Annotated in this window: 51 protein-coding genes (2 of these 51 running past the window's edge); 11 read left to right on the top strand and 40 right to left on the bottom strand. The window is 62.0% G+C overall.

Annotated elements, in window-relative coordinates:
• Positions 1–296: the final stretch of an ImmA/IrrE family metallo-endopeptidase gene (locus ACIPK7_RS22735; RefSeq protein ID WP_401090330.1), read on the top strand. Its footprint begins 634 nt before the window's first position; 296 of the gene's 930 nt are visible here — the last part of the coding sequence; its start codon lies beyond the left edge, outside the window; its stop codon occupies positions 294–296.
• A 575-nt stretch (positions 297–871) separates the two neighbouring features.
• On the opposite strand, the gene ACIPK7_RS22730 is transcribed toward ACIPK7_RS22735, so the two are convergent.
• From ACIPK7_RS22730 to ACIPK7_RS22715, 4 genes are all read right to left on the bottom strand, one after another.
• Entirely contained in the window at positions 872–1,174 is a 303-nt protein-coding gene (locus ACIPK7_RS22730) for a hypothetical protein (protein WP_401090328.1), read from the bottom strand.
• Between the two features lie 113 nt (positions 1,175–1,287).
• A complete protein-coding gene (locus tag ACIPK7_RS22725; protein WP_401090326.1) occupies positions 1,288–1,959 on the bottom strand; it encodes a YceH family protein in 672 nt (223 codons plus the stop codon).
• 61 nt (positions 1,960–2,020) lie between these two features.
• Positions 2,021–2,776 carry a cache domain-containing protein gene (locus ACIPK7_RS22720; protein WP_192435552.1) on the bottom strand — a complete coding sequence of 252 codons (756 nt, stop codon included), beginning with the start codon at positions 2,774–2,776 and terminating at the stop codon, positions 2,021–2,023.
• A 130-nt stretch (positions 2,777–2,906) separates the two neighbouring features.
• On the bottom strand, positions 2,907–3,653 hold the full coding sequence (locus tag ACIPK7_RS22715) for a FadR/GntR family transcriptional regulator (RefSeq protein WP_401090324.1): 747 nt from the start codon (positions 3,651–3,653) through the stop codon (positions 2,907–2,909).
• Between the two features lie 293 nt (positions 3,654–3,946).
• Here ACIPK7_RS22715 and ACIPK7_RS22710 point away from each other — a divergent pair, with 293 nt between their 5' ends.
• Positions 3,947–5,440: an aldehyde dehydrogenase gene (locus ACIPK7_RS22710; protein WP_401090322.1), complete on the top strand. Its 1,494-nt coding sequence runs from the start codon at positions 3,947–3,949 to the stop codon at positions 5,438–5,440.
• Between the two features lie 130 nt (positions 5,441–5,570).
• The gene (locus tag ACIPK7_RS22705; RefSeq protein ID WP_401090320.1) at positions 5,571–7,055 is read left to right on the top strand and encodes an APC family permease; all 1,485 of its coding nucleotides are present in this window, start codon (positions 5,571–5,573) and stop codon (positions 7,053–7,055) included.
• 110 nt (positions 7,056–7,165) lie between these two features.
• On the opposite strand, the gene ACIPK7_RS22700 is transcribed toward ACIPK7_RS22705, so the two are convergent.
• From ACIPK7_RS22700 to ACIPK7_RS22615, 18 genes are all read right to left on the bottom strand, one after another.
• Complete coding sequence (locus ACIPK7_RS22700) at positions 7,166–7,843, bottom strand: HAD family hydrolase (RefSeq protein WP_192435549.1); 678 nt, start codon at positions 7,841–7,843, stop codon at positions 7,166–7,168.
• The gene (locus ACIPK7_RS22695; RefSeq protein ID WP_192435548.1) at positions 7,840–8,580 is read right to left on the bottom strand and encodes a 3-deoxy-manno-octulosonate cytidylyltransferase; all 741 of its coding nucleotides are present in this window, start codon (positions 8,578–8,580) and stop codon (positions 7,840–7,842) included. Before ACIPK7_RS22695 ends, ACIPK7_RS22700 begins: the two co-directional genes overlap by 4 nt.
• Before the next feature lie 8 nt (positions 8,581–8,588).
• Complete coding sequence (locus ACIPK7_RS22690) at positions 8,589–10,202, bottom strand: aldolase catalytic domain-containing protein (protein WP_401090318.1); 1,614 nt, start codon at positions 10,200–10,202, stop codon at positions 8,589–8,591.
• A 14-nt stretch (positions 10,203–10,216) separates the two neighbouring features.
• Positions 10,217–11,404: a hypothetical protein gene (locus ACIPK7_RS22685; protein ID WP_401090316.1), complete on the bottom strand. Its 1,188-nt coding sequence runs from the start codon at positions 11,402–11,404 to the stop codon at positions 10,217–10,219.
• Positions 11,397–13,142, bottom strand: a complete 1,746-nt coding sequence (locus ACIPK7_RS22680; RefSeq protein ID WP_401090314.1) for a glycosyltransferase — start codon at positions 13,140–13,142, stop codon at positions 11,397–11,399. Before ACIPK7_RS22680 ends, ACIPK7_RS22685 begins: the two co-directional genes overlap by 8 nt.
• A 57-nt stretch (positions 13,143–13,199) precedes the next feature.
• A complete protein-coding gene (locus tag ACIPK7_RS22675) occupies positions 13,200–15,080 on the bottom strand; it encodes a sulfotransferase (protein ID WP_401090312.1) in 1,881 nt (626 codons plus the stop codon).
• Positions 15,081–15,088: 8 nt separating this feature from the next.
• Entirely contained in the window at positions 15,089–16,453 is a 1,365-nt protein-coding gene (locus ACIPK7_RS22670; RefSeq protein ID WP_401090310.1) for an ABC transporter ATP-binding protein, read from the bottom strand.
• Positions 16,453–17,250, bottom strand: coding sequence for an ABC transporter permease (locus tag ACIPK7_RS22665; RefSeq protein WP_192435542.1), 798 nt, complete (start codon positions 17,248–17,250; stop codon positions 16,453–16,455). The genes ACIPK7_RS22670 and ACIPK7_RS22665 overlap by 1 nt, the downstream gene beginning before the upstream one ends.
• Positions 17,251–17,259: 9 nt before the next feature.
• Complete coding sequence (locus ACIPK7_RS22660; protein WP_401090308.1) at positions 17,260–18,243, bottom strand: GDP-L-fucose synthase family protein; 984 nt, start codon at positions 18,241–18,243, stop codon at positions 17,260–17,262.
• A gap of 18 nt (positions 18,244–18,261) precedes the next feature.
• Positions 18,262–19,383: a GDP-mannose 4,6-dehydratase gene (gene gmd / locus ACIPK7_RS22655; protein WP_401090306.1), complete on the bottom strand. Its 1,122-nt coding sequence runs from the start codon at positions 19,381–19,383 to the stop codon at positions 18,262–18,264.
• Positions 19,384–19,527: 144 nt separating this feature from the next.
• Positions 19,528–20,955, bottom strand: coding sequence for a mannose-1-phosphate guanylyltransferase/mannose-6-phosphate isomerase (locus tag ACIPK7_RS22650; protein ID WP_401090304.1), 1,428 nt, complete (start codon positions 20,953–20,955; stop codon positions 19,528–19,530).
• An 803-nt stretch (positions 20,956–21,758) separates the two neighbouring features.
• The gene (locus ACIPK7_RS22645; protein WP_192435538.1) at positions 21,759–22,430 is read right to left on the bottom strand and encodes a flavin reductase family protein; all 672 of its coding nucleotides are present in this window, start codon (positions 22,428–22,430) and stop codon (positions 21,759–21,761) included.
• A gap of 11 nt (positions 22,431–22,441) precedes the next feature.
• Positions 22,442–23,941, bottom strand: coding sequence for an amidohydrolase family protein (locus tag ACIPK7_RS22640; RefSeq protein ID WP_401090302.1), 1,500 nt, complete (start codon positions 23,939–23,941; stop codon positions 22,442–22,444).
• On the bottom strand, positions 23,938–25,137 hold the full coding sequence (locus ACIPK7_RS22635; protein WP_401090300.1) for an amidohydrolase family protein: 1,200 nt from the start codon (positions 25,135–25,137) through the stop codon (positions 23,938–23,940). Before ACIPK7_RS22635 ends, ACIPK7_RS22640 begins: the two co-directional genes overlap by 4 nt.
• Before the next feature lie 125 nt (positions 25,138–25,262).
• Entirely contained in the window at positions 25,263–26,315 is a 1,053-nt protein-coding gene (locus ACIPK7_RS22630) for an extracellular solute-binding protein (protein ID WP_192435536.1), read from the bottom strand.
• A 38-nt stretch (positions 26,316–26,353) separates the two neighbouring features.
• The gene (locus tag ACIPK7_RS22625) at positions 26,354–27,145 is read right to left on the bottom strand and encodes an ABC transporter permease (protein ID WP_401090298.1); all 792 of its coding nucleotides are present in this window, start codon (positions 27,143–27,145) and stop codon (positions 26,354–26,356) included.
• Positions 27,142–28,053, bottom strand: coding sequence for an ABC transporter permease (locus tag ACIPK7_RS22620; protein ID WP_401090296.1), 912 nt, complete (start codon positions 28,051–28,053; stop codon positions 27,142–27,144). The genes ACIPK7_RS22625 and ACIPK7_RS22620 overlap by 4 nt, the downstream gene beginning before the upstream one ends.
• Position 28,054: 1 nt before the next feature.
• On the bottom strand, positions 28,055–29,125 hold the full coding sequence (locus ACIPK7_RS22615; protein WP_401090294.1) for an ABC transporter ATP-binding protein: 1,071 nt from the start codon (positions 29,123–29,125) through the stop codon (positions 28,055–28,057).
• A gap of 140 nt (positions 29,126–29,265) precedes the next feature.
• On the opposite strand from ACIPK7_RS22615, the gene ACIPK7_RS22610 reads away from it, so the two are divergent.
• Positions 29,266–29,952, top strand: a complete 687-nt coding sequence (locus tag ACIPK7_RS22610; RefSeq protein WP_192435535.1) for a GntR family transcriptional regulator — start codon at positions 29,266–29,268, stop codon at positions 29,950–29,952.
• A gap of 227 nt (positions 29,953–30,179) precedes the next feature.
• Here the strand turns inward: ACIPK7_RS22610 and yjiA are convergent, their stop codons facing one another.
• From yjiA to ACIPK7_RS22590, 4 genes are all read right to left on the bottom strand, one after another.
• A complete protein-coding gene (yjiA, locus tag ACIPK7_RS22605; protein ID WP_401090292.1) occupies positions 30,180–31,178 on the bottom strand; it encodes a GTPase in 999 nt (332 codons plus the stop codon).
• A 207-nt stretch (positions 31,179–31,385) separates the two neighbouring features.
• Positions 31,386–31,589 carry a YbdD/YjiX family protein gene (locus tag ACIPK7_RS22600; RefSeq protein WP_015478970.1) on the bottom strand — a complete coding sequence of 68 codons (204 nt, stop codon included), beginning with the start codon at positions 31,587–31,589 and terminating at the stop codon, positions 31,386–31,388.
• Positions 31,590–31,601: 12 nt separating this feature from the next.
• Complete coding sequence (locus ACIPK7_RS22595; protein ID WP_192402513.1) at positions 31,602–33,668, bottom strand: carbon starvation CstA family protein; 2,067 nt, start codon at positions 33,666–33,668, stop codon at positions 31,602–31,604.
• Positions 33,669–33,853: 185 nt separating this feature from the next.
• Entirely contained in the window at positions 33,854–34,363 is a 510-nt protein-coding gene (locus ACIPK7_RS22590) for a DUF3015 domain-containing protein (protein WP_138214189.1), read from the bottom strand.
• 179 nt (positions 34,364–34,542) lie between these two features.
• Here ACIPK7_RS22590 and ACIPK7_RS22585 point away from each other — a divergent pair, with 179 nt between their 5' ends.
• The gene (locus ACIPK7_RS22585) at positions 34,543–34,911 is read left to right on the top strand and encodes a PilZ domain-containing protein (RefSeq protein ID WP_054906515.1); all 369 of its coding nucleotides are present in this window, start codon (positions 34,543–34,545) and stop codon (positions 34,909–34,911) included.
• Between the two features lie 19 nt (positions 34,912–34,930).
• Here ACIPK7_RS22585 and radA read toward each other — a convergent pair whose 3' ends face one another.
• The 3 genes from radA to ACIPK7_RS22570 all read right to left on the bottom strand — a co-directional run bounded on the left by radA (position 34,931) and on the right by ACIPK7_RS22570 (position 37,071).
• Positions 34,931–36,310 (bottom strand): DNA repair protein RadA, encoded by a 1,380-nt coding sequence (gene radA / locus ACIPK7_RS22580; RefSeq protein ID WP_081520071.1) that lies wholly within the window; start codon positions 36,308–36,310, stop codon positions 34,931–34,933.
• A gap of 199 nt (positions 36,311–36,509) precedes the next feature.
• Positions 36,510–36,752 (bottom strand): hypothetical protein, encoded by a 243-nt coding sequence (locus tag ACIPK7_RS22575; RefSeq protein WP_192435533.1) that lies wholly within the window; start codon positions 36,750–36,752, stop codon positions 36,510–36,512.
• 76 nt (positions 36,753–36,828) lie between these two features.
• Complete coding sequence (locus ACIPK7_RS22570) at positions 36,829–37,071, bottom strand: YdcH family protein (RefSeq protein ID WP_081520069.1); 243 nt, start codon at positions 37,069–37,071, stop codon at positions 36,829–36,831.
• Positions 37,072–37,242: 171 nt separating this feature from the next.
• Here ACIPK7_RS22570 and mscL point away from each other — a divergent pair, with 171 nt between their 5' ends.
• The gene (gene mscL / locus ACIPK7_RS22565) at positions 37,243–37,659 is read left to right on the top strand and encodes a large-conductance mechanosensitive channel protein MscL (protein ID WP_045216609.1); all 417 of its coding nucleotides are present in this window, start codon (positions 37,243–37,245) and stop codon (positions 37,657–37,659) included.
• 24 nt (positions 37,660–37,683) lie between these two features.
• On the opposite strand, the gene ACIPK7_RS22560 is transcribed toward mscL, so the two are convergent.
• From ACIPK7_RS22560 to ACIPK7_RS22550, 3 genes are all read right to left on the bottom strand, one after another.
• Positions 37,684–39,234, bottom strand: coding sequence for a TerC family protein (locus tag ACIPK7_RS22560; RefSeq protein ID WP_401090289.1), 1,551 nt, complete (start codon positions 39,232–39,234; stop codon positions 37,684–37,686).
• 229 nt (positions 39,235–39,463) lie between these two features.
• Positions 39,464–40,240, bottom strand: a complete 777-nt coding sequence (locus tag ACIPK7_RS22555) for a ferredoxin--NADP reductase (protein WP_401090287.1) — start codon at positions 40,238–40,240, stop codon at positions 39,464–39,466.
• Between the two features lie 120 nt (positions 40,241–40,360).
• Entirely contained in the window at positions 40,361–41,353 is a 993-nt protein-coding gene (locus ACIPK7_RS22550) for a TRAP transporter substrate-binding protein (RefSeq protein WP_192435530.1), read from the bottom strand.
• A gap of 336 nt (positions 41,354–41,689) precedes the next feature.
• Between ACIPK7_RS22550 and ACIPK7_RS22545 the strand changes: the two genes are divergently transcribed.
• Complete coding sequence (locus tag ACIPK7_RS22545; protein WP_192435529.1) at positions 41,690–42,814, top strand: class I SAM-dependent methyltransferase; 1,125 nt, start codon at positions 41,690–41,692, stop codon at positions 42,812–42,814.
• 65 nt (positions 42,815–42,879) lie between these two features.
• The gene (locus tag ACIPK7_RS22540) at positions 42,880–43,740 is read left to right on the top strand and encodes an alpha/beta fold hydrolase (RefSeq protein WP_401090285.1); all 861 of its coding nucleotides are present in this window, start codon (positions 42,880–42,882) and stop codon (positions 43,738–43,740) included.
• 68 nt (positions 43,741–43,808) lie between these two features.
• On the opposite strand, the gene ACIPK7_RS22535 is transcribed toward ACIPK7_RS22540, so the two are convergent.
• The 5 genes from ACIPK7_RS22535 to ACIPK7_RS22515 are packed head-to-tail and all read right to left on the bottom strand — an operon-like array spanning position 43,809 to position 49,924.
• On the bottom strand, positions 43,809–44,375 hold the full coding sequence (locus ACIPK7_RS22535; protein ID WP_192436250.1) for an NTP transferase domain-containing protein: 567 nt from the start codon (positions 44,373–44,375) through the stop codon (positions 43,809–43,811).
• Positions 44,372–45,343 carry an XdhC family protein gene (locus ACIPK7_RS22530; RefSeq protein ID WP_192436251.1) on the bottom strand — a complete coding sequence of 324 codons (972 nt, stop codon included), beginning with the start codon at positions 45,341–45,343 and terminating at the stop codon, positions 44,372–44,374. The genes ACIPK7_RS22535 and ACIPK7_RS22530 overlap by 4 nt, the downstream gene beginning before the upstream one ends.
• 3 nt (positions 45,344–45,346) lie before the next feature.
• On the bottom strand, positions 45,347–46,558 hold the full coding sequence (locus tag ACIPK7_RS22525) for a cytochrome c (RefSeq protein ID WP_192436252.1): 1,212 nt from the start codon (positions 46,556–46,558) through the stop codon (positions 45,347–45,349).
• Between the two features lie 2 nt (positions 46,559–46,560).
• Positions 46,561–47,100, bottom strand: coding sequence for a (2Fe-2S)-binding protein (locus tag ACIPK7_RS22520; RefSeq protein ID WP_024764769.1), 540 nt, complete (start codon positions 47,098–47,100; stop codon positions 46,561–46,563).
• Positions 47,093–49,924, bottom strand: a complete 2,832-nt coding sequence (locus tag ACIPK7_RS22515) for a xanthine dehydrogenase family protein molybdopterin-binding subunit (protein ID WP_401090282.1) — start codon at positions 49,922–49,924, stop codon at positions 47,093–47,095. Before ACIPK7_RS22515 ends, ACIPK7_RS22520 begins: the two co-directional genes overlap by 8 nt.
• Before the next feature lie 322 nt (positions 49,925–50,246).
• On the opposite strand from ACIPK7_RS22515, the gene ACIPK7_RS22510 reads away from it, so the two are divergent.
• Positions 50,247–51,458: an MFS transporter gene (locus ACIPK7_RS22510; protein WP_401090281.1), complete on the top strand. Its 1,212-nt coding sequence runs from the start codon at positions 50,247–50,249 to the stop codon at positions 51,456–51,458.
• Positions 51,459–51,589: 131 nt separating this feature from the next.
• On the opposite strand, the gene ACIPK7_RS22505 is transcribed toward ACIPK7_RS22510, so the two are convergent.
• Genes ACIPK7_RS22505 through ACIPK7_RS22495 form a run of 3 tightly spaced genes read right to left on the bottom strand, consistent with a single transcriptional unit; the run spans position 51,590 to position 54,207 of the window.
• On the bottom strand, positions 51,590–51,739 hold the full coding sequence (locus ACIPK7_RS22505; protein WP_151188408.1) for a DUF2474 domain-containing protein: 150 nt from the start codon (positions 51,737–51,739) through the stop codon (positions 51,590–51,592).
• A gap of 17 nt (positions 51,740–51,756) precedes the next feature.
• Entirely contained in the window at positions 51,757–52,764 is a 1,008-nt protein-coding gene (cydB, locus tag ACIPK7_RS22500; RefSeq protein WP_192436255.1) for a cytochrome d ubiquinol oxidase subunit II, read from the bottom strand.
• 3 nt (positions 52,765–52,767) lie between these two features.
• The gene (locus tag ACIPK7_RS22495) at positions 52,768–54,207 is read right to left on the bottom strand and encodes a cytochrome ubiquinol oxidase subunit I (protein ID WP_401090278.1); all 1,440 of its coding nucleotides are present in this window, start codon (positions 54,205–54,207) and stop codon (positions 52,768–52,770) included.
• A 477-nt stretch (positions 54,208–54,684) separates the two neighbouring features.
• On the opposite strand from ACIPK7_RS22495, the gene ACIPK7_RS22490 reads away from it, so the two are divergent.
• Complete coding sequence (locus ACIPK7_RS22490) at positions 54,685–55,464, top strand: MetQ/NlpA family ABC transporter substrate-binding protein (RefSeq protein WP_192436257.1); 780 nt, start codon at positions 54,685–54,687, stop codon at positions 55,462–55,464.
• A gap of 117 nt (positions 55,465–55,581) precedes the next feature.
• A protein-coding gene (locus tag ACIPK7_RS22485) for a trans-sulfuration enzyme family protein (protein ID WP_401090276.1) crosses the window boundary here: on the top strand, positions 55,582–56,356 show its 5' portion. It continues 416 nt past the right edge of the window; only the first 775 of its 1,191 coding nucleotides appear in the window; the start codon lies at positions 55,582–55,584; the stop codon falls past the right edge of the window.

Genomic DNA, 56,356 nt, shown 5'->3' with positions numbered 1-56,356 from the left:
GGATTTATTTCAGCTGGCGATTTACGGGCGTAGATATTACCGAGATAGACGATAGAAGTTGGCGCGAGATTCTAGCGACTATCCTCTCGGACATGCGCGCCGAAGAAAAGCTACAAAGTGTTAACGCGACTTTGGCTGCCACATTCCAAAAATCTAAAGCACTCAGCGAACCAGAAATTTGCGGAGCGATCCTTAGAGCGTTTGCAGCTAAAGATAATTTGTCTGACATTACGTACCACCCTCTTTTTGAGCAGTACGTAGTCAAGCGCGTTAAAGAGTTGTCTGCGAGAAAATAGCCTTTAGCCATTGCGCCATCCAGCCTTCCTTTTAGAAGCGGGTCCCTCCAGAAAACAAAACTTTCTTTACGGTCGGCAGGCCCGCCCGGTTCGCGGATTTTCTGGTCCGGCGAAATCGGTGCCCTTTGCCCACCTTTTCTGGCCAAAAAATAGACAAATCAAGCGCCTAACATGCTGTTTTTCTTAACTTCTTCCACCTCGATAAAAGGTGGCAAGGTGGACACAGCCAGCACACCAGCCTCTAGCCAGACAAGCCGCAACCCGCACTGCTACTGGCCCCGGCAAGCGCATTGGAGGGGGGTGGTCAAATCCCTGGAGGCTCAAAGGCTCGACACCGAACGCCCAGCCGTTTTTACACAGTCGCAAAATAAAAAAATTCACCTATTGGTTCTGACCGGGAGGCCAGCCCTACTCGCGCTGTATCCCATCCTGTATCCCAACCCTTTTCGTCAAAACGAAAATCAATATAAATCAGCACCTTATGAATACAGTTCAAACGTCCCCGGCCCACCAAATCCAAAGAAAAAAGGCGCTGAGCCTCAAGCCCAGCGCCTTTTTTCTTGCCCGAGATTTGCCTAGAGCGTCAGGAATCCCAGCCGTGGCATCAGCGGTTCGGCCTGTTCCTCCATCACCACTTCCACGCATGGCTTGCGCAAGCGCAACCGCTCCGCGTTGTATAGCAGAGGACCGTCCTCATCTTCGGCGCCGAAGGGGTCGTCGATCAGCACGCCCTTGATCACCCCTTGGCGGAACAGTTCGCGGATCGCAAACAGGTTCGCTTCGCGTGGGCCGGTAAGGTCGCCGATAGATTTGAAATCGGTTTCCATGAGCTGACTGAGCACGGCTTTCAGCTGGGCCTGGGAGGGTTTGCGACTCATCGGGTACTCCGGGGTGAAGCGGGGGCAAGCATGACTATCGAAGGCCAATATTAACGCTGCATTAGCAGGCAAGTAGGCCGACCTTGGTCGGCCTGTCCGGAGAAACTGCCGGATCAGTCTCGGGAGATGCCCATTTCCAGCAGCGCGAGCCGCTCTTCGAGAGCCGCTATACGGCCTTCCAGCTCGACCAGACGCCCCTCGTCATGCCCGCCGCCGTCACTGCGTTCGCTGGAAGCGCGGCTACCGCTGGCAGCGATAGCAGCCTCGCGGTCTTCCTCGGTGCCCAGCAGATGCATGTAGCGATCTTCGCGCTGGCCGGCATGGCGCTCCAGCTGCACGGCCATGCCACGGCCGGCGAGGCGCTCAAGCTGGTGGCGGACTTCTTCTGTGTCATCGAAGTCGTGCATGCGCTGGCTGCGAGTGAGAAGTTCGTTGAGGGTCTGCGGGCCACGCAGGAACAGCAGGCCCAGCAGGATGACCTGTGGCTTGACCAGTTCCAGCGCTTTGTCCAGCCGCTGCTCCCAGCGGTCGGCGCGGCTGCCCATGACCAGGCGGGTCATCTCGCGACCTTCCAGATGGCGCAGGGATTGGCCGACCTGGCCGGGGGTGAGGTTCATCACCGGGTCGCGACTGGTCTTCTGGTTGCACGCGGTGACCAGGGCGTTAAGGGTCAGCGGGTAGGCTTCGGGGGTGGTGAGCTGCTTTTCGATCAGGCACCCGAGAACGCGGGCATCCACTGCACTCAGGGGTTCGAAGTCGGGGAGGGTGTCGAGCGACTGGCTCATGGCGGTATCCGTCGATGAGGGAACCGCACTAGCCTAGCCGTTTACGCAGCGTTTGGCAGCCTCAGGCAGCGCCGGCGAGGCGGCGGTTCAGTGGTCGCTCAATGACCGCCCAGTGCGAGAAGGACGCAGCCAGCTCCCGCTCGCGCCCCTGCGCATCACGCCCCAGCGTGCGCCGGGCGAGATCGCCGCTGAACCAGTTGGCTGTATTGGCTGCGACAACACGTCCTTCGCCGTTCACCACCAAGGCCTCATGGCCCATCTGCATCAGGCTGCCCAGCAGCACACCCTCGAACTCGTGCAACGCGATGTCGGCGGCAGCCACGCCGATGAAGCGCCCGTCCACCTGGATCGGCACGGAGAAGGCGAGGATGTACAGGTCGGTGCCATAGAGGTCGACGAAGGGCCCGACGACCGAGGGTTGGCCACTGGCACGCGGGCGGGAGAACCATGGCATGTTGAGGTAGTTGTAGAAGCTCTCACTGCGCCGGTTGAAGTTCAGGCTCATGGGCACGACCTTGTCGCCGCGGCCGTGGTACCACCACTCCAGATACATTTCCTGGTCCGCCAGCTCGCCTGGCTCGATTACCACGCCGGTGCCGTGCAGGCGCGTGCCGTCATCGGTGAGGTCGTGCTGGATGCGCGGGCGCAGCGCGCCTAGGTCCTTCGAGGACGGGCGTTTACCCTCCTCCGCCAGCGTGCGCCAGATCGCCACGACATCGCCGGCCAGCTCGTCAAGGCGCTGGAAAACGTTACGGATGGAAGCGTCGATGCGCTGGGCGCAGCGCTGGAGTTCATCCGTGGGTTGTTGGCTGGACATGACCGGGGCCTCGCTGTTCTTGTCGTTGTGCTTGCTCAGGGGCGAGCCAGAGGGGCTCGCAAGGTCGTATCGGTAAATCACTCTGTGCGTCCGCTTGACCGCGCAGGGACAGCAGCAAGCGCTGTGCCAGTCAGCCGTCGTCGGCCAGCAGACTCAGGCGCAGGTTGATCAGCCGCTTGATACCACGAGTGACATGGGCTTCGGCCAGCGCACCGGCCAGGTTCGAGTCGCTGGCGATGATCGCTTCGAGAATGGCGCGGTGTTCCTGCACAATGATCGCCGCACCAGGGAAGCCTTCCACCGGCAGCCACAGCCATTCGCCGATTTCCGCCTGCAGGCGCGTCTCTGCGTGAGTCAGGCGCACGGACTGGGCGGCAACGGCGATCTCGATATGGAAACGTGCATCGGCGCGACGCTGCTCCTGCCGGGTAGTGGCGGTCGCCAACGCATCGAGGTACTGGGCGATGCGCGCTTGCTCATCGGATGTCGAACGTTGGGCCGCCAGGCGTGCAGTGGCACCGGCGATAGCGACGTGTTCGTCGCCCAGATCACGAAGCTCCAGTGCACTCATCTGGCGCAACTGCCCCAACAGCGCGTCCTCGGAGGTGTGCTGCGGCGAGCAGACGAAACTTCCTCCGTTGCGCCCGCGCCGGGTCTCGATCACGCCGCGTTCGCGCAGTTCCGCCAGGGCATCGCGCAGGGTCACGGTGGCGACGCCGAACTGCATCGCCAGCTCGTTTTCGCTGGGCAGTTGTTCGCCTTCGGCGTAAAGGCCGAGATCAACCATTTCCACCAGCCGGCGCGCGACCTCCTCGGTGCGCCCTTCCTGGCGCAGGCGCATGAAACTGGCGGGGCGGACTTTCCTGAATTCATTCATAGGCAGCAATGCGCGGAGCGCGGACGCTTCCTGCGCGGAATATTCCTCTTCGGTAGGAGTGACGAAGTCTATCGGCAAGTCCGGTTAAGGCTTCTCGAAAAACTATGTCTCCATATTTTTAAATCGCTTTCCGCACTTACGGCAAGGTCTTTTGCGGTGAAAACCCCGTTGGAACACACATTTTTCGCCCCGTATTGGCAAGCGCAAAAACATAAGATATGGTTTCAAATGTATTTGCCAGCGACGGTCCGCAGGCCGTCTCCGCCAACCAGCAAGAACGAGGAGCGATACGCATGAGCCAGCCAACCCGCGCCGAATGGGAAGCCCGCGCCAAGGCCCTGAAGATCGAAGGCCGCGCCTTCATCCAGGGCGAGTACCTTGCCGCCGCCTCCGGCGAAACCTTCGACTGCATCAGTCCGGTGGACGGTCGCCTGCTGGCCAAAGTCGCCAGCTGCGACGCCGCCGACGCCGAGCGCGCCGTGCAGAGCGCCCGCGCGACCTTCGATTCCGGCGTCTGGTCGCGTGAGGCGCCGGCCACCCGCAAGGCTGTGATGATCCGCTTCGCCGCCCTGCTGGAAGAGCACGCCGAGGAGTTGGCACTGCTGGAAACCCTGGACATGGGCAAGCCCATCGGCGATTCGCTGAACGTCGACCTCCCGGGCGCCGCCGACTCCCTGCGCTGGAGTGGCGAGGCCATCGACAAGGTCTACGACGAAGTGGCCGCCACCTCCCACGATCAGCTTGGCCTGGTCACTCGCGAGCCAGTGGGCGTGGTCGCCGCCATCGTGCCGTGGAACTTCCCGCTGATGATGGCCGCCTGGAAACTCGGCCCGGCGCTGGCCACCGGCAACTCGGTGATCCTCAAGCCGTCCGAGCGCTCGCCACTGACCGCCATTCGCATCGCCCAGCTGGCCATCGAAGCGGGCATTCCCGCCGGTGTGCTGAACGTGCTGCCGGGCTACGGCCACACCGTCGGCAAAGCCCTGGCGCTGCACATGGACGTGGACACCGCGGTGTTCACCGGTTCCACCAAGATCGCCAAGCAACTGATGGTCTATGCCGGCGAATCGAACATGAAGCGCGTCTGGCTGGAAGCTGGGGGCAAGAGCCCTAACATCGTCTTCGAGGACGCGCCAGACCTGCAGGTCGCGGCCGAATCTGCCGCCGCGGCCATTGCTTTCAACCAGGGCGAAGTGTGCACCGCCGGCTCGCGCCTGCTGGTGCAGAAATCGATCAAGGCGAAGTTCCTGCCACTGGTGGTCGAGGCCCTCAAGGGCTGGAAAGCCGGTCACCCGCTGGACCCGGAAACCAACGTCGGCGCACTGGTCGACGGCCGCCAGCTGGAGCAGGTGCTGGGCTACATCCAGGCCGGCCAGGACGAAGGCGCGAAGATCCTCACCGGCGGCAAGCGCGTGCTGGAGGAAACCGGCGGCACCTACGTCGAGCCGACCCTGTTCGACGGCGTGAGCAACGCGATGAAGATCGCCCGCGAGGAAATCTTCGGCCCGGTGCTCTCGGTCATCGAGTTCGAGGACGCCGAGGAAGCGATCCGCATCGCCAACGACACTCCCTACGGGCTGGCGGCGGCGGTCTGGACCCGCGACATCTCCAAGGCCCACCTCACCGCCCGCGCCCTGCGTGCCGGCAGCGTGTGGGTGAACATGTACGACGGCGGCGACATGACCGCGCCCTTCGGCGGCTTCAAGCAGTCGGGCAACGGCCGTGACAAGTCGCTGCACGCCTTCGACAAGTACACCGAGCTGAAGGCGACCTGGATCAAGCTATAACACGATCCGGAATACGAGAGGTTTGGAGCAAGACGGCGCGCGGCTGCCCCGCGCGCCGAACAATAACAACAACGCTTTCCGTTGCACCCGATTGGCTGCCGACGCGAAAACCTCATACAGGACACCCACGATGAACAGCTCGATCCAGCCAGGCGCCGCCCTGGACCGCGACGCGGAGCAACTCCGCGCGCTGGGCTACACCTCCAATTTCGAACGCAGCATGACCCTCTGGCAGAACTTCGCCTTGGGCTTCACCTACCTCTCGCCGGTGGTCGGCGTGTACACCTTGTTCGGCCTGTGCCTGGCCGCCGGCGGGCCGCCGATGTTCTGGTCCTACCTGCTGGTGGGCATCGGGCAACTGCTGGTGTGCCTGATCTTCTGCGAAGTGGTTTCCCAGTTCCCCATCTCCGGCGGCGTCTACCCCTGGGCAAGACGACTGGTGGGCAAGCGCTGGGCCTGGATGGTCGGCTGGATCTATTCAGTGTCGCTGTGCGTGACCATCGCCGCCGTGGCCTTGGGCGCCGGCCCGTACATCGCCACGCTGCTCGGCTTCGAATCCACGCCGGTGACCAACACCTTCGTCGCCCTGGCGCTGACTGTGATCGCTACCCTGCTCAACCTGTCCGGCACCAAGCTGCTGGCCCGCGTGGCGATGTTCGGCTTCATCTGCGAGCTGCTCGGCGCCCTGGTGATCGGCACCTACCTGCTAATCTTCGAACGCCACCAGCCGTTCTCCGTGCTGTTCAACACCTTCGACATCCGCATCGACGGCAGCTACTGGCCGGCGTTCCTCACCGCCTCGCTGGCCGGCATGTTCCTCTACTACGGCTTCGAGGCCTGCGGTGACGTCGCCGAGGAAACCCCGAACCCCAGCCGCCGCATTCCCAAGGCCATGCGCATGACCATCTGGATCGGCGGTGGCGCGGCCATCTTCGCCGCCCTGGCGCTGATCCTCGCGGTACCGGATATGCAGGCCGTTATCTCCGGCGCGGACAAAGACCCTATGACCACCATCCTCGACAACGCCTTCGGCGTGACCGGCGCGCGCCTGGTGATGGCGGTGATCATCGTCTCGTTCGTCTCCTGCGTGCTCAGCCTGCAGGCCGCCGCCAGCCGCCTGCTGTACTCCTATGCCCGCGACGAGATGGTGATGGGCAGCGGCCTGCTCAAGCGCCTGTCGCCCAATACCCACGTGCCAGTGGCTGCGCTGATCGCCTGCGGCGTGATCCCGTCGGTGATCGTCTGCGCCGGCTTCTACCTGCAGAACGCCATCGCCATGGTGGTGAGCTTCGCCGCCATCGGTATTTACCTGTCGTTCCAGATGATCGTCAGCGGCGCCCTGTTCGCCCGTGTGCGCGGCTGGAAGCCAAGCGGCGCGTTCACCCTGGGCAACTGGGGCTGGATCGTGAACATCCTGGCGTTGACCTACGGCGTGCTGGCGATCATCAACATGTCCTGGCCACGCACGCCGGATGCGCCCTGGTACCTGAACTACGGGATCATCCTGGTGGGTGGAGTCGTGATCGTCCTGGGCCTGGCCTACATGACCCTGTTCCGCCCGTACGACAAGGGCACCGCTCCCCACGGGGATGCGTGGAAGCTGCATCAGCAATAAGCGTTCGACGTGAAACGAAAACGCCCGGCAAGGATGCCGGGCTTTTTTTGCTGTTCAAGTGGTGTGACGCTCGGATCAGGCAGGATGCCGCAATCCGAACAGGCAGGCGATTAGGTCGACTCAATCCTCTCGGGAAGAGTTGGCAGAAGACTCTTCAGCGAATCAACTATTTTCAAACCGTGTTGCTCGCAGTATTCGATATAGCCTTCGAACTCAGTCCAGCCTTGCACAAAGACAAATCCCATATCGAAATGACTGGCTGCTACATGGTCATATCGGCTGTCGCCGATGAAGAGCGCCGGCAACTGGATGTTTGCGCTATCGACTTCTCTTTGCAGGATATCGATCTTGTTGTCAGGGCTACCGAAGATGCCCCCGTCGAACAAATCGGCCAGGCCTCGCTCGCGGAAGAGTTCACGCAGCTCCTGCTGATCGCCACCGGAGGCTACGAGCCAGCGGCTACCCTGGGTGAGTCTACGTAACTCTGCCAGGCCATCGGCACACTGGCACTCACGCAACCCCTTGTGAACCTCACTCGAATAAGCGACGAGCAACTGCTGGAGAGCTGCCTCGTCGATGTGCCGTCCAACGATGTGGGAAAGAAAATATTCGAATTTGCGGTAGCGGGAGATGCCACCGTTTGCTGTGTGGTAGTCAACCAGCGCAATCGCTGCGGCTTCTCCGTACGGCAATGCAGTAGTGAAAAACGCCTGCGTCTTGACCTTGTTGGAGTCCAGAATCACACCGTCGCAATCGAAGATTAGTGTCTTGTAGTCGGAAAGCTTCACTGCCCTTCCCGCCTCTGCAAAGCGGCCTCAACAGGAGCAACGTCTTCGGGCACATCTACCGCCAAACTGCCGCCAGACGACTCGACCATGAGAATGCTCTTGTTCATTTCAAGGAAGCGCAGGATTTCAATATCCTCACAGGCTTCCAATGCACTCTTGCGCCCAAAGGACTGGAACGCCTCGAGTTCCTCCCGAGTGAAGGCGTAGATGCAAACCTGCTTCTTGTACCTTGCCGGCGCGTTCTTCTCATCCTTGTAACCGGGAAGCGCCTTGCGTGACATGTAAATCAGACGGTTCTGCTCGTTGCTGATGACCTTCGGAACATTCACGCTATCGGGGTCTTCGCCGTCGTGAATCCAGCAATAGGCATTGATGATCGAATCCAGGTTTTCGCGCTTCAGATCCCGTACCTTGCGGATGTCCAACGGATCAATGACCGGCTCATCACCCTGGACATTGATGTAGATGTCAGCATCGATCTGCCTGGCAGCCTCCGCCAGACGATCAGTTCCGGTCAGCGCGGAAGAACTTGTCATCACCGCAGAGAATCCAGCAGCCTCGACAATCTGAGCGATCCGTTCATCATCAGTCGCCACGTAGACCGAGTCTCGTCCGACAGCCTCTGCGGACAGCTCTGCCACCCAAAGGATCATGGGTTTCCCCAGCAACGGCACCAATGGCTTGCCAGGGAAGCGGGAGGATTTGTAGCGAGCCGGAATGATGACGACAGACTTCATGGCAACCTTCAGAGTGCGTATACGGATTTACTGGGAATGCTGTAACGCGTAGGCGTGATGGAGCACAGCTTCACGTGGTCGTCCTGCTCCAGATAAGCGTTGAGAAGCTCCTGCATCTCGCGGCTGCGTGGATCATCCGCGCCATAGCCATCGAAACCGGCGAGCAGCACCTTTGCTGCCTTGCCGCTATTGGCCACTGCCAGCGCATAGACGATCACCAGAGCCGCAGGAAGTACACTGTGGTCAGCGGCGAACTCGAACGCCCCTTTCTGCACTCCCAGGCCGTAGTCGAGCAGTTCCTTCCCGCGCAGCGACTCCTGGATATCGGGAGGTAACATGCTTGCCGGTGTGATCAGGGGCTGGGGTAAGCGTGCATGCTCGTCGCAGTCGGCCAGCAGTCGGACGGGGTGGCAGGCAACGCGAGCATCGATCAACTCGGCAGCAATGACCGACTGGGTATTGAGCGCCAGCACATAGGGAGCGGACTCGCGAATGAAGCGCTCGAGCGCGCCACGGTGCTCGGCGACACCGGGGCCGGCCCCCAGGATGAGCACGGTTTTTCCTTCCAGTACTTGCGCAGGGCGCCATTGGCCGCGAGGTATGCCCTGATAGAAATGTCGGGCGGCGTCCAGAGTGTCAGCGCTGTATTTCTTCCCGCCTTCAACCCGAAGATGCTCAAGGACAGCAAGGATGTCTTCCTCGTTGTAACGGGAGTCGGCGAGCATCTCCTGCACGTAGGTAGGATGAATGCCGTATTTGCCGGCAATATAGTAGTAGGTGTTTGCCCCCCAGCCACAGCGTTGCTTCATCGACAGGAAGAAACGACGGATCAATCCCATCAGTGGCGTGATGTTTGGCTTGAGGTTGAAGCGTTCGGAGAGTTCAAGCACCAGGTACTCAGTCTTCGCATTGCCAGGTCCGCGCCCCATCCCCGTAACAGTGGCATCCAACCAGGTAACGCCATCGTCCAGAGCTTGCAGACTGTTCTGCAGCGCCATCCCCATGTTGTCGTGGGTATGGATCCCCAAGGGCCCCGACCAGTAATTACGCAACCAGCCGATGATCTGCGAGCACTGAGCGGGGCTCATGCTGCCCAGGCTATCGGCGAAATACAGGACATCTAGCGGCCACTTGCTGGCCTCCTTGGCTAGCGCCTCAATGTCCGACTGAGAACGGTCGGAGACCTGCATCAGATTGAAGCCAACCTTGTAACCTCGTTCCACCAACCAGGAACTGGCCGGCAATGCGGCAGAGAACTCGTGAACGTGGCAGGCGATGCGCACAAGCTTGATACGCGATTCTGAGGCCTCTACGGGGAAAAGGCGCTCGAGAATGCGTTCCAGATTGGCATTCTTGGCGACCAGCTCAGATGCGTTGATCATCACCCCAGGAGTCAGACTCTCGGGAATTTCGAGGGTGTTTACGAACTCGTCGGTGGTAAATGCGCACGGGCCACGGAAACCCTCGTTGCGTAGCGAGCGAAGCCCCAGTTCGACATAATGAACGCCGAGCGCGGCCATGGCCTGCAGGTATTCGTTGATCAGGCTGGTTTCGAAATTCCACGAGTTGTAATAACCGCCATCTCGAAGAGTGCAATCCAGCAATGCAAATTCATTCTTCATGAAAACACTCCATGTCAGTCAAGCAGGATGTGGCCGCCTTTCTTGAGGGCGAAGAAAAAATCCCTATAGCGTTTCAAGGACTCATCACCGAAAAACGCGATGTAATCCTTGGCTAACGCTCCGAAATCGACGTGCTCGGCCTTTTCAAGCAACCCTCTCAACTGCTCGACAGAACTAAATACAAGTTCGCTGGGCATCTTCACGCACGGTATATCCGAGTCAAACTTGAATACCGGAAGTCCGACGAGGAGCATCTCGTGCATCATGGACGACGTATGCCCTACAACGAAGACCGATGCACTTAGATCAAGATCGGAAAGATACTCATATCCAAGGCCCTCGTATATTTTCCTATTATTACCCGGATGATAACGTACATTCATTGCCAGCCCGGAACTTTTTGAATACTCAGAAAGCACCTTGAGCATCTCGACGTTCTGAGTCTGAAATATATTCTGATCTAGGACCAAGGTGAAATATTTAATGTCACCCCCGGCAGAAATCTGAACATTCGATCTTGCCACGGAAGCCAACGCTACGCTGGGCTTCCCGCAGATCACGACCTTGCGATTCTCCCCTGACCTGTAAATCAGCTGAGCGGTATCACGCCCCCATGCCAGAAAATACTCAGACGGCTGATGAAGATAATTGATAACATTAATCGTCGGATAACTTCCGTAATCAGCGTACAGGCCATGCTGAAGAGTTACTGTATTTTTTCCGCGCCGACGAAAATACTGCGCCAGCAAGCACTCGACTGGCTGCATATCAGAGAATAGAATCAAATTATCGAACTTCAGCGTCGAGATTGCCTTGACCACTCGATAGTAATAACACAGCCTGAGATACAGATACGCTCTCTCGAACAGAGAGTCAGCCCTTATCATGAAAAACAATGGAAGAAGAGTAAAAAGCAGGACAAAAGCTCTTCTAGCCGAATTCTGAGACGGGCGAACGAAGTCTTCAACTACAATTCTATCTTCTTCAGGAACCGCCGAAGCAATTCCATTAAAAAGCATTTTGTAGTCCGCACGCTCCAAGCTCCGGAAAAACAAAAACTGACCAGTTCTTTTCTCCGGAAAACTGAAACCCGTCAGGAAAAGTTCTCTTGATGCATTTTGCAGATTCCGCTTCCGCCCTAACTTCGAGCGAGTCTTAAGCAGATATTTATCTGCCTGCAAGACTTGCTCGATGTCAATCATTTTCGGCCCCCATCAGTTTGGCAATCGTATTTCTATCATCAACAAAATCAATCGTATGATAATCCCAGTAGCCCACCGTCTTGAGATACTTGGAATAATCCTCTTCAGGGTATGCTACCCCCTTCCATTTGTTGATCAAACGAAGGCGGTCATGCTCCTTTTTGGAGTCATTATTACTCGCCCGTATCTCCGGAGTTGCTTCAAAATAATGCTCGACATAAGAAGTGGGCGAAGCTATGCACTCATATCCATTAGCCTTTATCTTCAAGACGAGATCGGTATCGGCGAAGTAAAAATGATAATTCTCGTCAATATAGCCAACCTCATCCAGCGCGCTCTTCAGATAGAGTCCATGGTTGACGTACAGATTCCCCACATTCACAGCTACTGCATATTTCTTACGCAGCGGGTAATCCCTGAAATAAAACGCGACCGCGCCTAGTCGCTGCCCGGCAGCCAGTTGCTTCTCGAACAGATAGAGACCGTCATTTATGGCACCAGGAACTATCAACGAGTCGTCACTGAGCATGCACACAAACTTTCCTGAAGCTGCCTTGAAGGCAAGGTTCATAAAGTAAGCCCAGGGCTTTCTTTCAATAGGCTTGCCATTCCACTCGCCCCGATTGTGCTGGACAATCGTGATGATGTCCTTCTGCTGCAGTAACCACTCGACGGTTCCATCAGTCGACCCACCGTCGACTACAATTATTTCGCTGGCTTTACCTTGAAGCTCCTCTCTGACAGCTTCGATGCAGATCTTGAGCATCTGCAGCCTGTTGAAGCTTCCGATAACCATGGAAACATATGGTTTATGCTTGGGAGGTGTGTCGAACTCACCGTGCTGCGCGGCAACCGACGCAGATCCCTCGATCAGAGCAGCGTACTTCTCTTGCAGCTTTGGATTGCTCAGTGAAATAAAGGACTTAGATAAGCTTCGCTTCTGTATATCGGGCTTCTGCCATGCTCTCTTGTGCAGGAACAGGTCAAACTTGTCCCTTAGACTCATCACTTCAGAAGCGACTGAATCAAACTCCTTATTATAAGCAGCCAGATCAGAGCTCTTATTCCCTGGGTGCGTCCTGAATCCGGATACGATGGAATCCACAATCCAGAGTTTGTTTCTTTTCGAAAACTCGTGCCAAATATAAAAGTCACCGGCAAACTTGAACTGCTTAAGACGAGAAAAATCGATCTGCTGAAGCAGAGAAGTCCTCCAGAACACGCTTTCCTGCTGAATGAAGTTCAACTCCCGGCCGTAGACACCCTTCCGAATAAAATCACGCCGATACTCGAAAGGCGTTGTCCTTTTTATATTCGAACCAATGGAGTTATAAACGCTCGGCAGCCCAGTCAGCCAATTCATCTTGTCAAAATGCAAGAACACAGAATGAATCGACCTGAACGCGTTTAGCTGGTAAAAATCATCGGAATTGATGTAGCTACAAACATCACCTACAGCGCGCGAAAAACCTTTGGCAAGGGCGTCATACATCCCCTCATCCGACTCGGAAACCAACTCCAGGCTCACACCGAGATTTGCCCCGGAATAGTAACCACTCTCAATTTTTCTTTTATAATCACCAACGATCTGTAAAGTAGCGTCTGTAGACCCACCGTCAACAATTATATATTGAATCTTAAATGGACCACTCTGCGAAACAACACTCTCGATTGCTTCAGCAATATAGCGCTCAGCGTTGTAGCACGGCGTCACGACGCTAAAAACAAATTCACTCACCGAAACCCCTCCCCATATCTCTCAGCGGAGACAAATAAATCTTATCGCAACTGGCGATCATTCCCTTGTCGCGCGCATGAACTCTCTAACCGATGCAAAGCTTTCCAGCAAATTCCTGTAAGCATTGATCTTGTAACGAGGAGAACGCAGCACTCTCCTGGCCGTCAGCCTTTCAGCTGCTTCAACCAACAGACTTAGGCGCCCCTCTAACTGCCTGGACTGTAGAGAGCTTTCTTCAAGTTTCATCTGACTCTCACTCGCCAGTATTGCGTAACTTGCCAGCTCAGCTTCCTGCCGGCCAAGAGCATCATTGAGTATCACTATCTGCTGAGACGCTCGCTCTATTTGCTCTGAAAGTTCACCGACGCGAATGTCACGAGCCCTCAGCTGCTCGTCTCGTTCGTTGAGCAGAGCATTCCGATGGCTGAGCGTCTTGCTTTGCTCTTCCATCTGCGTATCACGGATGCTGACTTGCTGATCACGCTCCTTGAGCTGCCCGACAAGTACACTGATCTGCTCATTTCGCTCCTGAAGCTGAATCTCGCCAAGGCAACTTCGCTCTTCATGGGCCTGCAGCTGTGCATCACGCTTTGCAAGCTCCGCAGTTCGTCTGTTGAGCAATGCATCGCGATTGGCAATTTGCTCATCCCGATCCCGGAGTTGTGCATCTCGTGCATTGATCTGCTCGTCGCGATCACCTAACAGCGCATCGCGTACCGCAATTTGCCTGTCACGATCACTCAACTGCGTATCGCGCTCAGCAATCTGCCCGTCACGGTTCCTGATCTGCGCATCCCGCAAACCGATCTGCTCGTCACGTGCCTGGATCTGCAAGTCTCTGGAACCCAACAGACCCTCAAGGTTCTTGACGCGTGTAGAAAGCTCCTGAATAAGGCCGGAGTCCTGCTGGTGCTCCGCTCTTGCTTCGCTCAGCTGTTGCTGAGCCTCCTGACAACGCAACTCGAGAGCCTTGATGTCCTGCTGCAATTTCGCATTGCGCTGATGGGCCCGCTGTGCGATCTCTGAGTCGGCCAACAACAGGTTCGCAAGTGAGAGAGTGATCTTTGGTGCGCAATCCGACTCACTCGGCTCAGAACTTGCGAAAACTCGCAATGCATCGTCGAAGCTATAGCCCAGACGCTCGAATGCGGGGCGCCCGAGTATCTGCAGGTAGTCGAACAGCAGCTTTCGACTTTCCGGAACAGCCAACTGTTTGTGCCAGCCATTCGCATGCTGCGCATCTGGCCGGCTCTTTTTGTAAATGGTAACCGGATCACCATACTTCCAGCGCTCACCAGGATTATTGCCGTAATCAATACATTCTGGCTGATTGGGGAGTTTGAGAAACTTAAAAATTTCCTCCACCTTGCAGTCAGCATCGAGAAGTAGATCCTCATACTTCACCAAGTGAGTATTAGAATACCTGGAGAAGTCACGCTGGAGGAATTCCACGCCATCGTAGAGGTCACTACGATAGTCTTTCAACCCCCGGTAATTGCCTTTAACCCATGTTTCCAGCATGGACGCCAGGACTGCCAGTGGATTGCGATAGAGGATAATGAACTTTGCGTTCGGAAAAGTTTTTTGTAACTCATCAAACACTTCATAATAGCGTGGCGTCTTGTCTAGAAAGCACCGCTTTCCACTTCCGCTCAGATAGGTACCATAAAGGGAAAGGTAACAGTCTCTAATCTGAGAATAATAGTAAGACTCATCTTTCTCCGGCATGTTCGAGATAAAGTCCTGCACGCCGGCTGCCGCCACCTGAGCATTGTACCGGGCCTGAATTCCTTCAGTTCTCAATGCAAAGAGGGAGTGAAGCATCAACCACGGCTCCGAACGGGTATAGATTTCGCTATGCCCGCCAAGAATCCTCTGCAGCAAGGTGGAACCGCTTCGCGGCAGCGAGATCATGAAGATCAGTTGATCATCCTGCATGGGCTTTTTCACAAGGTCTCTACCTCAAGAACTTGCCCGAGGTCGACCGTGCCGCGCACGATGCGCTTCTCGTCCGCAATTACCTTGATGACCGCAGCGTCGACCACCCGAGCTATGTAGATGGGCTCGCCACCGATGACCTCTGCCACACCGGCGTTGCTGAAGTAATGCCCCGTCAGCAGATTGCAGGTGAAGCGCCAGGAGGCCTTGAGCGACGAATTCCGAGGTGCCTGCTCTATTAATCTGAGCGGGTCGTAGTGGAGCGAGGCAGCGGTGATTGCAACTCCTTGCACGTCCTTGAACTGCATGCCGAGTGATAACTGCCTGGCGTCGTCCTTGAAAGCCACTGTGTAGGTGTAGAAATACTCATCGCCGCTGACCAGTACGTTCACTCGCTTGCCAGACAAGGTCGTGAAGTGAGGATCGATGATCTCCGCACGATCAGAAGGGTACGTCAGGCTGGATTTGGAAATTAGCTCAGGGATGTAGTAAGGCTGCAGACGTGGCTTTTCCGCCTCCGGCCGTACGGACTCGATCAAGCCCGTGCTCTTTTCCACGGTGTGGGAATGTGAAAGAGGCGCCGTTCCTTTCGGTCGGAAAGCTGCAATTTCATCAAGAATTGCCGGGTGATCCTTCTCCTGCGCATAGGCGAGCTTTTCGTAATAGCGCGTCACGTCCTTGGGCTCTGCATCCAGGATGATGTTGCCGCCGTGCAGCAGCACCGCTCGCGTACACAACTTGTTCACCGAGTTGGTGTCATGGGATACGAAAAGCACGGTCTTTCCGGCCTTGAAGAACTCCTCCATCTTGGCGAAGCACTTCCGCTTGAAGACCGCGTCGCCTACTGCGAGTACTTCGTCAAGAATCAGGATATCCGGCTCGACATGAACGGCGACGGCAAACCCCAGTCGCGACTTCATGCCGCTGGAATAGGTCTTCACCGGCTGGTCGATGAATTGGCCCAGGTCGGCGAACTCGATGACTGCCGGAGCCAATTGCTCGATTTCCTCGGATGAGAGGCCGAGGATCGTCGAGTAGAAGTGAATGTTCTCCCGCCCGGTGAACTCCGGATTGAACCCGGCCCCCAGTTCGAGCAGAGCGGTGATGTTGCCGTTTACCTCGATGGTCCCCTCGCTGGGTTGCAGCACCCGGGAGACCAGCTTGAGCAAGGTGGATTTTCCACACCCATTTCGCCCAACGATCCCGAGGATCTCCCCTCGCTGGATGTCCAGGCTCAAGTCACGGATGGCGTAGTAATCCTCGTGGTATTTCTTGCCCAACGGATGAAGGGCTTCCTTCAACCTGTCCTTGTTGGCGCTGTACAGTTTGTAGAACTTGGAAACGCCCTTGATCGAGATAGCCAGCGGCTGCATCAGATCACCTCCGCGAAGTGGGGCTTCAAGCGGCGGTAAACCACTGTCCCGATGGCCAGCAACAGCAGCGTCATACCCCAGAAGATCAAGGTTTCTCGCGGGTGCTGCCAGAAGTAGTGGGTACCCGTCAGGCTATCGCGATAGCCGGTCACGAGGTAACAGAGCGGATTGAGCTCGGTCAGCCAGCGGTAGCGCTCCGGAATTATATTGACGTTCCAGAACAGGGGAGTCAGCCACATACCGAACTGGGTGATGATGTCGACCGCATTCCTCACATCGGGAATGAACAGGGTCGCAGATGAAGTAATCCAGCCCAGCCCGACAAGCAGTGCCGCCATGCACAGGAAGTAATAGAGCAACTGCAGAGTGTGCAACCCGAGCGGGAACCCACTGTGTGCTGACGCCACCAGCAGTAGCACCAAGAGCAATACGTGGGGCAGTAGCGAGCTGAGCAACTTCACGAATGGCAGTACGCTCAGCCGGAAATCCACCTTCTTGACCAGGAAGGAATAGGAGCGAATCACTCCGGTGATAGAAGCCACGTTCCCTGAGAAATACAGCCAGCAGATCATCCCACTCAGGAGATAGAGACTGAACGGCAGATCATCCTGAACAGCCCCCTGACGAAAGCCGATGGTGAACACGCCGTACAACAGGGCGATATGCATCAGCGGCTGGAGGTAATTCCAGACGAATCCCAGGTAGGAGCCCTGGTTGATCTGTTGATAATCGCGCTTCGCCAGCTCGAAGATGACACTTTTGAGCCGGACCACATCGCGCAGGAAACCGTAGAGCATCAGCCTGCCTCAGAGCCTTGTGGTGTCTTGATCAAGGTGCAGGACGTACCAATCGTATGCCGATTGCAGCCCCTCCTTGAGACCGATGCGCGACTGCCAGCCCAGCGCGCGCAGACGCTCCACATCCATCAACTTGCGAGGAGTGCCGTCAGGCTTGCTGCTGTCGAAGGCGATGCGGCCTTCAAACCCCACCACGTCGGCAAGCAACTCGGCCAGCTCTCGAATGGTCACGTCTTCGCCAGTGCCCACGTTGATGTGGGAAAGCATGGGCTGGGTGTTCGCCGAGTAAGTCTCCGCATCGATGTTCATCACATGCAGGCAGGCCGCAGCCATGTCATCGACGTGCAGAAACTCGCGCATCGGCGTCCCGGTGCCCCAGATCACGACCTCTTCGGCGCCCGTCTGCCGAGCCTCATGGAAGCGACGGATCAAGGCGGGGATGACGTGGCTGTTTTCCGGGTGATAGTTGTCATGTGGGCCATACAAATTGGTCGGCATCACCGAGCGGAAGTTGGTGCCGTGTTCCCGGTTGTAGGACTCGCAGAGCTTGATACCCGCGATCTTCGCGATCGCGTAGGGCTCGTTGGTGGCCTCCAGCACGCCGGTCAGCAGCGCACTTTCCCGCATTGGCTGGCTGGCCAGCTTCGGGTAGATACAGGAACTGCCAAGGAACAGCAGATTCCGCACTCCCGCTGCGAACGCCTGGTGAATGACGTTGCACTCGATCATCAGGTTTTCGTAGATGAAGCTGGCGGGATACTCGTTGTTGGCATGTATCCCGCCCACTTTCGCAGCCGCAAGCACAACGTAATCGACCGGGTTATCCGTGAAGAACCTCTGGACCGCCGCCTGCGAAGTGAGATCCAGCTGATCATGGGTGCGTGTAACGATGTGTTCGTAGCCCGCCGCTCGAAGCTGGCGGACGATGGCCGAACCCACCATTCCGCGATGTCCCGCAACGTAGATGCGCGTATCAAGGGGGAGATTCTGCATGACTTCAACTCCTATCCCTTACTCGTGGTAGGCCATGATCTTGTAGCCGCTCTGCTCGACCAGGGCGTCACGCTGAGCTAGCTTGAGATCCTCGGTGATCATTTCCGCCACCAGCTCTTCAAAGCTGATTTTCGGCACCCAACCCAGGTCGGACTTGGCCTTGGCAGGATCGCCCAGCAGGGTCTCCACCTCGGTCGGCCGGTAGTAACGCGCGTCGACCCGAACGATCACGTCGCCTGCTTTCATGCCAATTACAGCGGCATTCGCCACGCTGGTGACCACGCCGATCTCTTCCTCGGCCTCACCCTGCCATTCAATGGTGACATCCAGTTCCTTCAGCGAGAGCTCGATGAACTGGCGAACCGAGTACTGGCGACCAGTAGCGATCACATAATCGTTGGGCTTTTCCTGCTGCAACATGAGCCACTGCATCTCGACATAATCACGGGCATGTCCCCAGTCGCGCAGGGCGTTCATATTGCCCATGTACAGGCAGTCCTGAAGACCTACGGCGATACGGGTCAGGCCGCGGGTGATCTTGCGGGTCACGAAGGTCTCTCCGCGCAGCGGAGACTCATGGTTGAACAAGATGCCGTTGCAGCCGTAGATGCCGTATGCCTCGCGATAATTGACCGTCATCCAGAAGGCAAACTGCTTCGACACCGCGTAGGGCGAACGCGGATAGAAGGGAGTGGTTTCCTTCTGAGGGATTTCCTGCACTTGCCCGTAGAGCTCGGAGGTGGAGGCTTGATAAAAGCGGGTTTTCTTCTCCAGCCGCAGGATGCGGATGGCTTCCAGGATTCGCAGAGCACCCAGCGCATCGACGTCAGCTGTGTATTCAGGGGATTCGAAGGAGACAGCCACATGGCTCTGCGCACCCAGGTTGTAGATTTCGTCGGGCTGGCAGTCCTGGATGATTCGCAGCAGATTGCTGGTATCGGTCAGGTCGCCGTAATGCAGAACCAGGCTCCGATCCTTGCTGTGAGGGTCCTGATAGATATCGTCGATACGGTCGGTATTGAACGACGACGCCCGGCGCTTGATGCCATGAACGATGTAACCCTTCTCCAGCAGAAAACGGGCAAGGTAGGCGCCGTCCTGTCCAGTGATGCCGGTGATGAGTGCAACTTTGCGTGTCATGTGTCCTTTCCTGCAAAAACGAATGGCAAAAACTTGCTCAAAACAAAAGCATTCCGGCTTTCGACTCATCGGGGGGCAATCGGTCAATCACCCTTGGGAGAGTTCGAAGCGTGCGACTTGCTGACTTCGTGCTGACCTCCAGAGCTATGCCCTCCCGTAACGATCATCGATGCGGACAATGTCGTCCTCGCCGAGGTAGTCACCGCTCTGAACCTCGATCAGGACCAGTTCTATGACGCCAGGGTTGGCGAGACGGTGCTTGTTACCGGCCCGGATGAAAGTGGACTCGTTGCATCGCAACATGAGTTCATTTTCCCCATTGGTTACCAGCGCCGTCCCGCTGACGACGATCCAGTGCTCGCTGCGATGGTGATGCATCTGCAATGACAAAGACGCACCAGGCTTGACGGCGATGCGTTTGATCTTGAAACGCTCGCCTTCCTCAAGCGTGGTGTAGGTCCCCCACGGTCGGTGCACGGTGCGATGGGTGAAGTACACCTCGTCACCGGCCTTCTTGAGTTGCCGCGCGATGTGACGAACGTCCTGGGCATGCTCGCGATGGCTGATCAGCAGCGCATCCGGGGTATCCACTACGATCAGGTCCTCCACACCCACGAGCGCCGTCAGGCGATCAGGGCTGTGGACGAAATTGTTGAAGGCGGAATGGGAAAGTGAATGGCCGGCCAGCCGGTTACCGTTCGGATCCGCTTCGAACAGGCTGCTCATCGCTGACCAGGAACCGATGTCGCTCCAACCAATGGAACAAGGTATGGTCGCAACGCGGCTGGAGCGCTCCATCAGGGCACAATCGATGGATATGTCGGGTACCGCCTCAAAGCGACTGGCATCAAGACGAATGCAGTGCCCGCCATCCTGAGCGAAGGATGAAGCGAAGGCCCCCTCGACAGCACTCAGCACGTCCGCCGCGTGGGTACGCATCTCGCTGAGGAAGGCCCCCACCTGGAAACAGAACATCCCGGAGTTCCAGTAGAAACTCCCGGCTTCGCAGTAGCTCTGTGCAGTGGCGGCATCCGGTTTCTCGATGAAACGCTTGACCATCACCCCGTGCTCAGGCGCCTCACTGGCCTCCGTTTCGATGTACCCGAAAGCGGTTTCGGCATGGGTGGGCTCGATACCGAAGGTCACCAGGAGCCCATCTAGCGCCAATTGACTGGCGTGACGGACTACCTCGGCAAATACCGTCTCTTCCTGAATGAGATGGTCCGCGGGAAGAATCAGCATGATCGACTGCGGCCCGAAGCGGTTCTGCAAATGAATCGCGGCGCTGGCAATGGCTGCCGCGGTATTGCGCCCAACCGGTTCGAGGATGTAGTCCAGCCGACAATGCTCGGGGCGGACCTCGCGGTAGATGTCTTCGGTGGTGAAGAACAACTCCTGATTGGTAACCGTCAGAACCCCCGTGACGCCGGGGAGCCCAGCAGCCCGCAGAAGCGTCTTCTGCAGCAGGCTCTGACCGTCGGGCAGAGGCAGGAACGGCTTGGGGTGTTTCTCGCGAGAGGCGGGCCAGAGTCGGCTATCGGCCCCCCCGCAGATAATGACTGGATACAGCATTTCCCATCCTTGTGGAGATATCCGGATCGGCAACACCCATCCAGAAACTACGCGTCCATTTCGTCTCGAGAGTGCCGCCCGTCAAAAGACTCGATGCAACCGAGAAAAGCCGCCGGACCGAACCGGCAGATCCTTCAGACGAAGAGCCGCCTGGCGCAGAGGGAAGAATCCGCAAAGACGCCCGGGAGCCTGCAGGCGCAGCTGGCGCCACGGCAGGACAAACGACGGGCAACGGATACGGAGCAAGAGATGAATCGGCCAGGCGAATGGCCGGGCCGAGAGCCCAACGGAGCCTTCGTCCCTAGCTGAAAAACCCACAGTGCAACCCCACACTCTTCCAAGGCCGAATGCATCACTCCAGGCGCTGCAGTGCGGGCGTCCGGAGTGACAAGACCTCAAGGCAAACAAGCTTCACCATCCAGGCGGAATGAGTGAAACCCCCGAAAACCAGAGAAACTCAGGCCTTTATTAGGAATTTATTAAGGCACTGAAAAACGCCAGATTTGCAGGAAATATCTGACTGACATCACAATGATACCCTCCAGAATGCGCACCTTGGTAGGGAAAATAGCTGCACTTTTGTCGTTTCTTGTTTCCTGCAAGCACACTATCCGGACGAAAAAAACCAGGAAGCGCCTTTCCAAAAGAATCTGAAAAAATGCAAATATCATCACAATTCGCGGAAAATCACGAATGTACGCCGCTTTTACCAGCATCTAGGAAGGTAAAGATTTCGGAAGCTCATTGATATGAAGTGCGACGCTTCCGTCGTCGGTTAATTCCCCGCGGGCCCGCAGGTAAACTCAAGACTGAACTTCAGCCCACTTCCAGGCTCTCTCCCCGCCTCCTGGCAGTTCCGACCATTGCTGCAAGGAACGCGTCGGCAGGTCGAAATACTCCCGGGTACGCGCATAACCATGCCCACCCATGCGACCGATGGCGTCGAGGCCGAGCTGATCGATGTAGAGCGTGGCCGGGTCGATCAGGTCGTCGCGCACGTGGGCCATCAGCACTTCGCCAAGGATGATCTCTCGCGATTGGCCGATGGACAGCGCCATCATCCTCCGGCACTCCAGTGCCACCGGCGCCTCGCCGATGCGCGGGCAGCCGACGCGGGTGCCGGGGATGGCAGTAAGGCCGGCGGCGACCAGTTCGTCGAAGCCCGGCTCGAAGGGCACGGCGCAGACGTTCATGGCTTCCACCAGCGCGTCGGAGACGATGTTCACGGTAAATTCCTGGTTCTGCCGGATATTCAGCGTGGTGTCCTTGGGACTGAGGTCGCTGTAGTTCTCCACGCCCAGGGCGAGGATCGGCGGGTCGGCAGAGAGGGCGTTGAAGAAGCTGAAGGGCGCCGCGTTGGCGCGGCCCTCGGTGTCGATGGTGGTGACCAGGGCGATGGGCCGGGGCACCACGCTGCCGATGAGGATCTTGTATTTCTCGCGGGCGGAGAGCTGCTGGAAGTCGAAGCTGAGCATGGGGTGATCCTTCACGGGGCCGTTGGTGCATGCGCGTCGAGCAGCGGCGCGTCGGCGCTGTACGAGTCGGCAAAGGGAATCGCGGAACGGAACAGCGTGCGCCACGGCGGGTTGCCGAAGGCTCGCTCGGCGTGGTGCTGCATCTGCTTCAGGAACAGCGCGTCGGCACGGCGTTGCAGGTCGGCGTAATCGACGCCGATCACCTGGCCGCCCTGCATCACGCTGCGGCCGTCGATGAAGCTGGCAATGCAGTCGTCACCGCGGCCGGCGGTGAACAGGTTCTTCAGCGGGTCGAAGAACGGTCCCTGATGGAAATCACCCAGGCGGAACACCGTGATGTCCGCACGCGCGCCGACGGCGAGACGGCCGAGGTCGTCGCGGCCCAGCGCCTGGGCGCCGCCGAGGGTGGCAGCGTTATAGAGATCGAGCATGCGCGTGTGTTCGGCATCGCCCTCCTTCACCCGCGCAATGTTCAGGCCTTGGCGCAGGTTGTCGAGCATGTCCGCTGGGAAAGTGTCGGTGCCCATGGCGAGGTTGATGCCGCGTGCGCGGTAAGCGCCAAAAGAATCCAGCGCGTCGCCTTCGCGGGCGAACACCACCGGGCAATGCACCAGGCTCGCGCCGGTATCCGCGAGGCGCTGCAACTCATGCTCGCCGCTGTGCAGGATACCGTGTGGCAGAACGCTGTGCGGATTGAGCAGACCATAGCTGTCGAGCCACTGCAGCGAGGACGTGTCGCGCAGGCGACGCACCAGCTCCACCTCGTAGCGCGACTGGCAGCAGTGCAGGCGCAGTGGCGCGCTCAGTTCACGCTGTACAGCGGCGGTGCGTTCCAGCAGCGCAGGCGTACAGGTTTCGATGCGGTCTGGCAGCAGCGCGCCGCGCACCAGGCCGTGGTGGGCGCCGTCGAAGTCATGGAAGAAGCGCTCGGCTTCCTTCAGTCCGGCGAGGCCGGCGGCTTCGTCCCAGTGCTGCCCGGAGGTGCCGTCCGCACGGGCGTACGTCATGCCGCTCATGTAGCAGGGGCCGAGGTAGGTGCGCAGGCCAAGCTCGCCGGACAGCGCGGCGACCCCGGCGAATTCGTCGTAGCGCTCGGCCCAGCGTCGGTAGTACATGGAGGTGATCGGCATGGCGGTGGTTATGCCGTTGCGGATCAGCTGGGTGAAGGCATAGCGGTACTTGAACAGTTCCTCGTCGGGGCTGTAGCACTCGCTCGGCCCCGCCCGCAGGTAGTCCTCGGACCAGACGCGGCCCATGTTCCACTCGGCGCCGTTGTCCAGGGTAAGCACCGTGGAGTCGAGGTCGCCGAGGGCGTCGAGGTCGATGAAGCCGGGGCCGATCAGCGCGTGGCCGTAGTCGATCCACTGGCTGACTTCACCGGGGAAACCACGGCCGACGAAGACGATTTTCCCGCCCTCGAACACCACTTCGCCGTGGCGCCAGAGCACGTGCTGCTTACCGTCGAAGCCAACCACGAAGCTGGCTTTCAGGCCGATGCGGGGCGTGCTCACAGGCGCGACTCCACCAGGCGCCCATTCTCGGCAATCAGTTTGCCGGCCTTGAACACTTGGCGCTGCGCCGGGCGCGCGACCACGGCTTCACCGAGGGTTTCGACCGGCAGCAGGAGGAAGTCCGCCGGCGCGCCGACTTCGATACGCGCCGGCTCGCGACCCAGTGCGCGAGCACCGTTGTCGGTGGCGGCGGCGAAGGCGGCGGCGAGGTCTTCGTCCTTGCACAGGTCGAAGCGGAAGGCGAGGAGCATGGCGCGTTCGAGCATGTCGCCGTTGCCCATGGGCGACCAGGCATCGCGGATGCCGTCGCTGCCCAGGCACAGGTTGACGCCGGCTTCGCGCAGGGCGAGGAACGGCGGCACCGGGGTGTCAGCCGGGGCGGAACTCATCAGGGAAATGCCCAGTTCGGAGAGTCGCTCGGCCAGCGGCTCGACCTGCTCCCAGGGCGCCATGCCCAGGCAGTAGGCGTGGCTGATCATCACCTTGCCCTGCAGGCCGTGGCGCTCGGTGTAATCGGCGATGCGAGCGATCTGCCAGAGGCCCAGTTCGCCCTTGTCGTGCAGGTGGATATCCACGCCACGGCCGAATTCCACGGCCAGGCCGAAGACGATATCGAGCTGGGCAATGGGGTCGTCGTCGATACCGCAGGGGTCGAGGCCGCCGACATTTTCCACGCCCAGCGCCAGTGCCTCGCGCATCAGCTCGGCGGTGCCGGGACGACTGACGAGGCCGGTCTGCGGGAAGACCACGAACTCCATGTCGATCAGGTCGGCGTAGCGCTCGCGCAGCGCCTGCATCGCTACCACGTGGCGCAGGCCCAGTTCGGGGTCGATATCCACGTGGCAGCGGAAGGTCAGCGAGCCGCGGGCGATGCATTGCTCCAGCAGCGCGCCGGCACGGGCGGTGATGGGCGCCTCGATCTCGCGCAGCACGCGGCGCTCGTTGGCGATGTAGTCCTTGAGCGTGGGCCCGGCGCTGTTGGGGCGCCAGGGTTGGCCCCAGAGGGTCTTGTCCAGGTGGCAGTGGCTTTCCACCAGCGGCGGCAGCAGGAGCTGGCCGCCGCCATCGATGTCGCCGGCCAGCGGCGCGGCGTTACTGGCGGTACGACGTTCGGCGATACGGCCGTCACGGATGAGGAAGTCTTCCGCTGCATTGCCCAGCGGACGGATGTTGCGCAGCCAGTAGCTGTCGGTCATGGGGACCTCGAACAGAAATCGGATAAATGACGTCGGGCGGATAAAGCGTTCCGCTTTATGCGCCCTACGGGGTAGACCGGGACGACACCTGTAGGAGCAGGCCCGGCACGTAGCCGGGCCAACTATCAGCCCTTGAGCTTGGACCAGATGCGGTCCTGCAGCTCGCGGGACTTGTTGCTGCATTCCTTTTCCAGGCGCAGACGCTGCGCGTATTCCTCAGGCATGTTGATGGCGTCCATCACCTTCCACTTGGCGTCGAGCAGCTTGTCGGTCTCGATGCCGTTGGAATAGGCGATGGCGTTGGTCACCGCGGCGGCGTTCTCAGGCTTCATCATCCAGTTGATGAAGACCTTGGCGTTCTCCGGGTGCGGCGCGCTCTTGGGCACGGCGAAGTTGTCCTGGAAGGAGGCCACGCCCTCGCGCGGGTAAACGTACTTGATGGTGCTCTTCTGCAGCGTGGCGCGGGCGGTGGAGCCGTTCCAGTTCTGCATCAGCACGACCTCGCCGGAGGCCATGCGGTCCACGGTGTTATCGGAGCTGTACATCTTCAGGAAGGGCTTCTGCTTCTGCAGCAGCTCGAGAATCTTCTTGGCGTCCTGCGGGTTCTCGGTGCACTCGTCGACGCTGAGGTAGTGCGCGGCGGCGTTGATCAGGCTGCTCGGAGTATCCAGCGCGGCGACCTGGCCCTGCAGTTCCGGACGCGGCTCGAAGAATTCCTTCCACGAGTCATCCAGCTTGCCACCCGGCACCCGCGCGCTGTCGTAGGAGAAACCGGTGGTGCCCCACAGGTAGGGCGCCGAGTACTTGCGGCCGGGGTCGAAGCCCGGGTCGCGGAACGCCGGTTTGACGAACTGGAAGTTGGCCAGCTTGGGCGTGTCGATTTCCAGCAGCAGGTCCTGCTTGATCAGCGTCTGCATGATCGAGTGCGACGGCACGATCACGTCGTACGCGGCGCCGCCGGCCTGCAGCTTCGCCAGCAGGGTTTCGTTGCTGTCGTAGCCGTCCATGGTGACCTTGATGCCGGTCTCCTTCTCGAACTTGGCCAGCAACTCCACCGGGTAATAGTCGGTCCAGTTGTAGAAGAACAGTTGCTTGGGCTCTTCGGCCCGGGCAACGCCCGCAGCCAGCAGAGCGAGGGACAAACCGGCAAGGCCGTGACGCAGGGCATTCAACTTCATCGTTTTCTCCAGAAAGAGCGAAAGGTCGGCAGTCTTGATCAGGCGTCCGGCTTGCCGCGCTGGCCGAGCCAGTACGACAGCACCACGAGGACGATGGAAATCACCAGCATGAGGGTCGAGATGGCATTGATCTCGGGGGTCACCCCGGCCTTGATGGCCGAGAAGATGTAGACCGGCAGCGTCGTCGAGCCGGGGCCGGCGACGAAGAAGGTCATGATGAAGTCGTCGAGGCTGACCACGAACGCCAGCACCGCGCCGGACAGCACCGCCGGCCACAGCAGCGGCAGGGTCACCCGGCGGAACACCTGCCAGGGGCTGGCGTATAGGTCGCCAGCGGCTTCCAGCAGGCTCTTGTCCAGGTCGTTCAGTCGCGCGCGGATCGGCAGGTAGGCGAAGGGAATGCAGAATCCGACATGGGCGACTATCACCGTCATCAGGCCCAGTTTGATGCCCAGCGACATGAACAGCAGCAGCGTGGCCACCGCGATGACGATCTCCGGCAGGATCAGCGGCAGGTTGATGCCGCCCTCCACCAGCCGCCGGCCGTAGAACGGCCGCGAGGTCGCCAGCGCCGCGGCCAGCGCGATGCCCGTGGACAGCACGGTGGCGAAGCCGGCGACCACCAGCGAGTTGAACGCCGCCGCCTGAATCGACGGGTTGGCGACTATCTTGCCGTACCAGGCGAAGGAGAATTCGGTCCACACTGTGGCCGAACGGTTGGCGTTGAAGCTGTAGCCGATCAGCACGAAGATCGGCAGATACAGGTAGGCCAGGACCAGCAGGCTGGTTTCGCGGGTGCCGGGCAGTTTCTTCAGGTGCTGGGCGATCATGCGTTGGCTCCTCCCAGGTGGACGGCCTTGGCGGCGCGGCGGCTATACAGGGCGAACGCGATCAGGGCGAGGAGCATGATCGCCAGCAGCAGGAACGACAGCGAACCGCCCAGGGGCCAATTGCGCGCGGTGCCGAACTGCTGCTGGATCAGGTTGCCGATCATCAGGGTCTTGCCGCCGCCAAGGATCGCCGGAGTGATGAAAGCGCCCAGGCTCGGGACGAACACCAGCAGGGAGCCGGCGATCACGCCGGGCATGGACAGCGGCAGGATCACCCGCTGCAACGCCTTCCAGCGGTCCGCGCCGAGGTCATAGGCGGCCTCGACCAGGCGCCAGTCGAGCTTCTCCAGGGTCGAGTAGATCGGCAGGATCATGAACGGCAGGAAGCTGTAGACCAGCCCGACGCAGACGGCGAAGTCGTTGTACAGCAGTGTGATGCCGCCAGCCTGGGGGAACAGCGCGTTGACCGACTGGGCGATCCAGCCGTGCTCGCGCAGGATGATCAGCCAGGCGTAGTTGCGGATCAGCAGGTTGGTCCAGAACGGGATGGTGATCAGCAGCACCATCAGGTTGCGCGAACGCTCGCTGAGGCTGGTCATCCACAGCGCCACCGGGAAGCCGAAGAGGAAGCACAGCAGCGTGGTGCCGCCGGCCTGGAACAGCGAGCGCAGCAGCGCCTGAGCGTAGACCCAGTTCAGCTCCAGGTTGCCGTCGAAGTCTTCCTGGAAGAACAGCTGCACGTAGCTCTGGATCTGCCAGTCAGCGTGCCAGTCGACGCCGCCGTAGAGGTTGCGCGGCAGCAGGCTGATGTAACCCATGATCGCCAGCGGGATGGCGATCAGCCCGAGCAGCGTCAGCGCCACCGGGCTGAGCAGCAAGAGGCGGCGAGTGGTGGGCGATTCGTTCATTTCAGGCCTCCATCAGCAGGCAGGCCTGGGGCGGCAGGTGCACCGCCACGGCCTCGCCGACGTCGCGGGCGCGGCCGCCCTCGTTGCTCTCGCGCAGGGTGATCTGCGAGGCATCCGGCAATCGGCAGCGATACAACGTGGCGGTGCCGACGTACATCACCGTCTCGATCACTGCGCGCAGGTGGTGCGGCTGCGACGGGTCGACCAGCCTCGAACGCTCCGGACGGAAGGCCAGCTGCACGCTGGCGCTGCTCAGGCCCGCCGGCAGTTCGCAGGGGATTTCTGCGGCCATGGCGTTGGGGTGGAACCAACCCTGGCGCATCTGCCCGGGGAGGAAGTTGATGTCGCCGATGAACTGCGCGACGAAACGGTGCGTCGGGCGCTCGTAGATTTCGTTGGGTGTGCCAATCTGCATGATGTTGCCGTGGGACATCACGGCGATGCGGTCGGACAGGGTCAGCGCTTCTTCCTGGTCGTGGGTGACGAAAATGAAGGTGATGCCCGCCTCTTCCTGTACGCGCTTGAGCTCGACCTGCATCTCCTTGCGCAGCTTCAGGTCCAGCGCGGACAGCGGCTCGTCGAGCAGCAGCACCGACGGCTTGGGCGCCAGCGCGCGGGCCAGCGCCACACGTTGCTGCTGGCCGCCGGACAGCTCGGCCGGCTTGCGCCGCGCCAGGTGTTCCATCTGCACCAGCGCCAGCATCTCCTTCACCCGGCCGGGAATCTCGCCGCGCGCCAGGCCCTGCATCTCCAGGCCGAAGGCGATGTTCTCGCTCACCGACATATGCGGGAACAGGGCGTAGCTCTGGAATACGGTATTGATGCGACGACGGTACGGCGGCAGGTCGTTGACCCGTTCGCCGCCGACGAGGATGTCGCCCGAGGTGACGTTCTCGAAACCGGCGATGCTGCGTAGCAGCGTGGTCTTGCCGCAGCCGGACGGCCCCAGCAAGGTGAAGAACTCGTTATGGGCAATGTCGACCGAGACTTCGTTGAGGGCGGGAGCGACGTTGGGATCATCGGTGTAGCGCTTGCTGACCCGACGCACCTCGACTGACGACGAGTGATTCATTTTGGTGCATTCCTCTTGTTTTTGTATGCAATATTTGAATGCAATCTAGAAATAGCGTATGTATTTTTCTTCTGCAACTGGTTTTGCACGGACGGTTTTGCGGCATCCTTTGATGGGTCAAGCAAGAGGCGGAGTCGCTCATGGCGGAGAATCACCCCGAGTCCACGGTGGAACGCGTCTACCAAGGGGTTTACGAGGCAATCAGCAAGCGCACCCTGCGCCCTGGCATGAAGCTGGGCGAGGCGGCGTTGGCGGAATTGTTCAAGGTCAGCCGCACTTCGGTGCGCGCGGCGCTGAAACATCTGGAAGCGGACGGGCTGGTTTCCAGCGCGCTCAACAAGGGTGCATGGGTGGCGTTACCCAGCGACGAGGAGATCCGCTCGCTGTTCGAAACGCGGCGGCTTATCGAGATCGGCATCGTCAGTGAACTCTGTCGCCGCGCGGACAGCGCGATCATCCAGGACCTGCGTGACCACGTGGCGCTGGAAGAGGCGACCCACGACCACGACCACGCGCGGTTCGTCCACCTGCTGGGCGAGTTCCACCTGAAGCTGGCAGCGGCGCTGAACAACCCGGTGCTGCTGGACTTCTTCCGCAAGCTGATCGAGCGCGCCTCGCTCTACGCCACCACCCTGGACGACGACCAGCACGAAACCTGCCGCGGCAACGAGCACCAGCGGCTGATCGAGTACATCGAGTCAGGCAACCAGGCGGCGGCCATCGAACTGACCTGCATGCACCTCAATGCGATCGAGCAGGCCATCCTCAAGGCGGCGGGAAACCTGAAGGCGGATTACCACCCGCTCAAGCATCTGATCGGCGGCTGAGCCGCCCCGCCGCTTTTCTGTAGGAGCGAGCTTGCTCGCGAACCACCGCACCCGGCTGACTCCAATTTCAGCACTTGCGCCGTACAGTCCCCTCTCCCTGAAGGGAAAAGGGCGATTCCGTGCAGCGTCTGCCTTTGGCACCCGCCGAGAAGTCCCATTCGCGAGCAAGCTCGCTCCTACAAAGAGCGGCGGAGAAAAACGCCCGGCACAGGCCGGGCGTTTTTCATTCAGGCGGTCGGGCCGCCCGTAATGCGATCGAAGCCACGACGAATCTCTTCTTCGGGCAGGTTGTCGCCGATGAAGACGATCACGCTCTCGCGCTGCTCGTTGCCCTTCCACGGCGTATCCCAGTCGAAGCCATACAGCCGCAACACGCCCTGGAACACCAGGCGACGCTCCTCGCCGGCGATGTTCAGCACGCCCTTGTAGCGCAGCAGCGAGTTGCCGTGCCACTGCAACAGGTCGTCCATGAATTCGCTGAGGGCCTCGATATCCAGCGGGTAGTCGCTGCGCAGCACCAGGGTGGTGATGCGGTCGGTCGTATCCGCCGCCGGGCGAACCGGGCGCAGCAGCGGGCGCAGGCCGAGGTCGGCGTTGAGGTTGAAGCCGCGCACGTCGAGCAGGCGCTCCAGTTCGATGGCGCCATGCTTCACGGCATGGATCTCGGCGCGGCGGTTGATACGCTGCAGGCGCTCGACCAGGGCCTCGTACTGCGCCGGCGACACCAGGTCACTCTTGCTCACCAGGATACGGTCGCCAAAACCGACCTGGGCCTGGGCGATGGCTTCCTGCAGGTGGCGCTCGGCATTGGCGGCGTCTACCAGGGTGATGATGCCGTCGAGCAGGTAGCGCTCGCGCAGGGTCTCGTCGACAAAGAAGGTCTGCGCCACCGGGGCCGGGTCGGCCAGGCCGGTGCACTCGATCACCACGCGGTCGAAGTCCAGCTCACCGTTGTCGCGGCGCTCCAGCAGGACGTAGAGCGCGCGCTCCAGGTCGCTATTGATGGTGCAGCAGACGCAGCCGTTGGACAGCGTCGTCACCTGAACCGCGTCGTCGCCGAGCAATTGAGCGTCGATCGGCGTCTCGCTGAATTCGTTCTCGATCACGGCGATCTTCAGGCCGTGCTCTGCCTTGAGGATGTGCTTGAGCAGGGTGGTCTTGCCGGCCCCGAGGAAGCCGGTGAGGACGGTCACCGGAATCTGCGGCGCGCTTGCGGAATCGGTCATGGAAACTTCCAGGCAATCAGAATGAAAAACGGGCGGAAATGAAAACGGGCCGCGATCGCTCGCGGCCCGCATCTCTACTTATGAAACGTCGGCGAGGCAGGCGAGGCAAGGAGCCAGTGGCCGGGAAAAGCGGAGTCTACTTCAGTAGATGAGCATTTTTCCGGCCGCTGGCAACGCAGCATCGGCCACGCAGCCAGTTTCATCGCGTCAACAGCAGCGGATCGGCCGTCCCTTGCCGCCACCGTAGCGCGCCTCCTGGCGCTCGCGGAAGAACTCCTCGTAGGTCATCGGAGTCTTGTCCGGGTGCTTGTTCTGCATGTGCTGAACGTAGGTGTCGTAATCGGGCATGCCGACCAGCATGCGTGCGGCCTGCCCGAGATACTTACCCATGCGGCTGAGGTCGTTGAACATGATGCTCCTCCGTCAGGCGTCCGGGATCGGCTGGAACGGCGCTTCCTTGTCGGTGCGCTCCTTCTTGGTCCAGGCGCTGGCGCCCACCTTGATCGCGTACACCAGCACGCTGAACACCACCAGCAGGAACAGCACGGTGAGGCCGGCGTTGATGTAGGCGTTCATCATCACGTGCTGCATCTGGCCGATGTCCTTGGCCGGGGCGATGATCTGACCGGCGTCCAGGCCGGCGGAGTACTTCTTGCCCAGCGCGATGAAGCCCACAGCCGGGTTGCTGTCGAACAGCTTGATCAGGCCGGCGGTGGTGGTGCAGATCAACAGCCAGGCGGCCGGCAGGGCGGTTACCCAGACGTACTGCTGGCGCTTCATCTTGATCAGCACGACGGTGGAGAGCATCAGCGCGATACCGGCGAGCATCTGGTTGGAGATGCCGAACAGCGGCCACAGCGTGTTGATGCCGCCCAGCGGATCGACCACCCCCTGGTACAGCAGCCAGCCCCACAGCGCGACGCAGCCGCCGGTGCCGATGATGTTGGCGGTCCAGGATTCGGTCTTCTTCAGCGCCGGGACGAAGTTGCCCAGCAGGTCCTGCAGCATGAAGCGCCCGGCACGGGTGCCAGCGTCCACCGCGGTGAGGATGAACAGCGCCTCGAAGAGGATCGCGAAGTGGTACCAGAAGGCCATGGTGTTCTCACCCGGCAGCACCTGGTGAAGGATGTGGGCAATACCCACGGCGAGGGTCGGCGCACCACCGGCACGGGCCAGGATGGTGGTCTCGCCGATGTCCTTGGCGGTCTGGGTCAGAATTTCCGGGGTGATGGTGAAGCCCCAGCTGCTGACGGTCGCGGCCACTGCGGTGACGTCGGTGCCGACCACAGCCGGCGGGCTGTTCATGGCGAAGTAGATGCCCGGTTCGATGACCGAGGCGGCGACCATCGCCATGATGGCCACGAAGGACTCCATCAGCATGCCGCCATAGCCGATGTAGCGGGCGTCGGGCTCGCGGTTGAGCAGCTTGGGCGTGGTGCCCGAGGAGATCAGCGCGTGGAAGCCGGAGACGGCGCCACAGGCGATGGTGATGAACAGGAACGGGAACAGGCCGCCCTTCCAAACCGGGCCGGTGCCGTCGGTGAACTGGGTCAGGGCCGGCATCTTCAGTTCCGGCGAGACGATCACGATGCCGATGGCCAGGGCGATGATGGTGCCGATCTTGAGGAAGGTCGACAGGTAGTCACGCGGCGCCAGCAGCAGCCACACCGGCAGGACCGAGGCGATTGCGCCGTAGGCGATCAGCATCCAGACGATCTGCACGCCATGGAAGGTGAACACCGGGGCCCACTCGGGGCTGGCGGCGATCTGGCCACCGAGCCAGATGCTGCCCAGCAGCAGGATGATGCCGACCACGGAAATCTCGCCGATGCGGCCCGGGCGGATGTAGCGCATGTACACGCCCATGAACAGCGCGATCGGGATCGTCGCCAACACGGTGAACATGCCCCAGGGGCTTTCGGCCAGGGCCTTCACCACGATCAGCGCGAGCACCGCGAGGATGATGATCATGATCAGGAACGCGCCGAACAGAGCGATGGTCCCCGCCACCTGCCCCATTTCCTCGCGCACCAGCTCACCCAGCGAACGCCCGTTGCGGCGGCTGGAGATGAACAGGACCATGAAATCCTGCACGGCACCGGCCAGCACCACGCCAGCGATCAGCCAGAGCGTGCCGGGCAGGTAGCCCATCTGCGCGGCCAGTACGGGACCGACCAGCGGGCCGGCGCCGGCGATGGCAGCGAAGTGGTGACCGAAGAGGATGTGCTTGTTGGTCGGGACGTAGTCCAGGCCGTCGTTGTTGAGGACCGCAGGGGTCGCTCGGTTGGCGTCCAGTTGCATCACCTTGGTGGCGATGAACAGGCTGTAGTAGCGGTAGGCGACCAGGTAGATGGCAACCGCCGCGACGACGATCCACAGTGCGTTGATGGCTTCGCCGCGACGTAGTGCCACGACTCCCAAGGCAAATGCACCGACTATCGCCACCGCCAGCCAGGCGAGGTGACGTAGCAGGCTGTTGTTATTGTTCATAGCGAGGCTTCCGACAGTTTGAAGGCGAGAATTCGCAGAAAAATTCTAGTCTTTTCCGGCGACCCATTCATACGACCTTAGTCTAGGGCGGTTACGCGCTTATTGCCGGAGGTCAACGCGTTCGACCGCAGGGTCAGGAAATGAAAAGGCCCGCCTGTGGCGGGCCTTGGCGGCGCGACGTCCAGTCAGGCTGGCTGCTTGGCGTACTGCGCCAGAGTCTGGTCACGGCTCATCACGGCCAGGGTGTTGTTCAGCACCTGCTCCCCGGTGGCGTCCTTGGAAGTGAAGATCTCACCGAAGTGCTGCTGGGTGACCTGGGCGAAGTGCGCACGATCCTGAGTGGGGATGCCCAGCAGGACGGCATAGGCGTCCAGGGCCTCTCCGTGGCCCTGGGCCATGTTCTCGGCGATGTTGTCGAGCATGCCGTTCATGGCGAAGATCGAGCGGCCGCCGTAGGAGATGCGCTGGCTGGCGTCGCAGCCGTTGGTGCCGGAGGTCAGGCCGAAGGTGGCGTTGCCCGAGGTGCCGTTGGTGGTAGTGGCCAGCAGGTGCGGGAACAGGCCGCGCTGACCGTCGAAGACCATGTTGCCCCAGCCGCAGCCCTTGCCGCTCTGCCCGGCTTCGTCCGCGTGCGCTGCCAGGCTGGCAACGCTGATAACCCCAAAAATCAGACCCTTGATGAGTTTATTGTCCATGCTCTGCACTCCGCAGTTGTGGTGGTTAAACGCACATGGAGCTTTGGCGAGGGTCCGCAAGCTGTCAAACCCGTGCGACGCGCCTCTGACGGACGCCACCTCAACGACTGGCTTCCGACGCGTCAGCATTGCCTTGCGTCTATAGTGAGGCGAAGCAGAAACGGCCGGAGAGCCACGACATGACTGACGATCACGACGAGCGCCGGCGCTTCCAGCGCATCGCCTTCGACGCCGGCACCGAGATCAGCCAGGGCGACCTGCGCTGGAAGGTGACGCTGCTGGACTTGTCCCTGCAGGGCCTGCTGGTGCAGCGGCCGGAACACTGGAACATCGTCGCGCAGGAACCGGTGCAGGTGCGCATCTACCTGGGCTTCGACGTCAACGTCTATATGGAGGCCGACCTCGCCTGGGAGCGTGAAGGCCTGCTGGGCTTCAACTGCCGGCACATCGACCTGGACTCCATCAGTCACCTGAGGCGCCTGGTGGAACTGAACCTGGGTGACGAGTCACTGCTGGAGCGGGAGCTGACGCTGCTCAGCGAGCATTGAGTCGCTCAGGAGCGAGCCTCTATTCGAACAACGCATCCAGCGCCTGCTCCAAGCGTGTCACCGCGATGACCTGCAGGCCTGGCGGCGACTCCTTCGGCGCGTTGCCCTTGGGTACGATGGCGCGCTTGAAGCCGTGCTTGGCGGCTTCCTTCAGACGCTCCTGTCCACTGGGCACCGGGCGCACCTCGCCGGACAGACCGACCTCGCCGAATACCAGCAACTGGTGATCGAGCGGACGATTGCGCAGGCTGGACATCACCGCGGCCATCAGCGCCAGGTCCGACGCCGTTTCCAGAACCTTCACACCGCCAACCACGTTCAAGAACACATCCTGATCGTAGGTCGGGATGCCGCCGTGGCGATGCAGCACCGCCAGCAGCATGGCCAGGCGATTCTGGTCCAGGCCCAGGGTCACGCGGCGCGGGTTCGCCAGGTGGCTGGTGTCCACCAACGCCTGTACTTCCACCAGCATGGGCCGCGAGCCTTCCCAGGTGGCCATGACCACGCTGCCCGGCACCGATTCCTGAGCACGGGTGAGGAAGATGGCTGACGGGTTGGAAACTTCCTTCAAACCACGGTCGGTCATGGCGAACACGCCCAGCTCGTTCACCGCGCCGAAGCGGTTCTTCACCGCCCGCAGCAGGCGTAGGCGGCCATCGGATTCACCCTCGAAATACAGCACGGTGTCGACCATGTGCTCCAGCACGCGCGGGCCAGCCAGGGAGCCTTCCTTGGTGACGTGGCCGACCAGGAAGATCGCCGTGCCGCTCTGCTTGGCGAAACGCACCAGCAGCGCCGCGCTTTCGCGCACCTGAGCGACGCCGCCGGGTGCGGATTGCAACTGTTCAGTGAAGATGGTCTGGATCGAGTCGATCACCATCACTTTGGGCTGCTCCTGGCGCGCCGTGGCGATGATGGTCTCGATGCAGGTCTCGGTCATGACCTTGAGCTTGTCCTCGGGCAAGCCCAGGCGGCGGGCGCGCATGGCGACCTGCTGCTGGGATTCCTCCCCCGTGACATAGAGCGCCGGCAGGCGCGTGGCGATGTTGCAGAGGGTCTGCAGGAGGATGGTGGACTTGCCGATGCCGGGATCGCCGCCGATCAGCACGACCGAGCCATCGACCAGGCCGCCGCCCAGGGCGCGGTCCAGCTCCGCCGAGGCGGTGGAGAAGCGTGGCATTTCCTCGACGCTGACTTCGGCGAGGGTCTTGATGTTGGCCTGCTGGCCAGCCCAGCCGCCGCGGCCGGAAGAGCTGCTGGCCGATCCACCGGTGGGGGTGGTGTCGATGACGGTTTCGACCAGCGTGTTCCAGGCACCGCAATCAGGGCACTGGCCGGCCCATTTCGGGTAGGTGGCGCCGCACTCGGTGCAGCCGTACATGCGCTTGGCCTTGGCCATGGGGGACTTCCGTCGAATGCAAAGTCCCCATCATAAGCCAATCGGGTGGAGCGGTTCAGAACCTATTTACGGTCTCGCGAGCTAGAGCAGAAGTGCGCTGAAATCGGTTGAGGGAGCGGAGTTTACGCGCAGTAAATGAGCACCCCGAGGCCGATTTCAGCGCGGTTCTGCCGACGCGCAGCAGACCGTAAACAGGTTCTTAGCTCGCCAGGCGGCGATACTGGCTCTCCATATCGTGCTTGAGGCTTTCACGGCGCATCAGCAGCGAGGCCAGGGTGCAGTCGGGACGCTCGATGCCCTCCTCCACGCGACCAATGCGCTGATCCAGCAGTTCGTACTGCAGCTTCAGACGAACCAGGCGTTCCTGCGCGCGCAGGGTTTCGGCGTTGCGTTTGGGGAGCTTGGTGACGGAGTTGCCAGAGGACGAAATAGCTTTACGCATGGCGGTGGCACCGGTTGGAAAGAGATGACGGGAGCCTACGCCTCGCTCCGACACGCACCCTTGACTCTGGTCAAGCTCAACCGGATCGCTTGAGCAGGTCGGAAATCTCGTCCTTCAGCGCCACACGTTGCAGTTTGAGGGAGTTGAGGGCGAGGTCGTCCATCGCCTGGCGGCCGTCCTCGATGTCGTAGATCTTCTTGTCCAGCTCCTCGTAGCTGGCGGCCATGCGGGTGAAGTTCGCGTCCTTCCCGTGCAACCGGGTCATCAGGGCCTTCTGGTCAGGGAATTCGCGGGACAGGGGATGATGCTCGAGCGGCATGGCGGGCCTCCTTCTGTTGATGAGTTGCCCGATAAGCCTAGACCACCGCGCGATGCCGCCCACCGCCGCCGGTCATACCGTTGGAATTGACCGCGCGCAGGGTGTTCAGACGGCGACGGGCCGCTAAACTGCGCCTGTCCCCCTCTATCTTGCGTAACAAGGAGTCTGTGCATGAGTCTGCTCAACGAATTCAAGGCCTTCGCGGTCAAGGGCAACGTGGTCGACATGGCCGTTGGTATCATCATCGGCGCCGCCTTCGGCAAGATCGTCTCGTCCTTTGTCGGCGACGTGATCATGCCGCCCATCGGCCTGCTGATCGGTGGCATGGACTTCTCCGACCTGGCGATCACGCTCAAGGCCGCCGAAGGCCAGACGCCGGCGGTGATGCTGGCCTACGGCAAATTCATTCAGACCTGCCTGGACTTCATCATCGTCGCCTTCGCCATCTTCATGGGCGTGAAGGCCATCAACAAGCTCAAGCGCGAAGAAGCCGTGGAGCCCAGCGCCCCGCCGGTGCCGAGCGCCGAAGAAACCCTGCTGACCGAGATCCGCGACCTGCTCAAGCAGCAGAACAACCGCGCTCCCTGAGCAGACCGCTGATCCCGGACTGGGTCAGGCGGGCGGCGTCAGCAACACACGGCCGATGCGCCGCTCGCTGACGTCCGTCACCTCCAGGCGCCAGCCGCCCAGCTCCAGCGTGTCACCCTTGGCCGGCAATCGGCCAAGGTGCTTGAGCGCCAGCCCGCCGAGGGTCTGGTACTCCGCCGTCGGGCGGGCGTGGAAGCCGACCCTGTCGGCCAGCGCCGACAGCGTCACGGCACCGTCCACCCGGTAGGCTCCCTCCTCCGCTTCGATGTCCGTGCCGGACACCTCGCTGGCATCTGGCAGTTCACCGGCGATGGCCTCCAGCACGTCGGTCATGCTCAGCATGCCCTCGAAGCCACCGAACTCGTTGACCACGAAGGCAAGGTGGGTCGAAGCCTCGCGCATCAGCTCCAGCGCACCCAGCACCGTGCTGCTGTCCGGCAGGCTCAGCGGCTCGCGCAGCAGCGGCAGGATGTCCAGTTCGCGGCCCTGCAGCAGGGCGGAGAACAGTTCCTTCTTGTGCACGTAGCCCAGCGGCTCGTCGATATTGCCTTCGCTGATCACCAGCAGGCGCGAGTATGGCGACTCCAGCAGTGCGCGGCGGATGCTCTCCGGGCTGTCGGCCAGGTCCACGCGGTGCACGCGCTGGCGGTCGATCATCACGGCTTTGACCGGACGCTCGGCCAGGCCCAGCACACCACTGATCATCACCCGCTCGCGGCGGTGGAACGGCGCGTCGCCGCCATCGTCTTCACCCACCAGGTCGGCGATGTCTTCGCCCACCTCGTCGGCGTCGACCTTGCCACCCATCAGGCGCAGCACGGCGTGGGCGGTCCGCTGGCGCAGACCACGCTGGCCGCGCTGGCTCTTCTGGCGTTTCCAGCGCACCAGCTGGTTGGCCATCTCGATCAGCAGGCTGAAGCCGATGGCGGCGTACAGGTAGCCTTTCGGGATGTGGAAGCCCAGGCCTTCGGCGGTCAGGCTGAAACCGATCATCAGCAGGAAGCCCAGGCACAGCATGATCACCGTCGGGTGCTCGTTGACGAAGCGGGTCAGCGGCTTGCTGGCCACCATCATCAGGCCGATGGAGAAGATGACCGCGATCATCATCACTTCCAGCTGCTCGACCATGCCCACGGCGGTGATCACCGCGTCGAGGGAGAACACCGCGTCCAGCACCACGATCTGCGCGACCACCGGCCAGAAGGCGGCGTAGACGCGCTTGCCGTTGGAGGTGTGCACACGGCCTTCCAGGCGTTCATGCAGTTCCAGCGTGGCCTTGAACAACAGGAACAGACCACCGAACAGCATGATCAGGTCGCGGCCGGAGAAGCTCTTGCCGAACACCTCGATCAGCGGCGCGGTGAGCGTGACCAGCCAGGAAATGCTCGCCAGCAGGCCCAGGCGCATCAGCAGCGCCAGCGACAGGCCGATCAGTCGCGCGCGGTCGCGCAGGTGCGGCGGCAGCTTGTCCGCGAGGATTGCGATGAAGACCAGGTTGTCGATGCCGAGCACCAGCTCGAGCAGGATCAGGGTGAGTAGGCCGAGCCAGGCTGTGGGGTCCATCAACCATTCCATGTCGAACGACCTCGCTGGGTGCGCGCCATGGCAGGTTGGGAAGGCTTATCCGCGAACGCGGGTGCCGGGGGAGGTTCGCCGAACGCCGGCTCTACGGGGGTAGATACGGGGATCGGCGTTGTACTTTGACTGTCCATAAGGTCCGGAAAAAGGGAAACGGACACCTATCCTAAGGGCAAAGCCTCGCCGCCCTAAGGGGACAATCTTTTCAAAATCTATCGAGCCGGGCTTACCAATAGTTTTCCACGGCGATCTGGCCGGGCTTGCGCGTCAGTGCCAGGCTCATGCCGCGGGCCTTCAGCACGGCGCGGGTGTCCTCGATCATCTGCGGGTTACCGCAGAGCATCACCCGTGAATGTTCCGGGGTCAGTTCCAGACCGGCGGCACGTTCCAGCTCGCCGTTCTCGATCAGCGTGGTGAGCCGCGCATTCAGGCAGCCGGGCACCTGTTCGCGGGTAACCACCGGGATGAACTGCAGCTTGTGGATATGTTCGGCCAGATGCTCCATCGCGCCGAAGCTGGCGATCAGGTCGCGGTAGGCCAGCTCCTTTTCCTCGCGGGCGCTGTAGACCAGCTTGATGGTCTCGAAGCGTTCCCACACCTCGAAGTCCTGCAGGATCGACAGGAACGGCGCCAGACCGGTACCGGTGGACAGCAGCCAGAGGTCGCGGCCATCGGGGAAGCGGTCCAGGGTGAGGAAGCCGAAGGCCTGGCGATCCACCAGCAACTGGTCGCCGACACGCAGGCGGCTGAGCTCGCTGGTGAATTCACCGCCGGGAACGACGATGGAGAAGAACTCGAGGAAGTCATCGTGGGGCGCCGAGACCATCGAGTAGGCGCGCCAGACGATGCTACCGCTGGGCTTGTAAACGCCCAGGCGAGCGAACTGCCCGGCACGGAAGCGGTAGCCGCTGTCGCGGGTGGTGCGCAGGGTGAACAGGCTCGGGGTGAGCGTCTGCACCTCCACCAGGGTCTGGCGGGTGAACTTCTCTTCGCTGGCGGTCATCGTCCGCTCCTTTGCAGGCAACGGCCCATTTTCCCGTATTCCCGGCGCGAGAAACACCCGCAAGGCTTGTGGCTATCCGCGGAGATCGCCACAAGCCTGCTCTGGATCAGTCCCGGTGGATCAATGCTTGCGGTTCACCACCTGGGCGGCGCGCAGCACGTCGGTGCCGATCTCACCCTCGAACTGCTTCCACAGCGGCTGCATGGCAGTGCGCCAGGCTTCACGCTCGGCCGGAGTCAGGGCAATGATGCGCGCCTTGCCGTTGGCGACCACGTGCTCGCGCTCCTTCTGGTTCAGCGCCTCGGCGTCCTTGTTCACCTCCACGGTGACCTCTTCCATGATGCTTTCCAGCTGGGTGCGCACCGGGTACGGCATGCTGTTCCAGAACTTCTGGTTGCTGATCACCATGTAGCTGAGCACGCCGTGGTTGGTCTCGGTGATGAACGGCTGGGCGCTGTCGAGCTTCTGGCTGCCGATGTTCGACCAGGTGTTCTCGGTGCCCTGCACCTTGCCGTCCTGCAGCGCCTTGAGGGTCTCGGCGAAGGGCATCTTCACGGCCGTGGCGTCGAGCAGGCCGAACTGCGCGTTGATTACCGAAGACGGCTGGATACGAAAGGCCAGGCCCTTGGCATCGGCCGGCGCGCGCAGTTCTCGGTTGGCCGAAAGCTGCTTCATGCCGTTGTTCCAGTAGGCCAGGCCGTAGATGCCCGAGCGCGCCATGGAATGCAGCAGTTCGCGGCTCTTGTCGCGCTTCTGGAAGCGCTTCACCGCCTCCAGGTCATCGAACAGGAACGGCAGGTCGAAGACTTCCAGCTGCTTGGTGTAGCCCTCGAACTTCGACAGCGACGGTGCCAGCATCTGTACCTTGCCGTCCTGCAGTGCCTGCAGTTCATCGGCGTCGCCGAACAGCGTGGAGTTGGGGAACACCTCGACCTTCACCTGTCCGGCCAGGCGCTCTTCCACCAGCTTCTTGAACAGCAGTGCGCCACGGCCCTTGGGCGTGTCATCGGCGACGACGTGGGAGAACTTGATCACGATGGGCGCATCGGCGAGAACCGGCTGGGCCACGAGGAAAAGGGCGGACAGCGCCACCCCGAGCAACGACTTGTACATCGACATCCTTATGCAATGGCAATAGCCCGGCGCGCGAACGGGAGTCGCGTGTCGAGGATTCGTGAAGACTTGGAAGGGTGGCCGTCGGTCGGCGGAGACGCGCTCCGGGATCGGGCCCTACCGGGTCGCGAGGGGCGCCCGGTTATTATTGGGAAGCCGCCGCGCAGACGAGCGCGGGCGGATAGGTCATAATTTTTCGGTATAACGCGCGCCCGCACAAGCAGGAACACGTAAACCACGTCTCAATTTGATGACAATATCGTTGCAATAAGCCATCAATCATTGCCAGCAAAGCAACACCTCTATTCCAGCCATTTCCGTCGTTTCGAGAGTCCCATGCCCGTCCTCGCCAGCCCCTTCGCCCAGCTCGACCTGGTCCGCCACCCCGAACAGCGCGAAGACCCGCTGCAGGCCTTCGATGCGGCCGACGAGTACCTGCTCAGCCATCTCCACGAGCAGGGCGTCGGCGCAGACAGCCGCGTGCTGGTGCTCAACGACAGCTTCGGCGCCCTCGCCGCCAGCCTCGCGCCCCATGTGCGCCTGACCAGCAGCGGCGATTCGCACCTGGGCTTCATCGCCCTTGAGCGCAATCTCGAACGCAACGGCCTCGCCGAAGCGCCGCTGACCTTCGTCCCCGCCAGCGAAACCCCGCGGGGCCCGTTCGATCATGTGCTGATCCGCGTGCCCAAGACCCTCGCGCTGCTGGAAGAACAGCTGATCCGCCTGCACGGCCAGCTCGCGCCGGGCGGGAAAGTCGTCGCCGCCGGCATGGTCAAGCACCTGCCACGCGCCGCTGGCGACCTGCTGGAGAAATACATAGGGCCGATGCAGGCATCGCTGGCCGTGAAGAAGGCCCGCCTGCTGGTGGCCACCGCCGAGGAGCGCCCCGCGCCCTCCTCGCCCTACCCCAGCCGCTACCGCCTGGACAAGCCCGCGCTGACGCTGCTCAACCACGCCAACGTGTTCTGCCGCGAAGGCCTGGACATCGGCACCCGCGCCTTCCTCCCGCACCTGCCGCAGATTCACCACGCCGTGCGCGCGGCAGACCTGGGCTGCGGCAACGGCGTGCTGGGCATCGCCTTCGCCCTGCTCAACCCGCAGGCCGAGCTGACGCTGGTGGACGAGTCCTACATGGCCGTGCAATCCGCGCGGGAGAACTGGCAGGCCGCCCTCGGCGAGCGCCCGGTGGATATCCACCCCGACGACGGCCTCGCCAGCCAGCCCGCCGACTCCCTCGACCTGATCCTCTGCAACCCGCCGTTCCACCAGCAGCAGGTGGTCGGCGACTTCCTCGCCTGGCGCATGTTCCAGCAGGCCCGCGCCGCGCTGGTCACCGGCGGCGAGTTGTGGATCGTCGGCAACCGCCACCTGGGCTACCACGCCAAGCTCAAGCGCCTGTTCCGCGGCGTCGAGCAGGTCGCGGCGAATCCGAAATTCGTGGTGCTGAAAGCGACCAAATAAACTGTCGGGATTGCTCCGGCCCGCGCGCCGGAGCAGCATGGATCGCCCCCACTCGGAAGCGCGCCATGACCGCACAAGAAGCCGCCCTCCTCCCGGAACTGATCCGTACCGCCGACGGCGTCGATCTCGCCTTGCGCCGAGTCGGCCCGGCAGATGGCGTTCCCGTCGTGCTGACCCACGGCACCTTCTCCAACCACCGCAGTTGCCTGGGCCTGGCCAACTACCTGGGCGGCCAGGGCTTCGCCTGCTGGCTGTTCGATTGGCGCGGCCATGGCGACAGCGCACGCAACGACTTCCGTCACAGCTTCGACGACGTGGCCGAGCAGGACGTGCCGGCGATTCTCGATGCGGTGAGCCAGCGCACCGGGCAAATGGCGCTGCACTGGGTGGGCCACTCCGGCGGCGGGCTGATCGTCTCGATGTGGGCGGCGCGCCATCCTGACCTGGCGCAGCGACGGTTGCGCTCGCTGGTGCTGATCGGTTCGCAGGCCACGGCGGCGGGAGCCAGCCTGCGGCACCGGCTGGCTCTCCAGGCGTTTGACTGGATGCTGCGCTGGAGACGCATCGTGCCCAGCCGCGCTAAGAGCGTCGGCCCCGAGGCGGAGAGCGCCCGGCTGATGCGCCAATGGTGCCAGTGGAATTTCCGCCGGCGATTCGATTCGCTGGAAGGCTTCGACTATCTCGCTGGGGTAGGCAGCGTCGAGCTGCCGGTGCTGGGCGTGGCGGGCAGCGGCGATACCTTCATCGCGCCGCTCGCGGGTTGCGAGGCGCTGGTGCAGGCCTTTGGAGGGACAGAGGCGAAGCTGGAGCTGTTCGGGCTGGCGACCGGTGCGCGGGAGGATTACAGCCATAACCGCCTGCTGCTGTCGCGCAATGCCAGCCTGGAAGTCTGGCCGCGCATAGCTCAGTGGCTGGTGCAACATTGATCGCCGTCGAGCGCAGGCACTCCCCAGTAGGAGCGCACCATGTGCGCAGTCGCGGGCATGGCCCGCTCCTACAGGTTCAGTGCAGCTGGAGTGTCGACGTCGCGCAGAACGCCTGAATCGCTCACGTCCAACGTCACACAGCGATCACGGTGCGCCTGCACGACTACCCGAGCGCCTTCGTCGCCGCTGAGTTGCATCAGCGCCGGCCAGAACTCGCGGCCGAACAGCACAGGATGGCCGCGCTGGCCGTCGTGAAGCGGGAAGAGAATGGTCGAGGCACCGGCCGCTTCGGCTAATGCACGCAGAGTTTGCGAGGTGATCCATGGCATGTCGCCCAGCAGGATCGCCACAGCCTCAGCCTGGGAATCACCCAGTGAGGCCGCGCCGGCCGCGAGGCTATGCCCCATGCCCAGCGCGGCGTCCTGGCTGTGGACAATCCGGCAGCCAGCGGGCAGGCCAAAATCTTCGGCGCGCTCACCATCACGCAGCACCACCCGGACTTCATTGAATACCGCCTGCGCACGTTCGACGCTGTGCGCCAGCAGGCTGCGTCCATCAGGCAGGGTCGCGCGGCGCTTGTCTGCGCCGAAGCGCGAGCCCTGGCCGGCGGCCAGGACCAGCGCCACGACAGTCACAGCGCCTCGCGGGCGATGCCGCTGCGGGTGCGCAGGATGTCGGCGAGCACGGCCAGGGCGATTTCCGCCGGAGTCTTGCTGCCGAGGTTGAGGCCGATGGGGGCATGCACGCGCGCCAGATCGGCGTCGTTCAGACCGCCGATACGGTGCAGGCGCTCGCGGCGCTTGTCGGAGGTGGTGCGCGAACCCATCACGCCGATGTAGAACGCTTCGGTACGCACGGCTTCGAGCATCGCCAGGTCGTCGATCTTCGGATCGTGGGTCAGGGCGACCACGGCGGTGTCCGCGTGGCAGCCGCCGTTGGCGATGAAGATCGACGGCAGTTCGCGGCGAATTTCGATGCCGTCCAGCACCACGCCGTCCAACGCCTCTTCGCGGGGATCACAGAGGATCACCTCGAAGCCCAGGCCCTTGCCGAACTCTGCACAGAAGTGCGCAACGCTGGAGTAACCCGCCAGCAGCAGGCGCTGCGCAGCGCCGACGCGCAGACGCACCCGGGCTTCGTCACGCTCCACTCGCGGGCCGTGCTCGTGGTCGTCGCTCAGGCGGCGGCTGCCGTCCTGCAGGTTCACTTCGCGCAGCAGGCGGCGCTGGCCGAGCAACGCTGATTCCAGTTCACGAAGGTGGGCCTGCACGTCGCAATCGGCCGCGAGGTTTTCCACCAGCACGTCGAGAATGCCGCCGCAGGGCAGGCGGATATTCGTGCGGGTGTCGGTGCCGTCGCCGTAGCGGACGACGACTACCGGTTCGCTGAACTCACCCTCGGCGACGCGTTCGAGAAAGTCATCCTCGACACAGCCGCCGGACAGCGAGCCGACCCACTGGCCGCTGGCGTTGACCGCCAGCAGCGAGCCCGGCGCGCGGGGCGCCGAGCCGTAGGTGAAGAGCACGCTGCACAGCCACACGCGCTGGCCCGCGTTGGACCACTGGAGCGCCTGCCGGACGACTTGCAGATCGAGATGCTGCACGACTCACTCCGCCTTCAGTTGAGCGACCTGTTGTACGCCCATGTCACCCGGCAGGCCACCCCAGGCCTGGCGCAGGTAGTTGATCAGGTCCGTGAGCTGCTCGTCATTGAGCTTGTCGGCAAACCCCGGCATCGGCTGCATGCGCTCGAAACCGGTGAACTGCTGCTCGCGGATGCCTTCGACGATGACCTTGGCCAGGTTGCGAGAATCGGCCAGGCGCAGGGTGGTGTTGCCCTGCATGGCCACGGCGATGTGCGGCTTGCCCTCGCCATCGTTGCCGTGACAGCCGGCGCAGACGTTGAGGTACTGCTGGCGGCCACGCTTGGCGCTGTCGCTGAGCTGGTCCTCGGCAACCGCCTTGACCACCTTGGCCTGCGGTGGCTGCTCGCCGAGCAGGTAGGTGGACATGGCGGCCAGGTCCTCGTCACCCAGGTGCTGGGTGCTCAGGTGCATCACCGGGAACATCTCGTTGAACATGCTGCCCTGTGGGCTCATGCCATGCTTGAGGAAGCCAGTGAGATCGGCGCTGGTCCAACCGCGCTCGGCCAGGTCCTGGGCCAGCAGGCTCGGCGCGCTGTAGCCGTTGAGCAGGCCGCCGGTGAGGCGCTTGTCCTGCTCCAGGGCGCCAATCTGGTTGCGCGGGGTGTGGCACTCGCCGCAGTGGCCGAGCACTTCCACCAAGTACTGCCCGCGCTGGTACGCCGCGCTCTTGCCCTCGGTGTTTTCCAGCTGGACGCTCTTGCCGTAGAGCATGTTCCAGCCGGTCAGGCCCAGGCGCACATTGAACGGGAAGCTCAGGCTAGTTTCCGGCGCGGCGCGATGCACCGGCGTCTGGCTCATCAGGTAGGCGTAGAGGGCATCGCTGTCCTCGCGCTTGATGAGGTGATACGAGGTGTACGGCATGGCCGGGTAGAGGTTGGCGCCGTCCTTGCGCTTGCCCTCGGTGAGGGCGGCGAAGAACTCGTCGGCGCTGTAATTGCCGATGCCGAAGTCCTTGTCCGGGGTGATGTTGCTGCCATAGATGGTGCCGAACGGCGAGTGGATCGGCAGGCCACCGGCGAACGGCGCGCCGCCCTCGGCGGTGTGGCAGGCCATGCAGTCGGCGGCGCGGGAGATGTACTCGCCGCGCTTGATCAGCTCCTGGTCAGCGGCTTGTGCGCTGACCGCCAGGCCGAAGCCGACTGCCAGCGCGAGGCCGGAAAGAATGCGCTGCATGCTCAACCCTCCTTGACCAGGCCGAGATCGGTCAGCACTTCACGGGTGGCGTCGTAGTAACGCACGTACCCGGTGCAGCGACAGATGTGGTGGCCAAGGCTCGCCTCGATGGTCGACTCCAGTTCGCTCTTCTTCAACGGCTGGCGCTGGGCCTTCTCCACCAGCACGGTGGCGGCGTTGACGAAGCCCGGTGCGCAGTAGCTGCACTGGAAGGCGAAGCGATCGACGAACTTCTGCTGGATCGGGTTCAGCTCCTTCACCGAACCGTCTTCCTCACGCTTGGCGTGGCCCTCGATGGTGCGCACTTTCTTGCCTTCGAAGTAGTGCGCGCCGGTGATGCAGGTGCGCACTTCCTCGCTGGTGCCGTCGGGGTTGTCGACGATCACCACGCAGGCATGGCAGATGCCCTGGCCGCAGCCCAGGCGAGAACCGGTGAGGTTCTGGTATTCATGCAGGTAGTCGATCATCGGCAGGTCCTCGGGAACCTCGACCGGACCGACGGTTTGACCATTCAGGGTCAGGTTGAGCGGACGGTTAGCCATTGAGGGCCTCCTTGATGCGAGCGGGGGTGATGGGCAGGTCGCGGACGCGCTTGCCGATGGCGTGGGCCACGGCGTTGCTGATGGCGCCGACCACCGGGATCATCACCACTTCGGCGATGCCCTTGGACGGGTCGCTGGGCGAGAGAGGCGGAAGGATTTCCGAGCTCTGCTGCCAGACGGCCACGTCTTTCGCCTTCGGAAGACGGTAGCGGTTGAAGTTCCAGTCGCCCTCGCCTGGGCCACCCTCGTATAGCGGCATGTCTTCGAGCAGTGCATGACCGATGCCCATGGCGGTGCCGCCTTCGATCTGGCCTTTCACCAGTTCCGGCACCAGCACGCGACCGCACTCGATCCAGCTGTGGTGGTTGAGCACGCTGACTTCGCCGTTGCCCTTGTTCACCTTCAGCTCGACGATGGTCGCCACCGGGCTGTAGTAGGTCACCGCAGCATTGTTCAGCTGCACCGGCGGATAAGCCACGTTCTGGCGGTCCAGCAGGTGGAAGCCGGCGCTGTTCATCTGTGCCTTCTTCACGCCCGGAGCACCGTCGCCGTATTTCACGGCCAGGGCGTCCAGCGGCAGGCGGTCGCGCACGCCGTCGATGACGAAATCGCACTCCGCCCAGCTCCAGCGGTTGAAGCCATGGACAGTGGCGCCGGTGACCAGGCCCTTCTCGTGGCAAACCTGGGCCAGTTCGGCGAACGACAGCGGTTGCAAGCCGTTGGCGGTGAGTTTGCCGTCGACCCAGTGGGCGTCTTCGCGGCGCACCACCAGCGGGTTGGCCGCGCCGTTGAAAGGACCGCGACGCCATATTTCCAGGGCCGCCGGCCACAGGCCGTGGTTGAACAGCACACGCGCCGCTTCACGGGTCGCGTGGCTGAAGTAGTAGGCCGAGTTGGTCGCCGACGACGCCGAGGCGTACTTGCCGACCCAGCGCGGGTTGCGCAGCTTCTCGTCCTGGGTGGGCTGGTTCATGGTGTAGGGGTCTTCGCCGCTGAGCAGCTGAAGTTCCGGCCACTCGGTCTCGGCGGTCTTCATCTCGTCCGCCGGTTTGCCGAGGAAGTCGGCCACCACCAGCGCCTGGGAGGTGGACATGCCGGTGCCGATCTCGATGCCGATATGGCGCATGTGCACCTTGCCCTGGGCATCGAACTCGATGCTCGCCATGGGCGCTTCGGAGCCGGTGCCGAAGTCCTTCTGGCAGATGGCGAAGCCGACGCCGTACCAGTGGTCCGGGTCCTTGGCATCCATCTCTTTCTTGCGTGCGTCGCGGGTCTTCCACCACTCGTGGGCGGCAGCCTTGTCGAGGATCTCGTGCAGGCGCAGGGCGCCGGCAGGGATCGCGCCCTGGGTGTTCTTCATGCCGGATTTGAGCGCGTTGACGCGACGCAACTCGATGGCATCGACGCCCAGGCGGCCAGCGATCTCGTCCACCATCATCTCGGTGGCGGCCATGCTCTGCAGGGTGCCGTAGCCACGCATGGAACCGGCCTCGACGGCGCGGGAATGGTAGGCGGTGACCTGCAGGTCGTTCTGCGGCATGTAGTAGATCGATTGCGCCGCGGTGGCGCCCACAGCGGCCACGGACGGGCTGTAGTTGATGCGCCCGCCGCCGTCCACGCTCATCTCGGTGCGGAAGATCTTGAAGGTCATGTCCTTCTTGTCCACCGCCAGCTGGTAGCGAATATCGAACGGGTGGCGCTTGATGCCGCTCTGGAACTGCTCGTAGCGGTCATTGGCCAGGCGCACCGGCACGCCGTTGCCGTACAACGCAGCCAGGGCCGCGTAGTAGACGAAGATGTTGTGGTCCTTGGAGCCGTAACCCACGGTATAGCCGGGGTGCATGTTCAGCTTGGCCAGACCGAAGCGCGACGGGGCGATCATGTGCGCCGTCTCGAAGGCGGCCTCGAACGGGCACTGGGTGGCGACCACGAAGTGCAGGGTCTTGCTCGCCGGGTCGTACCAGCCGTTGCCGTTGTCCGGCTCCATGGCGGCCGGCTCGATGGACGGGGTCTTGTAGCGCTCGTCGAAGACCAGCCAGTTCTCCGGCGGGTTGTCGATCTGCTCCTTGATCTTCTGCGCGTAGAACAGGCCCTGCTCGGTGAGATCACCGTGCTGGTTGGGCTGCTGGTTCCACACCGGTTTGCGCTCGCGGATCATCGGGAAGAGGATCGAGTCCTTGAGGCTGGAGAACTCGTCCGGATCGGCCGAGGTCGCGCCGCCGACACGTACGTAGCGGAAGCTGCCGTAAGGGTCGCCCTGGTACAGCGGGGCCTGCGCGCCGTAGCGGATCGCCTTGTCGTTGAACTTCATCTTCAGCTTGGCCTGACGGAAGCGCTCGAAGTCGTTCCAGATCAGGATGGCCACCGGGTGGCCGATGAACATCGGCACCTTGCCGCGCGGCAGCAGCGGGTCCGGGGCGTGGGCTTCGGGGAAGACGATGCCGTCCTTGTCCAGGTCCTCGGCGGTGACGATGCGGTCAGGCTGCAGGTCGGTGCCCAGCCAGGCGAGGTCGATACCGTCGAAGATGCGATCGGCCTTGATGGTCTTGAGCAGCATGGCGTGGCCCTGCTGCTGCGGCCAGCCGGGCATGTCCTTGGCGCGGATGTCACGGGCGAACACCTTGTTGCCACAGACCTTGGACAACGCGTCGTTGCGGAAGCGCGCCTTGCCGTCGTGGCCCATCCACTGCTGGGGGGAGACGGTGACGGAGTTTTCCATCAGGGCAGCGAAGGCCCGGCTGCCAAGCGGCGCCATGGTCACGCTGACACCGGCAATCAGCCCGCCTTGCAGGAAGGCGCGCCGGGAAATATCACGGTTGGACATGGTTCATCCTCTGAGCGGTGAAGGTCCGCCCATGTCGTTTTTTCTGTGCGGGAGAGAGTTCGGAGGACGCGGAATCGCGGGCGTCTCGGGGATGGCGCCGAAGGAAAGATCCTGCAGAAAAACCTGACTCTTCTGTCAACTTTAACGCACCTCAATAGTGCGAAGCAAAGTCAATCGGGCGGCTTGTCGCGGCGATGAAAATTTTAGTCGACGCATCGAGACGATTAGCCAATTGCGGATTTCGCCGACGACAGGCGTAAAAGTGTTACAGCGTGCTACGCTGCGCAGCCCTTGCTTAGCCTCCTAACGAAAGCACTTTTCCATGACCGCCGAAGCCACGTCCCTGCTGCGTCATCGCCCCTTCCTCGCCTTCTGGCTGGCCCGCGTCTGCACCGCCAGCGCCTTCCAGATGATCACTGTGGCCATCGGCTGGCACATCTACGAGCTGACCCACAACGTCCTCGACCTGGGCCTGGTGGGGCTGGTGGAATTCACCCCGCGCGTGCTGTTCATGCTGCACACCGGTCACGTCGCCGACCGCTACGACCGGCGACGCATCGCCTCGCTCTGCCAGATCGGCCAGGGCCTGATCGCCGTGGCGCTGGTGGTGGGTGCCAGCACCGACAACGTGACCCGCGAGATGATCTTCGTGATGGCCTTCCTGCTGGGCACCGCGCGGGCCTTCGAGATGCCCACCACCCAGGCGCTGCTGCCGAACATCGTGCCCACCGCACTATTCCCCCGCGCAGTGGCGGCGTCCGCCTCGGCGATGCAGGCCGCGACCATCGCCGCGCCAGCCTTCGGTGGCTTCCTCTATGCTTTCGGCGCCTTCTGGGTCTACATGCCCACCGCAGCGCTGTACTTCATCGCCTGCACCCTGGTGCTCACGCTGCCCAAGCGCCAGGCGCCGGCTGCGCAAGGCAAGGCGACCCTGGAATCGCTGCTGGCCGGCATCCGCTTCATCCGCAGCCGCCCGGACATCTTCGGCGCCATCTCCCTGGACCTGTTCGCCGTGCTGCTCGGCGGCGCCACCGCGCTGCTGCCGGTGTTCGCCAAGGACATCCTGCTCACCGGTCCCTGGGGCCTGGGCCTGCTGCGTTCGGCCCCGGCGGTGGGTGCGCTGCTGATGTCGTTCTGGCTGGCGCGCTTCCCCATCGAGCGCAACGTCGGGCGGATCATGTTCCTCGCCGTGGGCATCTTCGGCGTCACCACCATCGCCTTCGGCCTGTCGACGTCCTTCTGGTTCTCCCTGGCGGTGCTGGTGGTGCTGGGCGCGGCGGACATGATCAGCATGGTCATCCGCGGCGCCTTCGTGCAGCTGGAAACCCCGGACGAGATGCGCGGCCGGGTCAGCGCGGTGAACGGCCTGTTCATCGGCGCCTCGAACCAGCTGGGCGAATTCGAATCCGGCCTCACCGCCCACTGGCTCGGCACAGTGCCGGCCGTGGTGCTCGGCGGGGTCGGCACGCTGGTGGTCACCGGGGTGTGGATGAAGCTGTTCCCGACGCTGGCCAGGCGCGACAAGTTGCACTGATCGCCACGCCGCGCGCTCCTACAAAAACCAATCCCGACCGCTGGACAAAAAAATCCCCCGCCGGAAGCACCGGCGAGGGATGTGGGAACGGACGCTGCGAGCAGCGCCCGGATGGGATCGATTGCGTGAAACTAGTGCGGTGTGCCCAGCCCCGCCGCGCTCATGAACAGGCGCATCAGCCAGGCAGCGATACCCAGGCCGGCGACGCTCAGCGCCCAGATCAGCACCAGCCAGCCCAGTCGCTTGCGCAGCGGCGCCTTCTGCTGTTCCTCGTGAGTCATGCTGCGCACCTCTACCTCTAGTGGTAGCCGTCGCCGTGCTTCACCTTGCCGCGGAATACGTAGTAGCTCCACGCGGTGTAGACGAGGATGAACGGGATGATGAACAGCGCGCCCACCAGCATGAAGCCCAGGCTCTGCGGCGGGGCCGCGGCGTCCCAGATCGACATCGACGGCGGGATGATGTTCGGCCATAGGCTGATACCCAGCCCGCTGTAGCCCAGGAAGATCAGCGCCAGGGTGAGCAGGAACGGCTTCACGTGGTCATTGCGCGCCACCGAGCGCAGCAGTCCGTAGAAGGTCAGCAGCACCAGCAGCGGTACCGGCAGGAACCAGAACAGGTTCGGCAGGCTGAACCAGCGCTGGGCGATGTCTTCGTGAGCCAGCGGGGTCCACAGGCTGACGATGCCGATCACGGCCAGCAGCACCAGCGCCAGCGGCTTGGCCAGATCATGCATGCGCTCCTGCAGGCGGCCTTCGGTCTTCATGATCAGCCAGGTGCAGCCCAGCAGGCTGTAGGCCACGACCAGGCCGAGGCCGCAGAACAGCGGGAACGGCGCCAGCCAGTCCAGCGAACCGCCGGCGAAGGCGCGGTTTTCCACCGGAATACCTTCGATGAAAGCCCCCAGCGCCACGCCCTGGAAGAAGGTCGCCACCAGCGAGCCTGCGATGAACGACTTGTCCCACAGGTGACGCTTGTTGGCCCGAGCCTTGAAGCGGAACTCGAAGGCCACGCCGCGGAAGATCAGCCCGACGAGCATCAGGATCAGCGGCAGGTACAGCGCCGAGAGCACGGCTGAATAGGCCACCGGGAAGGCGCCGAACAATCCCGCGCCGCCCAGTACCAGCCAGGTCTCGTTACCGTCCCAGACCGGCGCGACGGTGTTCATCATCACGTCGCGGTCGCCTTCGTCCTTGAAGAACGGGTAGAGCATGCCGATGCCCAGATCGAACCCGTCCATCACCACGTACATCATCACGCCGAAGATGATGATGATCGCCCAGATCAGCGGAAGATCGATTCCCATGGCTCAGCTCCTCCCTGCCGGGCTTGCGTTGTCATCGTCGTCGAAGTCGTCCTCGGCAGCCGACAGCGGCCGTGCCGGAGTGCGCTTCTGACCGGCGCCGCCGTGGCTGGTCTCGCGGCCTTCGTGGGTGACCGGACCCTTGCGCACCAGGCGCATCATGTAGCCGATGCCCACGCCGAACAGGGTGAAATACACCAGCACGAACATCACCAGGGTCAGGCTCATCTGCGTGACGCTGTGGTTGGACACCGCATCCGAAGTACGCATCAGCCCGTAGACGACCCACGGCTGGCGACCGATTTCGGTGGTGAACCAGCCGGCGAGGATCGCGATCAGGCCGGATGGCCCCATCCACAGCACCAGATGGAGGAACGCGCGGTTCTCGAACAGGCGCTTGCGCCAGCGCAGCCAGACGCTCCACAGGCCCACCAGGATCATCAGCAGCCCCAGGCCGACCATGACGCGGAACGACCAGAAGATGATGGTGGAGTTGGGCCGGTCGGCTTTCGGGAAGTCCTTCAGCGCCGGGATCGGCTCGGTGAGGCTGTGGTTCAGGATCAGGCTGCCGAGCACCGGAATCTCGATCTTGAAGCGGGTTTCCTCGCGCTCCATGTCCGGCCAGCCGACCAGTATCAGCGGCGTCGGGCCGCCTTCACTGTTGTCCCAATGGCCTTCGATGGCGGCGATCTTCGCCGGCTGGTGCTTGAGGGTATTCAGGCCGTGGGCGTCGCCCACCATGGCCTGGATCGGCGCGACGATCAGCGCCATCCACATGGCCATCGAGAGCATCTTTCGGATCGCCGGGTTGTCGCGGCCGCGCAGCAGGTGCCAGGCCGCCGAGGCGCCGACGAAGAAGGCGGTGGCGACGAACGAGGCGATCGCCATGTGCAGCAGGCGATAGGGGAAGGACGGGTTGAAGATGATCGCCAGCCAGTCCACCGGCACCACGATGCCGTTGACGATCTCGTGGCCCTGCGGGGTCTGCATCCAGCTGTTGGAGGCGAGAATCCAGAAGGTGGAGATCAGCGTGCCGATGGCCACCATCACTGTGGCGAAGAAGTGCAGGCCCGGACCGACACGGTGCCAGCCGAAGAGCATGACGCCGAGGAAGCCGGCTTCGAGGAAGAACGCCGTGAGCACTTCATAGGTCAGCAGCGGGCCGGTGACGCTCCCGGCGAAGGCCGAAAAGGCGCTCCAGTTGGTGCCGAACTGGTAGGCCATGACGAGTCCGGAGACCACGCCCATGCCGAAGTTGACGGCGAATATCTTCGACCAGAAATGATAGAGGTCGCGGTAGACCTCCTCATGGGTCTTCAGCCACAGGCCTTCGAGCACCGCCAGGTAGCTGGCGAGGCCGATGGTGATGGCCGGGAAGATGATGTGGAAGGACACGGTAAAGGCGAACTGGATCCGGGCCAGGTCGAGCGCCTCTAATCCGAACATGACGATTCCTCTTCAGGCTGACGCCCGCCACTACCAGGGCCGGGCACCTTGCCATGCGCATGCGCAGGGCGTTCTTGCGTGATGTCTGTATTTCCAATGACTCAGTTTCGAGCCACCGATCTGGCGTCGGTTCGGGTTCTTTTTGCCGCCCAATCAGAATGGACCACCATCTGCATTGACGCCGCTCAAGAAACTGCATCGATCTTACGCGCCCACCGGTCGCGGGCTGGAGTGGTGGGTTGCCGCGCGACGGGGTGTCGCGCGACAGGTTGTCTCAGGGGAGACCGCGACCTCCCTTATGAACAAAATCGAATATGAAAATGAAAAATTAATATTTTATTGGAATAACAAGTGCGGGTAACTTTCGCTGCAACCGCTGCCGAGTGAGCTGCGGAAAAAAGAATCCACCGCCCGTACGAAGGCCCCATCCCGGCCGGCCCGGACGCCAGCGGTCATCTGCCCCACAAGGACATCGCAATGAAAAAGCTGCTGCTTCTGACCGCCCTCGCCGCTGCCTTCACCACTTCCGCCTTCGCCAACGAGAAGCTCGTTGTCGCTGCCACGCCGATCCCCCACGCCGAGATCCTCGAGCTGATCAAGCCGACCCTGGCCAAGGAAGGCGTGGACCTGGAGATCAAGGTCTTCACCGACTACGTGCAGCCCAACGTGCAGGTCGCCGAGAAGCGCCTGGACGCCAACTACTTCCAGACCAAGCCGTACCTGGACAACTTCAACTCCGGCAAGGGCACCAACCTGGTCACCGTGACCGGCGTGCACGTCGAGCCCTTCGGCGGCTACTCGAAGAAGTACAAGTCCATCGACCAGCTGCCTGACGGCGCCACCGTGGCCATCCCCAACGAAGGCAGCAACAGCGGCCGCGCCCTGCTTCTGCTGCAGAAAGCCGGCGTGATCAAGCTGAAAGATCCGAGCAACGCCCTGGCCACCCCGAAAGACATCGCCGAGAACCCCAAGCACCTGAAGTTCAAGGAACTGGAATCGGCCCTGCTGCCGCGCGTGCTGGACCAGGTCGACCTGGACCTGATCAACACCAACTACGCGTTGGAAGCCAAGCTCAACCCGGTGAAGGACGCACTGATCCTCGAAGACCGCAACTCGCCCTACGTGAACTACCTGGTGGCGCGTCCGGACAACAAGGACAGCGATGCCCTGAAGAAACTCTCCGCCGCCCTGACCAGCCCGGAAGTCAAAGCCTTCATCGAGAAGAAGTACAACGGCGCCGTGGTGCCAGCCTTCTGACCCGTCGCCCGGCAGACTGCCGGGCGCAACGACTCCCACGCTGGGCGCACCTCGAGTGCACCCGCTTCAACGCCGGTGGGCAGGTTCCACCGGCGTTTTTCTTTCCAAGGACCTGCCATGAGCGACCACGCCAAAGGCCCCTCCACCCGCGCCGTACATGCCGGCCACGATGCCGACCGGCGCATGGTCACCCGTGCCAAGAGCCAGCCGATCTACCAGAGCTCGGTGTTTGTCTACGACTCGCTGGAGCAGGTCGACGACTTCCTCGCAGGCAACCCCGACAACTACATGTACACGCGCATCGGCAACCCCAACCACAGCGCCGTGGAAGAACTGCTGCGCGAGCTGGAAGGCGGCGAGGACGCGCTGTTCTCCGCCTCCGGCATGGCGGCCATTTCCGCCGCGCTGCTGGGCGTGCTTGGGGCCGGGGACCACCTGATCGCCAGCCGTGAGCTGTACGGCACTACCCAGAGCCTGATCGAAAAGGAACTGACGCGCTTCGGCATCGCCTCCAGCCTGCTCGACCTCAACGACCTGGCGGCGGTGGAAGCGGCAATCACCCCGACCACGAAGCTGATCTACACCGAGACCGCCTCCAATCCGCTGGTACGCATCAGCAACGTCCCGGCGCTGGCCGAGCTAACCCATCGTCACGGTCTCAAGCTGCTGGTGGACAACACCTTCCTCTCGCCGGTGCTCTACCAGCCGCTGCGCGATGGCGCCGACCTGGTTGTCCACAGCACCACCAAGTACCTCAACGGCCACAGCGACGCCATGGGCGGCGCGCTGGTCGGCGATGCGCAGTGGATCGCCGCCGCGCGGCGCTTCCAGATCAACGCCGGCGGTAGCGCCAGCCCCTTCGAGAGCTGGCTCAACTTCCGCGGCGCCAAGA

Source organism: Pseudomonas sp. NPDC086581, from assembly GCF_044746165.1.
In the GTDB taxonomy this organism is placed as follows: Bacteria; Pseudomonadota; Gammaproteobacteria; order Pseudomonadales; family Pseudomonadaceae; genus Pseudomonas.
This window is presented reverse-complemented; position numbering and strand designations above follow the sequence as displayed.

Excerpts from the sequence above, each read along its gene's own strand:
- ACIPK7_RS22720 (WP_192435552.1), bottom strand. The coding sequence starts at position 2,776 with ATGTCCAGCCAACAACCCACGGATGAACTCCAGCGCTGCGCCCAGCGC.
- radA (WP_081520071.1), bottom strand. The coding sequence starts at position 36,310 with ATGGCCAAGGCCAAGCGCATGTACGGCTGCACCGAGTGCGGCGCCACC.
- ACIPK7_RS22505 (WP_151188408.1), bottom strand. The coding sequence starts at position 51,739 with ATGACTCACGAGGAACAGCAGAAGGCGCCGCTGCGCAAGCGACTGGGC.
- ACIPK7_RS22695 (WP_192435548.1), bottom strand. The coding sequence starts at position 8,580 with ATGAAGTCTGTCGTCATCATTCCGGCTCGCTACAAATCCTCCCGCTTC.
- ACIPK7_RS22670 (WP_401090310.1), bottom strand. The coding sequence starts at position 16,453 with ATGCAGCCGCTGGCTATCTCGATCAAGGGCGTTTCCAAGTTCTACAAA.
- ACIPK7_RS22575 (WP_192435533.1), bottom strand. The coding sequence starts at position 36,752 with ATGCGTAAAGCTATTTCGTCCTCTGGCAACTCCGTCACCAAGCTCCCC.
- ACIPK7_RS22685 (WP_401090316.1), bottom strand. The coding sequence starts at position 11,404 with ATGATTGACATCGAGCAAGTCTTGCAGGCAGATAAATATCTGCTTAAG.
- ACIPK7_RS22540 (WP_401090285.1), top strand. The coding sequence starts at position 42,880 with ATGACCGCACAAGAAGCCGCCCTCCTCCCGGAACTGATCCGTACCGCC.
- ACIPK7_RS22510 (WP_401090281.1), top strand. The coding sequence starts at position 50,247 with ATGACCGCCGAAGCCACGTCCCTGCTGCGTCATCGCCCCTTCCTCGCC.
- ACIPK7_RS22515 (WP_401090282.1), bottom strand. The coding sequence starts at position 49,924 with ATGTCCAACCGTGATATTTCCCGGCGCGCCTTCCTGCAAGGCGGGCTG.
- ACIPK7_RS22665 (WP_192435542.1), bottom strand. The coding sequence starts at position 17,250 with ATGCTCTACGGTTTCCTGCGCGATGTGGTCCGGCTCAAAAGTGTCATC.
- ACIPK7_RS22620 (WP_401090296.1), bottom strand. The coding sequence starts at position 28,053 with ATGAACGAATCGCCCACCACTCGCCGCCTCTTGCTGCTCAGCCCGGTG.
- ACIPK7_RS22585 (WP_054906515.1), top strand. The coding sequence starts at position 34,543 with ATGACTGACGATCACGACGAGCGCCGGCGCTTCCAGCGCATCGCCTTC.
- ACIPK7_RS22555 (WP_401090287.1), bottom strand. The coding sequence starts at position 40,240 with ATGACCGCCAGCGAAGAGAAGTTCACCCGCCAGACCCTGGTGGAGGTG.
- ACIPK7_RS22595 (WP_192402513.1), bottom strand. The coding sequence starts at position 33,668 with ATGAACAATAACAACAGCCTGCTACGTCACCTCGCCTGGCTGGCGGTG.
- mscL (WP_045216609.1), top strand. The coding sequence starts at position 37,243 with ATGAGTCTGCTCAACGAATTCAAGGCCTTCGCGGTCAAGGGCAACGTG.
- ACIPK7_RS22590 (WP_138214189.1), bottom strand. The coding sequence starts at position 34,363 with ATGGACAATAAACTCATCAAGGGTCTGATTTTTGGGGTTATCAGCGTT.
- ACIPK7_RS22600 (WP_015478970.1), bottom strand. The coding sequence starts at position 31,589 with ATGTTCAACGACCTCAGCCGCATGGGTAAGTATCTCGGGCAGGCCGCA.
- ACIPK7_RS22520 (WP_024764769.1), bottom strand. The coding sequence starts at position 47,100 with ATGGCTAACCGTCCGCTCAACCTGACCCTGAATGGTCAAACCGTCGGT.
- ACIPK7_RS22610 (WP_192435535.1), top strand. The coding sequence starts at position 29,266 with ATGGCGGAGAATCACCCCGAGTCCACGGTGGAACGCGTCTACCAAGGG.
- ACIPK7_RS22725 (WP_401090326.1), bottom strand. The coding sequence starts at position 1,959 with ATGAGCCAGTCGCTCGACACCCTCCCCGACTTCGAACCCCTGAGTGCA.
- ACIPK7_RS22690 (WP_401090318.1), bottom strand. The coding sequence starts at position 10,202 with ATGAAGAATGAATTTGCATTGCTGGATTGCACTCTTCGAGATGGCGGT.
- ACIPK7_RS22645 (WP_192435538.1), bottom strand. The coding sequence starts at position 22,430 with ATGCTCAGCTTCGACTTCCAGCAGCTCTCCGCCCGCGAGAAATACAAG.
- cydB (WP_192436255.1), bottom strand. The coding sequence starts at position 52,764 with ATGGGAATCGATCTTCCGCTGATCTGGGCGATCATCATCATCTTCGGC.
- yjiA (WP_401090292.1), bottom strand. The coding sequence starts at position 31,178 with ATGACCGATTCCGCAAGCGCGCCGCAGATTCCGGTGACCGTCCTCACC.
- ACIPK7_RS22490 (WP_192436257.1), top strand. The coding sequence starts at position 54,685 with ATGAAAAAGCTGCTGCTTCTGACCGCCCTCGCCGCTGCCTTCACCACT.
- ACIPK7_RS22625 (WP_401090298.1), bottom strand. The coding sequence starts at position 27,145 with ATGATCGCCCAGCACCTGAAGAAACTGCCCGGCACCCGCGAAACCAGC.
- ACIPK7_RS22525 (WP_192436252.1), bottom strand. The coding sequence starts at position 46,558 with ATGCAGCGCATTCTTTCCGGCCTCGCGCTGGCAGTCGGCTTCGGCCTG.
- ACIPK7_RS22560 (WP_401090289.1), bottom strand. The coding sequence starts at position 39,234 with ATGGAATGGTTGATGGACCCCACAGCCTGGCTCGGCCTACTCACCCTG.
- ACIPK7_RS22675 (WP_401090312.1), bottom strand. The coding sequence starts at position 15,080 with ATGCAGGATGATCAACTGATCTTCATGATCTCGCTGCCGCGAAGCGGT.
- ACIPK7_RS22705 (WP_401090320.1), top strand. The coding sequence starts at position 5,571 with ATGAACAGCTCGATCCAGCCAGGCGCCGCCCTGGACCGCGACGCGGAG.
- ACIPK7_RS22545 (WP_192435529.1), top strand. The coding sequence starts at position 41,690 with ATGCCCGTCCTCGCCAGCCCCTTCGCCCAGCTCGACCTGGTCCGCCAC.
- ACIPK7_RS22570 (WP_081520069.1), bottom strand. The coding sequence starts at position 37,071 with ATGCCGCTCGAGCATCATCCCCTGTCCCGCGAATTCCCTGACCAGAAG.
- ACIPK7_RS22495 (WP_401090278.1), bottom strand. The coding sequence starts at position 54,207 with ATGTTCGGATTAGAGGCGCTCGACCTGGCCCGGATCCAGTTCGCCTTT.
- ACIPK7_RS22550 (WP_192435530.1), bottom strand. The coding sequence starts at position 41,353 with ATGTACAAGTCGTTGCTCGGGGTGGCGCTGTCCGCCCTTTTCCTCGTG.
- ACIPK7_RS22615 (WP_401090294.1), bottom strand. The coding sequence starts at position 29,125 with ATGAATCACTCGTCGTCAGTCGAGGTGCGTCGGGTCAGCAAGCGCTAC.
- ACIPK7_RS22715 (WP_401090324.1), bottom strand. The coding sequence starts at position 3,653 with ATGAATGAATTCAGGAAAGTCCGCCCCGCCAGTTTCATGCGCCTGCGC.
- ACIPK7_RS22730 (WP_401090328.1), bottom strand. The coding sequence starts at position 1,174 with ATGAGTCGCAAACCCTCCCAGGCCCAGCTGAAAGCCGTGCTCAGTCAG.
- gmd (WP_401090306.1), bottom strand. The coding sequence starts at position 19,383 with ATGACACGCAAAGTTGCACTCATCACCGGCATCACTGGACAGGACGGC.
- ACIPK7_RS22630 (WP_192435536.1), bottom strand. The coding sequence starts at position 26,315 with ATGAAGTTGAATGCCCTGCGTCACGGCCTTGCCGGTTTGTCCCTCGCT.
- ACIPK7_RS22650 (WP_401090304.1), bottom strand. The coding sequence starts at position 20,955 with ATGCTGTATCCAGTCATTATCTGCGGGGGGGCCGATAGCCGACTCTGG.
- ACIPK7_RS22635 (WP_401090300.1), bottom strand. The coding sequence starts at position 25,137 with ATGACCGACAGCTACTGGCTGCGCAACATCCGTCCGCTGGGCAATGCA.
- ACIPK7_RS22660 (WP_401090308.1), bottom strand. The coding sequence starts at position 18,243 with ATGCAGAATCTCCCCCTTGATACGCGCATCTACGTTGCGGGACATCGC.
- ACIPK7_RS22710 (WP_401090322.1), top strand. The coding sequence starts at position 3,947 with ATGAGCCAGCCAACCCGCGCCGAATGGGAAGCCCGCGCCAAGGCCCTG.